Origin of the sequence: Clostridium algidicarnis DSM 15099 (assembly GCF_002934235.1) — a bacterium.
Lineage (GTDB): Bacteria > Bacillota > Clostridia > Clostridiales > Clostridiaceae > Clostridium_L > Clostridium_L algidicarnis.
Map to the genome: position 1 here is coordinate 1 of NZ_PTIS01000017.1, position 57671 is coordinate 57671.

Sequence of the window (57671 nt, forward strand, 5' to 3'; positions counted from 1 at the left end):
CCCTGAGCTTGAAAGAATTTCTACCATGCCAGGAAAATGGCAAAAGTTAATTGAACTCTCACAACAACTTATACTAAAAAATCAGGTTGTATAGACAAATCTATGATTTATCTATTGATATAATCAAATTATTTTCACCTATCAGCATTTTGTTAAAAATAAACAGTCTGAAAAGGTGTATTCTTGTTGCTCTTTTTTAATTTTCCAGAATAAATTTAAAAGTTCTGGTGAAAGAAAAAGTAACACCTCATTATTTTAGAGCACATTTTCACTTTTCAAAGTGTAATTTAAATCTTAAAATTTTTAATCTGTTTTTTCATAGATTAGTTAACACTATCCAATACTCCTTTTATCTCTTCAAGCTTCTCCTCACTAATATTTGATTTAATAAGTAAACCTATTATTTCTTCACGCAATATTAATTTTCTTACCTCTCTTAAATTAATATTGACTCCTTGAACTTCTTTTGTTTCTTCTACATCCTTTTTTAAAGAAGTAGTTTCTTTAACTTCTACTATTTTTTCTTCTACATCTATATCATTTTTTAAAGGATTGTTTTCTTGGACTTCTATATCTACTGTTCTAAAAAATGTCTTTTTTTTCAAAATTTCATCATGCAATAATCTATCCTCTTTTTCAAGATGTTCAATCAAAAGTTGTGTGAAATATTTGATCCCTCGAACCGGAATTGGCAAAGGATTTTCACTCTCCACAGTCATTATAAGCAAATCCTGCTTTTCATCTGTCTTCCAATCGCTTATTATTTTCTTATTCTTTGTAGATGTTCTTTGATAAAGATTATATTCTTTAACTCTATCTTCAATATACTTTTCTATTTCTATCATTCTGATATCCTTGTTTGCCAAGCTCAAAAAAATAATGTACTTATAATTTAACCTTTTTAATTTTAATATCAATTTTAAAACTTCCTTTCTTTTACTTAATATATGACTTTTATAGATGTTCAACTTGCCTTGAGATAGAACTGAGCTTTCCTCGAATTTATAGTAACACCAATTCAAGTGGTTGTAAAGCTTTTTTTACCATTAAATAAATAAAGACTTCTAAAAAAGAACATATTTAATTTAAACACTTAATCTTTATAGTATAATAAAATAATAATTGTTCTAACTAACACAACTTATAATCATAATTATAATATAAATAAAATTAATTAAAAGGAAGTATTGTAATGGATTCCACAATAGCATTTGCTTACCACCCATCAATAGCCTTATTAAAAATTGATAATATGGAGTTTGATTTGATAACTGATACTAAAGAAAATGATAAGATTTTCAAACAACTTTCTAAAGTTAATGATTTTGACTATTATTATATCAATCAGATACTAATAATCCCCGACCCACTACCATCTCCTAGATTAAATTGGTCTAAAAAAGTTATAATAAATAATTTAGAGATAGACTGCAAAGGAAAATTTCCAGCTTTTTTTCATTACAATAATAATGAAAATATTATTTTCGCTAATTCTTTAACATTTCCAGAATATATTTTTTTAAAAAATAATATTGATACTATTTAATGTTATTATAATAAATCCTTTTGGTGGTGGAATTGGTGGGGAACTATATAAAATTAAGCCTATTTTACAAGTTATTAATCATAATAAACACTGTAAAATAGGCTTTCTCATTTCAAATTATATATATGTTTTACTCCCACTCAATAGTTGAAGGTGGCTTTGAGGTTATATCATAGACTATTCTATTAACGTCTTTCACTTCATTAACTATTCTTCTAGAGATTTTATCTAGTACTTCGTAGGGAATTCTACTCCAATCTGAGGTCATACCATCAGAAGAGTTTACTGCTCTTAAAGCTATTGTATGACAATAAGTTCTCTCATCGCCCATAACTCCTACTGACTGTATATTAGGAAGGCATGCAAAGTACTGCCATATGTTCTCTTCAAGTCCAGCATTTGAAATTTCTTCTCTCATTATAGAATCCGCTTCTCTAACTATGCTTAACTTTTCTTCTGTAACTTCTCCTAATACTCTTATAGCAAGTCCTGGACCTGGGAAAGGCTGTCTCCAAACAAGTTTATGTGGTATTCCAAGTTCCTCACCTACAGCTCTAACTTCATCTTTAAACAATTCTCTTAGAGGTTCTATAAGTTTAAAGTTCATATCTTCTGGAAGTCCCCCTACATTGTGATGACTCTTTATTACAGCAGAGGTATCCGTACCGCTTTCTACTACATCTGGGTATATAGTACCTTGAACTAAGAAGTCTATTTCACCTAGTTTATTTGCTTCTTCTTCAAATATTCTAATGAATTCTTCTCCAATTATCTTCCTTTTCTTTTCAGGTTCTGAAACAGATTTAAGTTTTGAAAGAAATCTATCTTTCGCATTTACCCTTATTATATTTAAATCAAATTCTTCTTTAAATACCTTTTCTACCATGTCACCTTCATCTTTTCTAAGTAAACCATGGTCTACAAATATACAGGTTAATTGCTTCCCTACAGCTTTATGAATCAAAAGTGCTGCTACAGAAGAATCTACCCCTCCTGATAATGCACATATAAGTTTTTTATCTCCTACTATGCTTTTTATTTCTTTTATCTTTTCTTCTGCAAATGAAGCCATAGTCCAGCTTTTTTCTAATTTACATATCTTATATAAAAAGTTTTCTATCATTAATCTTCCAGCCGGTGTATGTTCTACTTCTGGATGAAATTGAACTCCATATAATGCCTTTTCTGAATTTTCTATAGCTCCTACAGGACATTTTGGAGTTGTAGCTATTATTTCAAATCCTTTTGGCTCTTTAGTTATAAAATCCGTATGACTCATCCAACATTGTTCTTTTTCACTAACACCTTTAAATAACAAACTGTTATTATCTATATTTATATCAGTTTTCCCATATTCTCTTCCTGTAGATGCCTTAACTTCTCCACCAAGTACGTGAGCCATAAGCTGAGCTCCATAACAAATACCTAGTATAGGCACTCCTATATTAAATATTTCTTCACTAATAGTTGGTGAGTTATCACCATAAACACTATTAGGTCCACCTGTAAAAATCATACCTTTAGGTGACTTTTCTTTTATCTTTTCTATGTTGTAAGTATAAGGAATGATTTCGCAATATATACCACATTCCCTAACCCTTCTAGCTATTAACTGACTATACTGACCACCAAAATCTATTACTAAAACTAAATCTTTATTCATGCAATCCTCCTAAGTTAATATATACTTTTAAGCTCATATAATTTCGATTCTATATACTTTTGATTATATATACCTTTAATGATTTACGCTATAATTTGGAGCTTCTTTTGTAATATTTATATCGTGTGGGTGACTTTCCCTAAATCCTGCTGAGGTTTGAACTACAAAAGTTGAAGTATTATATAAATCAACTAAAGTCTTTGATCCTAAGTATCCCATGCCGGAACGTATTCCACCTATTAGTTGATATATAGTTTCGCATACATATCCTTTGTATGGTACTCTTCCTTCGACGCCTTCTGGTACAAGTTTCTTATTTCCTTCTTGGAAGTATCTATCTCTGCTTCCAGCTGCCATTGCGCCTAAAGATCCCATTCCTCTATAAACCTTGTAAGTTCTTCCTTGATATATCTCAGTTCCACCAGGTGATTCTTCGCATCCTGCAAATAAAGAACCCATCATACATGCCTTTGCCCCTGCTGATAACGCTTTTACTATATCTCCGGAATACTTTATACCACCATCAGCTATTACAGACACGCCATGTTTTTCTGCCTCTTCAACACAATCCATAACTGCTGTAAGTTGTGGAACTCCAACTCCTGCTACTATTCTAGTAGTGCATATAGACCCAGGTCCTATACCTACCTTTATGCAATCTGCTCCTGCTTCTATTAAGTCTTTTGTAGCTTCTGCTGTAGCTACATTTCCTGCTATAATTTCTAAATCATTATATAAACTCTTTATTTTTTTAACCCCTTCTAAAACTCCCTTGGAATGACCATGAGCTGTATCAAGAGTTATAATGTCTACACCAGCTTTAACTAGAGCATCTACTCTTTCTATCATATCATTAGTAACACCTACTGCAGCACCACATAATAATCTACCTTGACTATCTTTAGCTGCATTTGGAAATTTTATTGATTTTTCAATATCCTTAATTGTTATAAGCCCTTTAAGATTAAATTCTTTATCTACTAATGGAAGCTTTTCTATCTTATTTGTTTTAAGTAGATTTTTAGCTTCTTCCATGCTAGTTCCTTCTGGTGCTGTAATTAAATTTTCTTTTGTCATAACATCTTTTATTTTTTTACTAAAGTCATATTCAAATATGATATCTCTATTAGTTATTATACCTACAAGCTTGCCTTCTATAGTAATAGGAACTCCCGATATTCTATATTTAGCCATTAACTTGTCTGCATCCTCTATAGTATGTTCAGGTGACAAATAAAAGGGATCTTTTATTACTCCATTTTCCTGTCTTTTTACTCTATCTACCTCACTTGCCTGTTGCTCAATTGTCATATTTTTGTGTATGATTCCAATTCCGCCTTCACGAGCTATAGCAATTGCCATCTTTGATTCTGTTACAGTATCCATACCTGCGCTTATTAAAGGTATGTTAAGTTTTATCTTTTTAGTAAGATTAGTACTTAGTTCTACATCTCTAGGTAATATTTCAGATTTATTAGGTACTAAAAGCACATCATCAAATGTATACGCTGTTTTTAATATTTTAGCCAAAACAATCATCCTTCCTTTATTTGTATTCTTTTAAGATATTATTGCAAGAATTTTAAATTGAAATAATCAAACTAGTATTCCCATCAAGTGATTCTTAGACACAGGTGGAGTTTGCTTATAAGGAACACCTCTCTCCATCTGTGCCTTAGAAGAACTTATCCAGGGGCGTAGCAACAGTTATCCCTCACCTTGAAGAGTATAGGGGTGTTACGGATGGTAGCCATCGGATAAATAAACAAAAACATACCAATTCTCACTTTACTCTAAGTGAAAATTAATATGTCTTTAAAAGATATATTAATCCCCACTCATAGTCGAATATTTTTGGTATTCGGTAGATACTCCCAACCTTATTTTGGGTATATATGAGTTGAATATATTCCTGCATAATTTTATAAATTTGAATTTAAAATTTCTTTATTTAAATATTTGTTAGTATTATACTTCAAGAAAGATGTTAATGCAATAGGAATTCAGGCTAATTTTGAAAAATATCTAAAAAAGCTACTCAATTTTTATTTTGAATAGCTTAAATATACTTTATTAGGTTTTTCTCTTCTCTATTAACTTTTTATAATTAAATTACTCGCTAGCACCAACATCATCAGTGGGATAAATCACTTCTTTATCAATCATAATTACTATATTCTCATCAGTTTTAGATATAACAAAGTCTCCTTCCTTTGCTTTTGGTTTTGGTATAACTTGAATGTATTTTTTTATTCTGCTATCATTAATTGAAAGTACACCTTTTTCGAAATCGGTATCTTTAATTTCATCATTTGCAATACAAGTATTAACTACATTATATATAGTTCTAGCATTAGCTAAATCTGTTTTTATCTTAGCATCCTTTGTAACATTAGAAAACTTTGGTACGATTAATGTTGCTAAGATACCTATAATTGATATAACTATTAAAAGCTCTATTAATGTAAACCCCTTCTTTTTTTTATTTGTTCTAGAAAATTTTCTCACTTTATTTATCTCCTTTAATTTTTATTAGGTATACTCCTAAAGTTTCATCATTAATGCTTTATATTAAGAAGTGTACAATATCATATACCTAGCTATAATTCTTAACTCAATTCATATAGCTTATTCATAATTTTTAACTATTTTTAAATAAATTAAAATACCTCTTTAATATATACTCCATATATTAAAGAGGTATTTTATTTATACTATATTATTTATACTATATTATTTGATAAAAAAAGATGTTTTGGCAATCCAAAACATCTTTTAATATTAAGTTTTTGTTTATTTTAGTACATTCCGTCCATTCCCATACCTGCTCCTGGCATTGGTTGTGGGTTTGCTTCTGGTATATCACTAATTGCTGCTTCTGTAGTTAAGAATATTGATGCTACTGATGCTGCATTTTGAAGTGCAGATCTTGTAACCTTAGTTGGATCTACTATTCCAGCTTTAATCATGTTTACATATTCACCTTTTAAAGCATCATATCCTATACCAGCTTCACTATTTCTTATTTTTTCAAGTATAACAGAGCCTTCTACTCCAGCATTTATAGCTATTTGTCTCATTGGCTCTTCTAAAGCTCTAGCTACTATGTTAATTCCAACTTGAATATCTGTATCTTCTGTAGTTAATTTATTTACTTCTCCTAAAACATTAACGTAAGATACTCCACCACCTGAAACAATACCTTCTTCTACTGCTGCCTTAGTTGCTGCTAAAGCATCTTCGATTCTAAGCTTTCTTTCTTTTAATTCAGTTTCAGTAGCTGCTCCTACCTTTATAACTGCAACTCCGCCTGAAAGTTTAGCTAATCTTTCTTGGAATTTTTCTTTATCGAATTCTGATGTTGTTTCTTCTAATTGAGCTTTTATTTGGTTTACTCTATCTTTTATACTCTTTGAATCACCTTTACCATTTACAATAGTAGTGTTTTCTTTAGAAATCCTTACACTTTCAGCTCTTCCAAGCATTTCAAGTGTAGCATCTTTTAAATCTTTTCCAAGTTCTTCTGATATAACTTCTCCACCTGTTAATATTGCTATATCTTCAAGCATTTCTTTTCTTCTATCTCCAAAACCCGGTGCCTTAACTCCAACACAAGTAAATGTTCCTCTTAGTTTATTTACAACTAATGTAGCCATTGCCTCTCCTTCAATATCTTCTGATATTATAAGAAGTTTCTTACCTTGTTGAACTATTTGTTCAAGCACTGGTAGTATCTCTTGAATGTTAGTTATCTTTTTGTCTGTTAAAAGTATATATGGATCCTCTAAAACAGCTTCCATCTTTTCTGTGTCTGTTACCATATAAGGGCTTACATAGCCTCTATCGAATTGCATACCTTCAACTACATCAAGTTCAGTTCCCATAGATCTTGATTCTTCTACAGTGATAACACCTTCGTTTCCTACCTTTTCCATAGCATCTGCTATAAGTTTTCCTATTTCCTCATCTGCAGCTGATATTGCAGCAACTCTAGCTATATCTTCTTTTCCTTCTACTGGTCTTGAAGCCTTTTTAATTTCTTCTACTGATTTATCTACAGCAAGCTTAATGCCTTTTCTTACAAGCATTGGGTTTGCTCCTGCTGTAACATTTCTTAATCCTTCTCTTATTATAGCTTGAGCAAGAAGTGTTGCTGTAGTAGTTCCGTCTCCTGCTACATCATTAGTTTTAGTTGCAACTTCTTTAACTAATTGTGCTCCCATGTTTTCATATTGATCTTCAAGTTCTATTTCTCTTGCTATAGTAACTCCGTCATTTGTAATTAAAGGAGCTCCAAATTTTTTATCTAAAACTACGTTTCTTCCCTTAGGTCCTAATGTAACTTTAACAGTGTCAGCTAAAATATCTACACCTCTTTGCATAGATCTTCTTGCATCTTCACCGAATATTATATTTTTAGCCATTTATATTCACCCTCCTGAAATAATATTATGATTCTCCTATGTGTTACTATTCAACAATAGCTAATATATCATCTTGTTTTAAAATAGTGTACTCTTCTGCATCAAGTTTAACTTCTGTACCTGCATACTTAGAGAATAATACCTTATCTCCAACCTTTACTTCCATCTTAATATCTTTTCCCTCTACATATCCACCAGGTCCTACTGCTACTACTGTTGCTTCTTGAGGTCTTTCCTTTGCTGTACCAGTTAAAACTATTCCGCTTTTAGTTTTTTCTTCTGCTTCTAATCTCTTTATTACTACCCTGTCTCCAAGTGGTCTAATATTCATTTAAACCCCTCCTTAATGTATTTATTTTTATTTTATATAAATTAATTGATTACCTTATTGTTAGCACTCTATTTGAATGAGTGCTAATACAATTCTTATAATAAAGAATAATCAACATAAATTCAAATTTACTTAAATATCTAATATCCTTAATATTTGCATTAATATGCGAATTACTCCCTCTTAGTAGCTATTACACAAGATTTCTTCCATTTTGTAATTTAAGTTGTTTTATATTGCTATTTTTATATTATAATAGAATCTATATATTATAATATAATCCGTATATAACTATATATTCTCCTTTTAATTAATATTCAAATAATCAAATTTTATGATAGGAGCGCTTAATATGAACAAACTAAATAAATTAATTTCATTATTATGTGGTATAGCCTTAGCCGTATTTTTATTAACTTCTAGTACAATATTTGCTTTAAATTTTAAAACCTTATATAAAATTGATACAACTAGATTAAATATTCCTTTAGAGGCTAATATAAGTAAGGAAGCTACCATAAAAAATTATACTATACTTATCGATTATCTTAACCCTCTTAATAATGATGATTTGATTTTTGAAGACTTTTTTATGTCCCATGAGGGAAGAGAACACTTCGTCGATGTAAAAAATATATTTAATATCATAACTTATGTTTCTCTTTTCACCTTTATATTATCCCTAATCTTAATAGCTCACCTTTCAAGGCTAAGAAACTTTTCTTTTCTAAAATATTCTTATTTTATGTTAATATTAATTCCTTTAACATTGGCTATACCTTTTATAATAAACTTCGATAAATCTTTTGTAACATTTCATGAAATATTCTTTTCAAATGATTATTGGTTATTTGACCCTATAAAAGATCCTATTATAAATATCTTACCTCAGGAATTCTTTTTTCATGAGTCTATGCTTATATTATCGCTTTTAGTAGTATGTTCAATAATTCTTATATTCTTACATAAAAAGCTAAACAAAAACAAAATTTAAAAATTCGTAGTTTAGAAAGATAAATTTATCTTTCTAAATTTATCTTTTCAAATTCTTTTAATCTATCATTTTCAATTACAGACTTTTTACTAGCTTCGTTACTAAATTTAATAAATAGGCCCTTTGACTTCATTGGTGGTAATAGCGTAGCAGGGCCTCCAGTGCATCCACCCTCACACATCATACCTTCAATAAAGTTACCACCAAGTCTTCCAACCTTCGCCATAGTCATAGCCTTTTTAATTTCAATAGCACCACTTACCCTCACAGGTTTGAAATCTACCTTTATATTGCTATCTTTTATAAAGTTCTCAATAGCTGCTGTAAGTCCTCCACCATTTGCAAATCCTCTTCCAAATATAGACGCCTCATCAATTGCTTGCTCTTCACAATTTTCAGGGTCTACACTAAATGCATCCATAATTGCTGCTATTTCTTCAAATGTTAACACATAATCTACATCACCTTTTAATTCATCTCTTGTAGCCTCACTCTTTTTAGCCACACAAGGCCCTACAAATATTACCTTTGCTAAATTATCTTTTGATTTAATAAATCTAGCTGTAGCTATCATAGGAGATACAGTTGTTGAAACTCTTTCTATTTCATCTGGAAACTTTTTTTCTATAAAATTCATAAATCCTGGGCAACAGGAATTAGTCATATACTTATGGCCTTTTTCCATTCTTTCCACAAACTCTTTGCCTTCATGAACTGTTACAGCATCTGCTCCACAAGCCGCTTCAAATATATCTTTAAACCCCACCTTTTTAAAGGCATCTCTAACTTTCCCCATAGTTACTTTAGGTCCAAACTGTCCTGCAATAGCTGGAGCTACCACTGCATAAATATTAGAATCTTCTTTTGATAATTCCTGAACTACAGGAACTATATAGCTCTTATCTGATATTGCCCCAAAAGGACATGCAGATATACAACTTCCACAATTTATACAATGTTCTTCTTCTATTATAGCTCGTCTATCTTCCTCTCTTACTTCTAAGGCCCCCGTAGGACAAGATACCTTGCAAGGTCGCATAACTTCGGATATAGCATCATAAGGACATGCTTTTTTACACAATCCACATTCCTTACACAATTCTTGATTTATATAAGCTTTACCAGCCACTCTAATCATTGCATTAGCTGGACAGACCTCCATACATTTGTGAGCTATGCACCCTCTACAGGCTTCTGTTACATTATATTTATTTATAGGGCACCTATCACAGGCAGCTTCTATTATATATACTATTTGCTTTTTATCTTTAATATCAATAAATTCGATTTTAGGATGATCACCATCTGGAAGACATCCCATAGCCAATTTAACTCTCTCATTTAATATAGATCTTTCCTTATGAACACAACATCTATAAGTAGGGGTATTTCCACTAATAATTTTATATGGTATACTTTTTAAATTTTCATCATCAAGCTTATCTTCAATAGCTAATACAGCAACATCTTTTAAAACTTCATGCTTTAATCTTTTTAATTGAGTTTCAAAATGGAACATAATATACACCTCTTTAAAATAAATACTTGTACTATCTTAAATATTTTAAAATTAGTACAGTTAGAAACGCTATCAGTAAACAATTTCATTTCTATTATATCAGATTTACATTAAAATAGTATCAACCTTTTTGATGTTTTTACGTTATTATTATCTTTTTAAACCTTGATTAAATCAAATTAAAGGTAGGATATATAAACCTTTTTTATATTTCCTACCTTTAATAAATAAGTATAATCATATTAAAATTATTTGTTCACTAATATAATCAAATTTATGTTCATTGCAAGTTACGTAACATTTTAGCTAAGCAGTAATTTACTTTCTACATTTTAATACTATTTTCTCTTGCATAATAAAATAAATATTGTTGTGCAAATCCTGAAAGTTCATTAAATCTGTCTTTCCCAAATTCTCGTATTTTCTTTAAGGAAACATCTGGTGCTAAATAAAAATGTTGCATAGCTCTTTTAACCCATACATCCACCGGAAAAGCTGAATACTTTTGCATAGAAAATAGCATTATGCAATCTGCAACTTTAGGACCTATTCCCGAAAAGTTTTGAAGGCTTAAATGGCAAGTATCATCATCACAGCTTTTAATATAATGTAAATCATACTTTCTTGCATCTTCTATTTCTGCTTCATCCACTATGCCTTCATTCTTTATCTTTTCACATAAGACTTTAGCCTTATAAATTTTGTCTACAGAATCCTTTATATATTTTGCTCTAAATCCAACACTACAACCACCAATATCCTCTAATGAAACCCCTTGTAAATCTTCTATTCTAGGAAATGCATAATATGTCTTTCCTTTATACTCAATAGGCTTTCCCCACTTACTGCTTATATTGTTTATAGCCCTTTTTATCATAGGTATTCTGTTGTTGGCAGATATTATAAAAGATATAGTAATTTCAAAAGGTTCTTGCCGAAGTATCCTTATTCCATCACCAAAATTCACAGCTCTTTTTAGTAAAGGATCTTTGCTAAGTTCTAGCTTTATGTCCTTATAGTCTCTTTGAAGATCAAAGTACTCTTCCCAAATATTTTTAAATTCCTCTTCTGTAGTATTATATATAAGTACATCTTCATCTCTTTTTTCTAATTCTATAACCCTCTCAAAAGCAACTCCTATATAATTTCCATTTTCTTCTCTATCCCATCTGAAGCATTGACCACAATCAAATATGTGTATAAGATTAAAATTTTTAACTTTTTTTATAATTATCCCCTTATCAAAACTTTCAATATTTTTATAATCCATAGCTTTTCTCCTTTAACTATTTCCTTTATATTTTGAAAATAACAGTTCAAGGTATGACATATCTCTTAATACGCCTTAATTTCTCTAATAAATATTATTATAAGATAACTCTATTCTAAAATCAAATATAGAGTTATTAAATGCCAGTTTTTCAGAATTATAGTCTACTATCTTTAGTGTATAATCAATAATAGACTATCATATTAAAAAAGTTTTGCTTTTAGAGATAATTAATACAAATAAGGAAGACAAAAGAGCCTTTTAATGTACTTTTATACATATTAAAAGGCTCTCATTATATAGCTCTATTATTTGCTTAAAAATTCATCTATGGATGCTGCTGCCTTCTTACCGGCTCCCATAGCAAGTATTACTGTAGCTGCTCCTGTTACAGCATCTCCACCAGCATATACTTTTTCTCTTGTTGTAAGTCCTGTTTCTTCTTCTGTAACAATACATTTTCTCTTATTTATTTCAAGACCTTTTGTAGTTGAAGGAATCAATGGATTTGGTGATGTTCCAAGTGACATTATAACTGTATCTAATTCTATAACAAATTCTGATCCTTCAATTTCAACAGGTTTTCTTCTTCCTGATGCGTCAGCTTCTCCAAGCTCCATTCTTACACATTTCATTCCAGTAACCCATCCCTTATCATCTGTAAGTATTTCTACTGGATTTGTTAATAGGTCAAATACAACCCCTTCTTCTTTAGCATGATGAACTTCTTCTGCTCTTGCTGGAAGTTCGGATTCTGATCTTCTATATACTATATGTGACTCTGCACCTAATCTTAATGCAGTTCTAGCAGCGTCCATAGCAACATTTCCTCCACCTACTACTGCAACTCTGTCTCCAACTCTTATAGGTGTAGAATACCCTTCTTTAAATGCTTTCATTAAGTTGTTTCTAGTTAAGAATTCATTAGCAGAACATACTCCATTAGCATTTTCTCCTGGTATTCCCATAAACTTTGGAAGACCTGCTCCAGATCCTATAAAGACAGCATCAAAGTCTTCTTCTTCGAATAACTGGTCTATAGTTACGGTTCTTCCAACTATTACGTTAGTTTCTATCTTAACACCTAACTTCTTAACATTTTCTATTTCATGTTTAACTACTGTATCTTTTGGAAGTCTAAATTCTGGTATTCCATATACCAAAACCCCACCTGGCTGATGTAGTGCTTCAAAAATAGTTACATCATAACCTTTTTTAGCAAGTTCTCCAGCGCAAGTAAGTCCTGCAGGACCACTTCCTACTACAGCTACCTTTTTACCATTTTTAGAATCAACCTTTGAAAGGTCAATGTTATTTTCTCTTGACCAGTCTGCTACGAATCTTTCAAGTTTACCAATAGCAACAGCTTCTCCTTTTATTCCTAATATACATTTGCCTTCACATTGTACTTCTTGAGGACATACTCTACCACAGACTGCTGGAAGAGCACTAGATCTAGCTATAACTCTTGCTGCTTCTTCAAATTCACCGTTTTTTACACACTGAATAAATTCTGGTATTTCAATTGTTACTGGGCATTGAGTTACGCATTGAGGTTTTTTGCAATTCAAGCATCTGGAAGCTTCTTCCATAGCTTCTTCTTTTGTATATCCTAAACAAACTTCTTCAAAATTAGTAGCTCTTATTTTTGGATCTTGTTCTGATATTGGAGTTCTTTTCATTCTATCCATTATTTATCACCTCCGCAGCCACAACCACCGCCATGATGTGTGTCGCCCTCTTCTTTCTTTAATACTTTTCTTCCTTCTTCTGTTTTATACATAGTTTGTCTTCTCATTGCTTCATCAAAGTTAACTAAGTGTCCATCAAATTCAGGTCCATCTACACAAGCAAATTTAACTTCATTTCCAACAGTTACTCTACAAGCACCACACATGCCTGTACCATCAACCATTATAGGATTTAAACTAACAACTGTTGGTATATCTAATTCTTTAGTAAGCATTACAACGAACTTCATCATTATCATAGGTCCTATTGCAACTACTAAGTCATAATGTTTTCCTTGATTATTTACTAAGTCTTTAAGACATTCAGTAACTAGTCCTTTAAATCCATAAGATCCATCATCTGTGGCTACATATAAATTTCCTGCTACAGATTTAAGCTCATCTTCTAGTATTAAAAGATCTTTAGTTTTTGTTCCAACGATTACATCTGCATCTATGCCTCTTTTCTTTAACCATTTAACTTGTGGATAAACAGGTGCTGTTCCAACTCCACCAGCAATAAACATTATCTTTTTCTTTTTTAGTTCTTCTATATCTTCATGAACCATTTCAGACGGTCTTCCAAGTGGTCCTACAAAATCGGTAAAATATTGTCCTTCTTCATAGTTTGCCATTATCTTTGTTGATTCACCAAGTGTTTGAAATACGATAGAAACCGTTCCCATTTCCCTGTCATAATCACATATTGTAAGCGGTATTCTTTCACCTTTTTCATCCATCTTAACTATAACAAATTGTCCTGGCTGACATGATTTAGCAACTCTAGGTGCCTCTATGTCCATTAAATAAATATTAGATGCTAAGGCTCTTTTCTTAACTATTTTGTACATATTCATTCCCCCATGTTAAATTTTCTACATCATGCTTAATTTCCATATACATTATAACATATAAAAATAAAATTTCAGTATTAATAAATAATAAACTATAAATATATTTTTAATGTTCAAAATAATGAGGTTTTCTTATATTTTTAAATTAAAGAAAACCTCCACTTTTATATTAATTAAACAAGTAACTCCATAAAGGACTAAAAATTAACTTTATCTCCATAATAAATACAAGTAAATAACTTTTCCATTTCTTCTTCGCTTATCTCTCTTGGATTGGATCCTGTACAAGCATCTAAAATTGCATTGGCAGATACTCTTTTTACATTAGCTTTAAAGTCTTCTTCCTTTACTCCATATTCTTTTAAAGTCTTAGGTATTCCCATGGCTTTATTCATTTCTTTTATCATTTCAATTAATGAAGCTATAAGCTCTTCTTCATTATTTCCTTCAAGTGCTAAATTTCTAGCTATTTCAGCATATCTGTCTCCACAGGCCTTTTTATTGAATTGAATTACATAAGGAAGGTATATTGCATTGGCACAACCATGTGGAACGTGGAATACTGCACCTGTTTTATGAGCCATACTATGAGTTATTCCAAGCAGTGCATTACTAAATGCCATACCAGCTAAACATTGCGCTATATGCATCTCTTCTCTTGCTGTTTTATCTCCATTATAAGAGTTAAATAAATGTTTCTTTATCATTGTTATGGATTGCATTGCAAGCGGATCTGAAAAAGCCGATCTTAAAGATGCAACGTAAGCTTCTATAGCATGAGTTAAAGCATCCATTCCTGTGTAAGCTGTCAAAACTTTTGGCATAGTTTCAGCAAGACTTGAATCTACTATAGCTATATCTGGAGTTAAATTAAAATCTGCTAATGGATATTTTATTCCTAATTTATAATCAGTTATAACTGAAAAAGCTGTAACTTCTGTAGCTGTACCACTAGTTGATGGTATTGCCACAAATCTTGCTTTATTTCTTAATTCAGGTACTGTAAATGGATCTTTTACATCATCAAAGGTTGTTTCTGGATGCTCATAAAATATCCACATAGCCTTAGCTGCATCTATAGGTGACCCTCCACCAATAGCTACTATTAAATCTGGTTCAAAGGACCTCATTGTTTCTGCACCCTTCATTACTGTTTCTACAGATGGGTCCGGTTCTACCCCTTCAATTCTCTTTGTTTCTATTCCAGCCTCTTTTAAATAGCTTTCTACCTTATCTAAAAACCCAAACTTTTGCATTGAGCTTCCGCCGGTTACTATAATAGCCTTTTTACCTTTTAATGTTTTCAATACTTCCATAGACCCTTCTCCAAAGTATATGTCTCTTGGTAATGTAAATCTATTCATGCTTCATACCTCCCGAATTTATTCATATATTTATTTTATAATAATAATAACAACTATGGCATTTTCGGTTAAAAGTTTAACAATAATTTCATTATCATAGTTAAACTTTTAACTATTGGTTGCCTTATTACTGTCCATATATTTATTATAACACTTATTCACAATTTATCAACTACAATTAAACATGTATAATGTGCCATTTGATAACAGTTTACCTAAAATAACTTGTTCCATAATAGAGCAATATTTTATCACAGAACAAGTTAAATTATTAACCTTACTTAAGTAAAATAAATACAGCTAATATCATAACCATAGCTGTTAAGATACTTTTTTTCTTATAGTCTTCCCATTTTTCACTTTTAATCATAGCATTAGTTTCTATTAAGTAATCTATTGTTATAAATAAAAACACCATCAATGGATACCTTATACTATTAGTTGGAAGTTTAGCTTTATATCCTACATAGATAAATAAAAAGGCTACAATAAAATCTGATATTGGATCTGACTTTATATACTTTTTAAATTCTTCTCCCTTAAGTTCGTATGCTTTATACCTATCTATATTCATAAAATACAAAAGTTTATTATAATAATCTTTATTTATAAGCTGAAGTGCACCTTTTAAAATATAAAATAATCCTAATATGTAAAGAGAAATTCTAAAATTCCATATAGATATTATAGATAGCACAAGACCTAACATAACAGATGTTATAAACCCTTTAAAACTCATTTCATATTCCCCCAATGTGATATTTTTTATCTTGTAATTTTTAATCTAATCTTATTTTATCATAGTATAGTTTAACTTAGAAACTATATTAAACTTTTTGTGTGTTTTTAACTTTTATATACTAATTAACTAAAATGATATTCAAAAAAGACGGCCTATAGGCCGTCTTTAAATACATCCTTTAAATGTTATTTACTATAGTCGTATAACCCTTTTCCAGTTTTTCTTCCAAGCCAGCCTGCTCTTACATATTTTCTAAGTAAGCTATGTGCTCTATATTTGCTATCCCCTGTCTCTTTATATAAAACATCCATTATTGCAAGACATACATCAAGGCCTATAAGATCTCCTAATGCCAAAGGTCCCATTGGATGATTAGCTCCAAGCATCATTGATTTATCTATATCCTCTGCACTTGCTATATCTTCTGCAAATATTCCAATTGCTTCATTTATCATAGGTATTAATATTCTATTTACTACAAATCCCGGAGCTTCCGCAACCTCTACTGGGTCTTTTCCAATAGATATAGAAACTTCCTTTATAGCATTGAAAGTTTCTTCTGATGTAGCCATTCCTTTTATTATCTCCACAAGTTTCATTATAGTTGCAGGATTAAAGAAATGCATTCCTACAACTTTATCTGGCCTATTTGTAGCTGATGCTACCTCTGTAATGGATAAAGATGATGTATTAGAAGCAAGTATAGTTTCTTTCTTACATATCTTATCTAACTCTTTAAATATTTGTTTTTTAATCTCCATGTTTTCTATAGCAGCTTCAACTACTAAATCACAATCTTCAGCAAGATTCATATCTGTAGTTCCTGAGATTCTTGAAAGTATAGTTTCTTTATCATCTTCTGTTATTTTACCTTTAGTAACAAGCTTTGTAAGATTCTTATTTATGCCAGCAATACCTTTTTCAACAAATTCGTCCTTTATATCTCTTACTATGACTTCATATCCTTTTTGAGCAAAAGCTTGAACTATACCAGCTCCCATAGTTCCTGCACCAAGTACAAATATTTTTTCCATATAAAAACCCTCCTATATTGAATTTGCTTAGCTAAATTATATATTTAGCTAAGCTTATTTTAGATTATTCTTGCATAGTTTTAAACTGTAATATCATCTCTGGAATTACCTTATTAAAGTCTCCAACTATTGCATAATCTGCAAGTTTCATTATTGGAGCACTTTCATCTTTATTTATAGCTATTATTATATCACTTTCTTGCATTCCAGCTAAATGCTGAATTGCTCCTGATATACCACAAGCTATATAAATATTAGGTCTAACAGTTTTTCCTGTTTGTCCAACTTGGTAATCTTTATCTAACCAGTTTTTCTCAATAGCTGCACGAGAAGCTGCAACTGTTCCTCCCATTGTTTCAGCAAGCTCTTTTAGAAGATTAAAGCTTTCCTTATCTCCAACTCCTCTGCCACCAGCTACTAAAACTTTAGCCTCTGTTATATCTTCTATTTCTTTATGAATCTTTTTAACATCTATAATCTTTGTTCTTATATCTTCTTGTTTTAAATTAGCCTCTATTTTAACTATATTTTTTTCTCTACTTTCATCTTTAATGAGCTTTGCAAACACCCCTGGTCTTATAGTTGCCATTTGAGGTCTATGGTCTGCACACTCAATTGTAGCCATAAGATTTCCGCCAAACGCAGGTCTTGTCATTAATAAGTGCTTTGTTTCTTCATCTATATCCAAAGCTGTGCAATCTGCTGTAAGTCCTGTATTTAATCTAGCAGCTACTCTTGGTCCTAGATCTCTCCCTACAAAGGTAGCACCTATAAATAATACTTCTGGTTTGTATTTATCTACAAGTTCACATATAACTTTCGTATACCCATCTGTAGTATAATCATTTAACAATTCACTTTCTACCTGTAAAACTTCATCTGCACCATAAGCTATAAGAGTTTTTGACAATTCACCTACATTATTACCTAAAAGTAAAGAGGTTAATTTCACACCTAGCTTATCAGCCATTTCTCTCCCCTTAGCTATAAGCTCTAATGAAATCTTTTGAAGCTTTCCATCTCTTTGTTCTGCAAAAACCCAAACGCCCTTATAATCAGCTATATTCATTTATAAATCCCTCCTAAATTTCCTAAGTGTAGATTTAAATATAATGTTTTTCCCTTAGTTTTGAAAATACGTGTTCAACTGCTTCTTTTGCAGGTTTATTTACTATCTCCCCTTGTCCCTTTGCTTCTTTAGTTATAGACTTTTTAACCTTTGTAGGTGATCCAGCAAGTCCCAGTTGGGATTTATCAACATCTATATCTTCTGCTGTCCAAATTTTAATTTCTTTGTTTTTAGATTCATAAATATAATTCGCATGCATATATCTTGGTTCATTTAATTCCTTTATAGCAGTAAGTAAAACTGGAGTTTTCACTTCAATTATTTCATAACCATCTTCTAAAGCTCTATTTACTTTTAATACATTTCCTTCTGCTACTACTTCTTGTACATAAGTAATTTGAGGAATATTTAAATGCTCAGCTATTTCTGGTCCAACTTGCGCTGTATCTCCATCTATAGCTTGCCTTCCTGCAAATATTATATCATAATCAATTTTTTTCAAAGCTCCAGCAAGTGCTTTTGATGTAGCTAATGTATCAGCTCCTGCAAAAGCTCTATCTGTTATAAGTATAGCCTCATCTGCTCCCATGGATAATGCTTCTTTTAATGCATTTTTTGCTTGAGGTGGTCCCATGCTTATAACCGTTACCTTTGCACCATACTTATCTTTTAAAACTAAAGATTCTTCTAAAGCATTTTTATCTTCTGGATTTATTATAGATGGAACTCCTTCTCTTATAAGAGTTCCTGTCTTAGCATCAATTCTTACCGCTGTAGTATCTGGTACCTGTTTTAAACAAACAACTATATTCATCTATGTAGCCCCCTCCTATTTCAATGCATTTCCTGCAATAACCATTTTTTGTACTTCTGAAGTTCCTTCATATATTTCTGTTATTTTAGCATCTCTCATCATTCTTTCTACTGGATACTCTCTTGTATAACCATATCCACCAAATAATTGAACTGCCTTAGTTGTAACTTCCATAGCTACTTCTGATGCAAATAATTTTGCTCTTGCAGCTTCTACTGAAAATGGAAGTCCTTGATCTTTTAAAAATGCAGCATTATAAACTAGATATCTTGCGGCCTCTACCTTAGTATCCATTTCAGCAACCATCCATTGTAGTCCTTGGAAAGCACTAATAGGTTTCCCGAATTGTTTTCTTTCCTTCATATACTTAACACTTTCCTCTAATGCACCTTCCGCTATACCTAACGCTTGAGCTGCAACTCCTATTCTTCCTCCATCGAGAGTCTTCATTGCAATTCCAAAACCCTTTCCTTCTTGTCCTACTAGGTTTTCCTTTGGAACTATGCAATTTTGCATTACAAGTTCTGTAGTAGATGAGGCTCTTATGCCCATCTTATTTTCAAGTTTTCCTATAGAGAATCCTTCGAAATCCTTTTCAACTATAAATGCTGATATTCCTCTAGTTCCCTTGCTTCTATCAGTCATGGCAAATATTACAAATACATCTGCAACTCCACCATTAGTTATAAATATCTTTGTTCCATTTAAAACATAATGATCTCCATCTAAAACTGCTATGGTTTGTTGACCTGCTGCATCTGTACCTGCACCAGGTTCAGTAAGTCCAAATGCACCTAACTTATCGCCATTTATTAGGGATGGAAGATATTTTTCTCTTTGCATCTCATTACCATATTGGTATATTAAAGATTCACATAAAGAAACATGAGCAGATAATATTATCCCTGTAGTACCACAAGCTTTAGATATTTCTTCTACTGCTAATATATAAGCTAAAGTATCACCCTCAGCTCCACCGTATTTTTTTGGAAAAGGTATTCCCATAAGTCCATATTTACCCATAAGCTTTGCGTTTTCCATTGGAAACTCTTCAGTTTCATCAATTTCACCCGCTATAGGTTTTACTTTTTCTTCTGCAAATTGTCTTGCCATTTGTCTAACTAATTGTTGTTCCTCTGATAATGCAAAATTCATTTATTTTACCTCCTTAAAAGTACATATTAAATTAAGGTTTTATTTATTTTTAAAGTTTTTATCTCTTCTTTCTACAAAAGCTGCCATTCCTTCTTTTTGATCTTCAGTAGAAAAACATTGTCCAAAGGTTTCTGCTTCATACATAAGTGCTGTATCTATATCACATTGCATACCTCTGTTAATAGCTACTTTAGATAGCTTAACAGCTATAGGCGCATTGGCTGCTATAGTATTTGCCATTAATTTAGCTTCTTCCATTAACTTTTCCACTTCAACTACTTTGTTTACAAGCCCAATTCTTAAAGCTTCATCTGCTTTTACCATTCTACTTGTAAATATTATTTCTTTCGCCATTCCAAGTCCAACATGTCTTGCAAGCCTTTGAGTACCACCAAAACCTGGTGTTATTCCAAGCCCTACTTCAGGTTGTCCAAACTTAGCCTTCTCTGTGGCTATTCTTATATCGCAAGCCATTGCAAGTTCACATCCGCCACCTAGTGCAAAACCATTTATAGCTGCTATCACTGGTTTTTCAAGATTTTCTATTCTTCTAAAAACCCTGTTTCCGAGTATAGAAAAACCTCTTCCTTCCATGGTATTTAAATCCTTCATTTCTGTTATATCAGCCCCCGCAATAAATGCTTTATCCCCTGCTCCAGTTATAATTACTGAATAAATTTCTTGGTCATTTTCTAAAGTATCAACTAAAGTATCTAATTCTTTCAATGTTTCTGAATTCAAAGCATTCAATGCCTTGGGTCTATTAATTGTTACGATGGCAATATTGCCTTCTTTTTCAAGGATAACATTCTTTAATTCCATGATAATCCTCCCTTTTACTTTCTATAATTTACTTATTGAAAATTATAGAAATTAATGTGCTACTCTCAATTTCCTAATAAGTCATTGTTAATTATCTAACAAGTAGACATAAAAAATAATTGAAGCTCGCACTTCAATTATAATTATAACTCGAATAAGAATTTATTTCAATGATAAATCAAATGATTTTGAATTATTTCATTATTCTATTTCTATTTCCATTTCCTTTTCATTTTCTTTTTCATGAATGAGATATGTAAGAGTTAATAAACTTTCACTAAGATGAACATTTTCTACAACTGTGTCCTCTGGTACTACAAGGTCTACTGGTGCAAAGTTCCAAATCCCCTTTACTCCGTTATTAACAAGTATGTCACATACTTTTTGAGCGTTTACCGCTGGTACACATATTATTCCTATATTTATAGTATTTGACTTAATGTATTGTTCTAATTTATCTATATCGTCTATAGCTATATCTCTTATTTTTATTCCTGAAAGCTTAGGATTAGCATCAAATATAGCTTCTAATTTAAAACCTAACTTTTCGAACCTATTATAATTTGCTATAGCCTGACCTATATTACCTGCACCTACTATAACTGTTTTATACTCATTTGATAATCCAACTATTTCACTTATTTGAGCATATAATTCTCTTACATTGTATCCATATCCTTGTTGACCAAAGTCTCCAAAACAATTTAAATCCTGCCTTATTTGTGAAGCAGTAAATCCTATCTTCTCACTTAATTCTTTTGATGATATCCTGTCTACATCGTTTCTAAGTAACTCACTAAGATATCTATGATATTTTGGTAATCTTTTTATTACCGCCATAGAAATACTCCTTTTTTTATCCATGATTACACCTCTTTAACTAAATTTAATAACTTATACTAAGTTACAACGTTTTTAATAATAATTATATAAATATCTTCTAATTCCTTTGCATTATAATTACAGAGATAAATAAAATTATTATTTTTGTGAAAATATATTCTATAATAAATCAAATTCAAACTCAAATATACTTAACTCTAATAAATTTAAATTGATAGATACAACTTCAAATAAGCTTATACCTACAATCTATAAGATAAAACAAAGAAAAATAAAGTAAAATTTATTGTGAATAATTAAATTTAATATAATATACACCAAGTATTCTATCACAAGTTACCTTGTGATTACACAAAAAAATATAATAATTTATAATTTACTTGCTATTATACATGTTTTTACATTGAAAATATATAGTTTTGCTTATACTTTCGTAATTTCATTGCTTATATTATTAAATATACCTGCAAATTCTTAACAAATTGTTATAATACTTATTATTTATTTAATAAATTACTTATAAAACACATTTTGTAGATTAATACTTTATATAATTATTGACCAATGTTTATTAATATATGCAAAATTATATTATAGTTATTAGTTAATGATATAATATAATTAAATTTATACAAATAATAATTTTGAAAGGTTTCATGATATTTATGGATAAAAATACCGAAAAAACTATTTGGATAATATTGTACTTTTCTTTCACATTAATATTTTTATTGTTGCTTTACTCATCTAATGAAAATAGAGTTATAATTGGATTTTTATCTTCCCTTTTAATAATTTCTGTTAGCATAAGATTATCTATCCTTTATCCAAACCCTAGTAAAAAGTATATAGGTAAATTTTTAATCTTTGTTGATTTAACAGTAGTCTATTTAATCTTTGCAGCTGATACATCTGGTATATCAATTTTATATACCATAATAATTATTATGGATTCTATATTTTTTCACAGCTACACTTTTAGCTTTTTAATTATTGTACTTGGGTATCTCTCTTTTATAATAAACAAAATATCCACTCCATCTTTATACACAAATTTAGGCAATATTTCATTATCCTCTGTAATAGCTTTACTAGGATTTGTTTTTTTATCAAGCATACTCTACTTTTTAAAGGAGCAAATAATTCAAAGATCTAAGCTATCTAATTCAATGAATGAAATAGAAGAAAAAAATATAAAGCTTGAAAAGGCCTATTCTAAATTAAAAGAACACTCAGAAGCTCTCGAAGAAATGGCTGCTTTAAAAGAACGAAATAGAATTTCAAGAGAATTACATGATACAGTTGGTCACACTCTTACTACTGTACTCGTTGAAATTGAAGCTGGTAAAAGGCTTTTAATTAAAGATAAACCTGGAGGACTTGATAAAATCACCTTAGCACAAGAGCAAGTTAGAAAGGGCCTTAAGGATATTAGATCATCAGTTACCATGATGAAAGAAGGCAAAGATTTAATTGAGTTTATCCCCTCTTTAAAGTTAATACTAGAGGACACTAAACTTCATACAGACGTTAAAATACAATACGATATATCATTAAGAAAAAACATACCTAAGACCTACGAAAAGATAATCTATAATAGTCTTTTAGAGGGTATCACAAATGGAATTAAACACGGTAATGCTAAAGAGTTTATATTTAAGCTTTATGATAGTGATGAAAATATCTTCTTTTACTTAGAGGATAAAGGATTAGGCTCCGAAGATATTATACTAGGTTTTGGTCTTACAAATATGAAAGAATCAGTGGAATCTGTAAATGGAGAGTTTAATCTAAAATATTTTAGGGAAAAAGGTTTCATAATAGAATTTATATTAAAGGAGGACTTGAATTTATGATAAAGGTTTTAATTGCAGATGATCAAACTCTTATGCGGGATGGTCTTAAGACTATTTTAGATTTAGAAGAGGATATTGAAGTAATCGCTACTGCTGAAAATGGTGAAATAGCCTTTCAAAAGTCTATTGAATTAACCCCTGATGTTATCTTAATGGATATAAGAATGCCTATAATGAATGGAGTAGATAGCGTTAAAAAGATAAAATCTATTTTACCAAAAGTAGCTGTAATTATGCTTACTACCTTTGATGATGATGAATATATAATAGAGGCTCTATCTAATGGTGCATCAGGATATCTCTTAAAGGATATGCCTGCTGAAAAGTTGATTGAAGCTATAAGAGATAGTTTAAAGGGTCAACTATTTATTCCTACAAATATAGCAGCAAAGCTTATATCTAGATTATATGAAAAAGAAGCTTCCAAAAATACTTTAAAAAGAGATTTATCTCTTTCAGAAAGAGAGCTTCAGGTGTCTTCCCTTTTAATCGAAGGCTATAATAACAAGCAAATTTCTTCAAAGCTATTTATTTCAGAGGGTACGGTTAAAAACTATATAAGCAATATTTATAGCAAAATAGGAATTAGTGATAGAACAAAAGCTGCCTTATTTTTAAAGGCAAATCTTTAAAGTTTAGGAGAATAATTAATGAAAAAGAATATCTTTTTTGCTATAACCTTATTATTAACCGGTGTATTAATGTTTCTTAGAAATATTGGAATTATTAAAAATAACATTTCATTTTTTATAGTTGGTTTTGGTCTTATGGCGGCCTATATTCTTATGGGGTATTATACTAAACATAAAAATATATTGATCTTAATACCATCTTTAATTCTTATTTCTTTAGCTTTATTAGAATTTATTTTAAATAATTATAACGTATATAACATAGACTATAGCCTTTTCTTATATCTACTGGGGCTTTGTTGTGTATTAGTTTACATTATACACATAAGAAAACAAAACTTTAAATCTTTTAAAAAAAGGTATTGGATTATATATTTAGCAATATTATTTATAACTCTTTCCACAATTTATAAATTTAAATTTACTAATATATATTTAATGTTAAGGTATTTTTGGCCTTTTATACTTTTATCTATAGGTATTTTTATACTTATTGGAGATTACAAAGAAAAAGTTTCTAAATCAAGTGATTCTTAGACTCAGGTGGTGTTTGCTTATAAGGATACATCTCCCCATCAAAGGCTAGAATAACTTATAAAGGGGCTTATCAGCCGTCATCCCCCACCTTGAAGAGGATAGGGGTGTTAGGTCTGGTAGCCATCGGATAAAATTAATAGGAGGATTTTTTATGCATTATAAAAGTTTAAATATAGCCCATAGAGGCTTTAGTGGTAAATATCCCGAGAACACTATGTTAGCTTTTGAAAAGGCTGTAGAGGCTGATTGTGACGGCATAGAAACTGATGTACAGCTTACTAAGGATAATGTACTTGTATTATGCCATGATGAAACTTTAGATAGAACCACAAGTAATAAAGGTTTTATATCACAATACACCTATAAAGAGCTTAAAGCTTTGGACTTTGGTATTAAATTTGGAGATAAATTTAAAAATATTAAAATTCCTACACTGGAAGAGCTGCTAGACTATTGCAAAGAAAAAGATATATACCTAAATCTTGAGTTGAAAAATAGCATAATCTTATATGAAGGCTTAGAAGAAATGGTTATAAAAAAGATTCATGAATATAATTTATCTAAACATGTAATATTATCTTCTTTTAATCATTACTCCATGGTGAAATGTAAATCTATAGATAATAATATTAAAACAGGATTATTATATGAAGCTGGTCTTTATAAACCTCATATCTATGCACAATATGTAGGAGCCGATGCTCTTCACCCTCATTTTTTAAGTGTAATTCATAAGGATATAGTAGATGATATTAAATCTAAAAACATTCTTATAAATACCTACACCGTAAATGATGAAAATCATATGAAAACTTTAATAAATTTAGGTATAGATGGTATTATAACTAATTATCCTGATAAACTTAGTAACTTACTAAAATCTTAAATAAATTGTTATTCTTTATGTAAAATCGGAGGATATCATTATATGATTACCTCCGATTATTGATAATTGATTTTTTATGATATATAATGTATGTATGCTTAAAATCAAACAAAATATCTAATTTTAATACAAATTTATATCTTTTATTAGATAGACTTTTGTCTAAAATACAGGGAGGTATATAATATGTTAAGTGAAAGATTACAAAAATCATTAAATGATCAAGTTAATTACGAATTTTATTCAGCTTATACTTATTTAGCTATGGCTGCTTATGCTGAAAGTGAAGATTTAGAAGGTTTTGCAAACTTCTTTAAAGTTCAATATGAAGAAGAGCTTTTCCATGCTATGAAATTTTATAATTATATAAATCAAATGGATGGAAGGGTAGTTATCGAGGCTATTGAAAAGCCTCAAATAGAATACGATTCTGTACTTCATCTTTTTGAATCAGGCTATGAGCATGAGAAAACAGTTACTTCTAAAATATATAACCTTGCTAATATAGCTACTGAAGAAAAAGAACATGCAACTCTAAGTTTACTTCAATGGTTTATAGATGAGCAAGTAGAAGAAGAACAAAACTTTAATACTATAATTAAAAAACTTAAGAGAATAGAATCAAATCCAGCTGCCTTATATATGTTGGACGATGAATTAGCTACAAGAGTATTTACTCCACCAACAGCTAATGCATAAACATTTAAATTTATATAATCACTAAAAAGAACAGGAAATAACTTCTTAAGTTATTTCCTGTTCTTTTTTTATTTGAAGTTTACATATTTAATTTTTCACTCTAAGCACTCTCATAGAGTTTAGCACTGCTATTAAAGCAACTCCTACATCTCCAAATACTGCTTCCCACATAGTAGCTATTCCCATAGCTCCTAATATTAATATTACAAGCTTTACACTTAATGCAAATATAATATTTTGCCATACCACTTTATTTGTCTTTTTAGCTATCTTTATGGCTAGTATAATTTTAGATGGCTCGTCTGTCATTATTACAACATCCGCCGCCTCTATAGCAGCATCAGATCCAACTCCACCCATAGCTATACCTATGTCCGCCCTAGCAAGTACAGGAGCATCATTTATTCCATCTCCTACAAAGGCTACTTTTCCTTTTCGTAATTTATCTTCTTGCAATCCTTCTAGTATTTCTACCTTATTTTGTGGAAGTAACTCAGAATAAACTTTGTCTACCCCAATCTTTGTTCCTACTTTATCAGCTACAACTTTATTATCTCCAGTTAACATTAAAATGTTTTTAATTCCTGAAGCTTTAAGCCCTATTATAGCTTCCTTAGAGTCTTCTTTTATTTCATCTGATATATCTACATGTCCAGCATAACCTTCGTCTATACTTAAATAAACCACAGTACCTATACTAGAAATTTCTTCTACTTCTATATTATGCATATCCATAAGTTTCTTATTTCCAGCTAATACATTTTTATTATCCACTAATGCTTTTATTCCATGTCCTGATATCTCTTCATAATTTTTCACCCTTGATTTATCTATATCTTTATCAAAGTATTCTACAATAGATGTTGCTATAGGATGAGTAGAAAATGCTTCAACATAAGCTGCGTATTCTATCAAGCTTTCTTTTGTGAATCCTTCTTTAGAGTAAACATTTGTAACTTTAAATACACCTTTTGTTAAAGTTCCTGTTTTATCAAACACTATAGTTTCAACCTTATTTAAGGCCTCTAAATAATTCCCACCCTTAATCAATATACCATTTTTAGACGCTGATCCAATGCCTCCAAAGAATCCTAAAGGTATTGACACCACTAAAGCACATGGACAAGATACTACAAGGAACACAAGAGCTCTATATATCCAATCCGAAAATGTAGCACCCTCTATTATTAGTGGAGGCACCACTGCTAACATAACCGCAGATATAACTACAACAGGAGTATAATATCTAGCAAATTTAGTGATAAACTTTTCAGTAGGCGCTTTTTTAGCCCCTGCATTTTGTACTAAATCTAATATCTTTGATAGTGTAGACTCCCCGAATTCTTTTTCAACTTTTACGTATAATAGTCCATTTTTATTTATAAACCCTCCAAGGACTTCATCTCCAGTTCTAACTGTTCTTGGAACTGACTCCCCTGTAAGTGCAGATGTATCAACCATACTTTTTCCTTCTATTATAACTCCATCTAAAGGTAGCTTTTCTCCAGGTTTTATCATTATGATATCACCTATTAAAACTTCCTGCGGCGAAACAGTTATAAACTCTTCTCCTCTTTTAACATTAGCGGAGTCTGGTCTTATATCCATAAGATCTGATATAGACTTTCTTGATTTATTTACAGCTATATCTTGAAATAATTCTCCCACTTGATAAAATATCATAACAGCCACAGCTTCTGGGTATTGTCTAATAGCAAATGCCCCTAAAGTAGCTATTGTCATAAGGAAATTTTCATCAAATACTTGACCTTTAGATATGTTTTTTACTGCTCTTAAAACTATCTCTCCACCAACTAAAGCATAACTTATAAGAAATAATCCAAGCTCTATTTTAGGTGAAAAATCAAATATTAATGGTATAATGAAGAATCCTAAACCTAATATTAGTTTTATAATAGATTCCTTTATTTCATTATTTTCCTGTTCGTTTTCACTTTTTGTATTAATATCTAGGTCCTTATTATTAATTGAATTATTGCTTTGTAGCTTCACCTCTACCTCGGGTTCTAGTTTATTTACTATCGATTGAACTTTTGAGAATATATTATTCCTATTTGAATTATTATCTACCTTTATAATTAATCTTTTAGATACAAAGTCTAATCCAGCTTCTTTTATCTCTTCTAATTTATTAACTTCTGTCTCAATCTTTGCTGCACAATTTGCACAGTTAAGGCCTTCTAACATTATAATCATATTTTTATTCTGACCTAAATTCTTTTCTTTTTGCCTTACAATAACATCTGGTTCTAATCTGTTTATTATATCTATACTTTCTTTTAATATTTTATCCATAGCTTCTTCTTTATTACTTTCTATTATTAAAGTCTTTGTTGAAAAGTTCATACTAGCAGAAAATACATCTTCAATTTTAGATACCTTATCTTCTATTTTAGCTGAACAATTTGCACAATCTAAGCCCTCTAAAATTAATTCATGTTTGATCATAAAATCACCCCTATCTACTTTTCTGTGATGTGCACTAACCCTTTATCAAATATGTCTTTAACATGATCATCATCTAATGAATAATAGACTACTTTACCTTCTCTTCTAAAAGTTACAAGCCTAGCATTTTTTAAAACTCTAAGTTGATGTGATATTGCTGATTGACTCATTGCAAGAAGTGCTGCTAAGTCACAAACACACATCTCAGATTTAAATAAGGCACATATTATCTTTATACGAGTACCATCTCCAAAAACCTTAAATAGTTCTGCAAGTTCATATAGTTTTTCATCTGTAGGTAGTGACTTAATAACTTCTCTTACTACATCTTCATGAATCATAACTGTATTGCAACTATCTATCCTCTCTAAATCTTCCATATAACTATCTCCTCTTACAGTTGTACATATGAGCATGTATTCATATGTTGTTTATATTATATTATTTATATTCTGTGAAGTCAAGTTTTTTTAAGTTAAAATATTTATTACTTATGTTATGTTATACAAAAATAAAAAGTTACTCAAAATGCGCATTTTTAATTAACCTTTAGACATTTAATTTATTTATTTTCATTAAATCTTTTTCTATATCCACATTTTCTACATAATTCTTCTACTACTTCTCTATTTGAAAATCCTTGTGCAATAGACACCGCTCTTTTCCCTTCTATAATTTCTGAAAAGTGCATGTCATATATATTACCAAGATTAATTACCCCCTCACCGTCAAGGCAACAAGGAACTACAGTGCCATCTACCAATATTCCTACTTGATTTTTAAGCCCATAACAAAAACCTCTATGAGTCTTATCTTCTTCTGCATTTAAACTTGGCCACTCAAATTCGTAATCTTGATTTAAAAATACCCCCTCTGCTATTTTAATACCTCTTGAAAGATTTATTTCTTCTTGAATTTTATAAGGTAAATTAAATTCTCTTTCTAATATAGATAGTATTTCTCTGTTCCTTTGCTTTTTTATATTTGTAGCATTGTCCTCATCTAGATTCCAAAGCCTTAGAGAAATTAAGGTGTTACCTATTTTTCTAATATCTTTTATAAAGGATATTACATCATCTATGTACATATTTTTATTGTTTTCTATATGGTTTCCATCAAAGCTATGAAGTGAAATATTAATTTGTCTTAAAGATGGTTTCCCTATTAGTTTATCTTGCATCTTTTTAATTAAGGTTCCATTAGTTGTTATATTTGCCTTAAACCCTTTTTCATCACATAAATCTAAAAGTTTATCTATATCCTTATGTAATAAAGGTTCCCCCTTAACATGAAAATATACATACTCACCATAAGGCTTTACCTCATCTAATATATGACTAAATTTATTAATATCGATGAATTCAGCCTTCCTTTTAGTTTGAGGACAAAAGTCACAAGCAAGATTGCAGGCATTAGTTATTTCTATATAAATCTTTTTAAATTTCATAATGTATCACACTCCAATTCTAGTAAAACCTTGTAAAACCTAGCAATTACTTCGCTTATTCTATATTAATGATTTATTAATATATTGGTAATTATAAGTTTTATAAAATGATTTATTCATATGTATTTTATCATATATTTTTAAAAATTCCTTTGAAACTTTTTATTTTAAACTAACCATTACCATTATAATTATATTTAACTTAATAAAGACAGACATGCCTCTTATTAATCTTTATAGTTTTTTAGTCAAATTATCAATTGTAAAGCTTAATAAAAATAGATAGACCTTTAATTAATAAAAGATCTATCTTAATCTATATTTATTTATATATATTTATTAAATTCTATATTTTGTTTAATTCCATTTAGTAATTGTTTCATCTCTTGATCTTTACATTTATCCATTACTAATATCACATCACCTGAATCTACTATAACTAAATCCTTTATTCCAAAGCCTATAATAAGCTTATCTTTACTAAATACTGAGCAATTTTCACTCTCATCTAAAAATACATTTTCAGAAACATTATTTCCCTCATGAACTTTAAGGAATCTACTGAAAGCTTTAAAACTTCCAATATCGTCCCAAACAAATTCACATCTTATAACAAAAGCCTTTCTAGTTTTTTGCATAATACCAAAATCTACAGATATCCCATCCATTAGATCATACTGTTCTTTTATAACATCTTTCTCTTCATTTTCATCTACTGCTTGATATATCTGCATAAGACTTTTATACATCTTAGGAAGATATTTTTCCATTTCTCTTAAAAATACATCTGCCCGCCATACAAATATCCCACTATTCCAAAGATAAGTTCCTTTCATTAAAAAATCTTTAGCAACTTCTATATTAGGTTTTTCAGTAAATCTTTCCACTCTATATGTGGCTATACTTCCAGGTACCCTCTGTCCCATCTCAATATATCCATAACCAGTTTCAGGTGTTATTGGATTTACACCTATGGTAACTAACCCTCTTCGCCTTTCTGCTATTTCTATTGCTTGGTTTAAAGTTTCTTGGTATTCTTTTTCTCCCTCTATATAATGATCTGATGGAAGAACCACCATTACAGCATCCTTATCCTTTTTCAATAATTTAACTGCAGAAAGACCTATACAAGTAGCAGTCTCCTTATTACTTGGTTCTACAAATATATTTTCTTCATTAATTTCAATTAATTCTTCTTTTATCTTATCTTTATAACTTTCATTAGTTACTATATAAATATTTTCTTTATCTATAATTGGTTTAATCCTATCTACAGTATTTCTTAAAAAACTTTTATTATCTACACTCCTTAAAAATTGTTTAGGATTTTCTGATCTTGATAGAGGATAAAGCCTCGTTCCTTTTCCTCCAGCTAATATTAATGCGTAAAGCACTTTTTCACACTCCAAGTATTGTTATGTTTTATAATATGTATGTATGTGCTTATTTGTGAAGACAGCCTAGCATTTATCTTTATTTTCTTAGGTTTAATAATAATAAAATTTAATTACTCTCTAAAAAAATACTTTATTTACTAATAATTAAAGTTGACAAAATAATCTTGTAATGCTATATTTAATTTATAAGATTTAATTGAGCAAAACATTCTTTTAATAAAAAATAATAATAAATGAGGAGATGTTAATTATGTCTATTTATGATTTTAATGTAAAAGATATCGATGGAAATGACGTAAATTTAAATGATTATAAAGGTAAGGCTCTATTAATAGTTAATACTGCAAGCAAATGTGGTTTTACACCTCAGTATAAAGACCTTCAAAAATTATACGATAAGTATAATGAAAAGGGCTTTGAAATATTAGGTTTCCCTTGCAACCAATTTGCTATGCAAGAACCTGGTGATAATAAAGATGTTAAGACTTTTTGTGAGTTAAACTACGGTGTAACTTTCCCTATGTTTGAAAAGATAGACGTAAGAGGAAAAGATGCCCATCCTTTATTTAAGTATTTAACTTCTAATACTTCATTTAAAGGTTTTGATTTAGAAAATCCAAGTGGGAAAATGATTCATAGTTTTATAAGTGAAAAGTTTCCTGAATTCCTTATAGATGATTCAATAAAGTGGAATTTCACTAAATTTTTAATAGATAGAGATGGAAACATAGTAGAAAGATTTGAATCCCCAGTAGAACCAATGGATATGCAAAAGGATATAGAAAAGTTACTATAATCTACTTAAATATTCACTTAAAATAATTTAATTAATAACCTTAATAACTAAAAAAGATAGGTCTAGAGAAAACAATCTCTAAACCTATCTTTTTTTATTTCATTAACTACTCAGTAATTAAAAACTTTTGCAACGGTTTTACATAGTCTATCAAAAATATTTCATCCTCATCTATTCTTCCTACTACATTTGTATTACCAGAGTTTTTCATATCTTTTAATGCTATTTGTAATTCCCCTGTATAATTCTTATAGTTCACATTGTCTATTGTGATATCCCCTCTTTTAATATCTTTTGTATTAAATGGTCTAAATCCATCTCCTGCACTTTTTACTCTAGTCCTAGATGATCTTATCATATATTCAGATACATCTGCTCTGTTAGAATGTAAAGTTTCAAGAATTATATTTTTCTCAGCATCAGATATTCCTTCTTCAATATTTGCTTTAAAAGTTAAAATATAAGGATTTACTTCACTTAAAGCTTTAAGCTCTTCTTCAGATGCAAATGCGTTGGCAATTATTACATCATCAATAGAGTTCGTAGAAAATAAATGTTTTGCTTGAACCTGTATTGGAAGATTTCTATGTTCTTCTAATGTGCATAATCCTTCACTCACAGGCCATGGCCCATATTTTGCTTTGTTTGAAGAAACAAAGGCAGCTGTTCTAATATTATAATTTTTGAATTGAGCATTGCACTTGGTAAAATGTTCATATCCAATTCCAGAATATTTATGTGGATAAAAGTTATGACAGCCTAAAATATTTTCTGGATTAGGATTATAACTAAATACATTGTCTATATATTTAGTTCCAGAACTCATATTAAACTCAATTTTCAATCCATATTTATTAAAACTCATTACAGATTCTTCCATACCTGAAAATCCATTATCTAACCTTATTCCATAGAGTCCCATTTCCTTAAAAATTCCCAAATCTTCAAAGCTTACTCCAAGATATTTTAACACTTCTGGATTGATATCTGCTATAACTTTCATACCATATTTATTAGCATGCGCTATAGTTTGTTTGAATTCATCCATTATCTTTTTTTTATCTCCCTCTACTGAGAGAAGACATGTAAATATTCTTTTATAACCATATTTATTAGCTTTATCAATATATTTTAAGTTATCTTCTAATTTTGTGTGAGCTGGATATATCGAAAACCCTATATTTTTCATAGTAAACCCCTCCATTATTCTTAAATAAATTAAAAGTTTCATATAATATTTCTATCTATTTAATTTAAAATCTTAATTTGATTCATAAACCTTTTCTTGTTCATAATATCCTTTATCTACAATATTTATAAATGGAAGATAAATAAATAGTGATATTACAAGTTCTACAATTTGTAGTATTGCACCTCTTATACCAGATACTAAGAACCCACCTATTATAGGAGGTGTAGTCCATGGAATTAAAACTCCATTAGGTCTTGGCACAATGCCTGTAGTCATAGATACATAAGTTACAATAGCTAATACTAGTGGTACTAATATAAATGGTATAATCATAATAGGATTTAAAACTATAGGCAATCCAAATATTATAGGTTCATTTATATTAAACAAACCTGGAAGTATTGCAAGTTTACCAATTTTCTTACACTGTTGTGATTTACATTTAAATAACATCAAAAGACATAATGCTAATGTTGCTCCACCACCACCGAGCCACAAATATATGGAATTAAATTGTTGTGTAATAATATGAGGAAGATTTGAGCCTGCTTGAAATGCGGAAAGATTTTCAGCTGATAAAGCTAACCAAATCGGACTCATAACAGACTGTACAACATCCCCACCAGATATACCAAATGCCCAAAATAGGCCTATAAAGAAATTAGAAATTAAAGTAGCTCCTAAGCTATCCCCTAATGATGTCAATGGTACTTGTAATATAGTATAAATAAAGTTATGAATTGTTTCAAATGAAGTAAATCCAAACAATAATCTTATGATATTAAAAATAAGCAAAGTAATAGCAGCCGGTATCAATGCTGAAAATGACTTCGCAACTGTAGGCGGAACACCTTCTGGCATTTTTATTACCCAGCCCTTATTAATAACAAACCTTACTATTTCAGTTGCAAATATTGCCGAAAATATTCCTACAAATAATCCTTTGGAGCCTATCCATTCCATTGGAATAACTCCATCTACTTTAACAGCCACCTTTGTCCCTTCCTCTACAAAATTGGTGAAAAATGGTGTTAATATAAGGAATGAAGTAAGTGCAATGGCAGCTGTGCTTAATCCTTCTATCTCATAGTGTTTTGACAAGCTATATGATATTCCAATTATTACGAATATAGTCATTATTGCCATGGTTGCGTGGAATGGTACTATAAAGAATGATGACCACCCTTCTCCAAATATTCCAGTCATAAAATTTTCATATCCTGGTATTGGCAATGATGCAAATAATAAAGACATTGCTCCTATAATAAGTAGCGGCATAGATAACATAAACCCATCACGTATAGAAAGTAAATATTTATTACTAGCTAATTTTTCTGCTACTGGCATTAACTTTTCTTCAATTGAATCCATAAATTTACTCATGATAATCCCCCCATTTTTATTATTCCATAATCTTTAAAGCCTGTTCTAAAACCTTATCTCCATCCATCATGCCATAATCCATAGTGTTTATTACAGCTATTGGAACCCCTTTTTCATCACATAATTTCTTAAGTTTATTTAATAAGTATTTAATTTGTGGTCCTATAAGTACCACATCAACCTCATCTAATTCTTTTTCCATAGCCGCCTCAGGAAAAGCATCAATTGATACTTCTATTCCTTTAGCTTTAGCTGCCTTTTTCATCTTTGTAACTAATAAGCTTGTTGACATTCCTGCTGAGCAAAATAAAGCAATCCTTTTCATTTTTCCGCCTCCTTATTTTTTGTACAAACATTAAACTACCTTTACTTTAAAATATCAAATAAATATATATGAATTGTTATACTTTAACTGTAGTTAAACATTGTTATTCTAATCACTTTTTTGAAAAATATCCTTCTTTCTCTGGAGTTCCTATTGCTTCTCCCTTACCTAGCTTTCCTGCAAAACTTGATATATTTTTCAAGGAATTACTAAGTCCTACTCCACCTTTATTTGGTGTTTCTATTATATAAATATCTTTTCTAAACATTGGTGTGCCTGTACTTTCTTTTGACATAGCTGCAAAAGCTGGTATTTTAAGTTTATTTTCTACGGCTTTTACCAAATACCCACAACATTCACCATATCTTTTATAATTTAATGCTGGGCCGCACAAAACTACGTCTGGTGAAAACTTCTTTATCATTTCTAATATTTCTTCCACAGCCTTTTCTTTATTTTCTAAGAAATAATTATCTCCACAAATTACTGTACCAATTATATCTGCTCCATTCCTTATCATTGTAGATTTTAAAAGCATTCCTGGGCCAAAAGCTCCATTTTGTGATTGGGGTTCTATGTCCATCCTCTCATCGCCACCCAATCCTGCTTGAACTTGATTTAAAAATTGAACTACCTTTATCATTAAATCACCTCACTATCTTATTTAATTTTCTCTTTAAGATTATTAATTTCCTTTTGCATCTCTATCATGTTTTTAACAAGATCTCTTGCTAGTAATGTATTCATGAGATGATCTTGAGCATGAGCCATGAGTATATTTACCTTTATATGATCTCCTTCAGCCTCCTTTTGGATAAGTTTTGTTTGTATCTCATGAGCCTTCATTAATGACTTTTCTGCCTCTTCCATAATATTATTAGCTAAATCATAGTTACCTTCTTTTATATTATTAAAAGCTTCAAATAAACAACTTTTAGCATCTCCTGAAAAACTTATAAGACTAAATATAATTTTTTCATCTACATCTACATTTTCATCTTCATTCATAACCTCATCTATTTTCTTTGTCATATTTATTCCTCCATTTCAATATTTATTAACTATTACTTTAATAACTAAGCAAAAACCGTGCCAATTTATTGATATCCTATGTAATCCTTGATTTATAAGGGTCTCAATAGTTCATTTATAAAACGTGTATATATATTTTATACACTTCTTATTTCTTATTTTCATCCTAATTTTTATCTTGTGCGTTATTTCAATGTTTAAATAAGACTTTTATATGAAGTTTATTTTTTAAAATAAAGCTGTTCTAACCACTACATCCATTTAATAATGCGCAAAAAAATAAGCCCTGTCCCTTACTTTTAGAATTTATCCTTTAGACAACTTATACAAGTTGTACAAGTTATATCTATTATCTAAATTCTTATACACATGGCTTAGTTTTATATACTTATCTTAAATATCTTTATATACTCATTATATTTCTTATAATAAAACAAATTTCGTCTTCATTAAATATAATATTATAATTTTCTTCTATTTTTTTAAGAGCATTTTTCACTATCTTATATTCATTTTTGTACTGTTCCTTAATTACATCTTTAGAATAACAAGAAGAGGTCATCTTACCTTCTATTATATTGCTTGTAGAACAAATCATATGAACCATAAGACCTGTTGAAACATCATAATTAATCTTTTTACCAGTCTTCTCTGTTACCTGTTTTAAAAAATCATTGTATAATATTTCAAACTTATATAAATCCATATTTTTAATATCTTTACTCAGCACTTCAATAAAACTATTATTGGTACTAACTTCTTTTTTTCCTTCTAATATTTTTATAAGACTGTTACAATTACTATCCATGAATATATCATATGTTGATATATAAGGTATCCCATATATATTAGGGTTTATAGTTCCGACTATTGCTAATATATTCTTTTCTTTAGCTATATTGTTCAGCGTATTATAAGTATGTTGTTTATTGTTCAAGGCCATTGGGAATATTTCCACATTATATTCTTGTGTATTTATCTTACTCTCAATAAAATCTTTTAGCTTTATGGCACTTCCTTCTCCTGTAGTACATAATGTTATAATAATATTATCATTTTTCGGAATAAATTTATCGGCTACTTTTATATTATATGATTCACAGTTATCGAGACTTTTTCTTATATTATAGTAAATAGCTTGTACATCCGATTCTATGACAGCTTTTCTTGAGCACTCTATAGCAATTGCTGTAGAAACCATATCAAGCACCTTTATTTCAATACCAGTATCTTTAGATATAAGCTCACCAAACATACTTAATGATCCCATATCTACAAGAAGAATTACTCCCCCTCCTTCATTTGTTTTTATTATCAAATTTTTCAATTCATAATAAGCTACTTTAGGACTCTTATCTAATGCCATATCATAAGCATAGGTGTTATCTGCTCCTACAAGTTTGTTTACAACTTCAGCCATAGATGATGCCGTAGTTCTACCGTGCATTGCTATAACAACAATTGGACTTTGTTTTAATGTTTCAGATTCTATTTCATTTACTGTTAAAAACATTGCTATAAATCCTATTTCATCTTCTGGAACCTTTATACGATAAGCATTTTCTATTAAAACTGCTAGCTCTTTAGATACTTCATATTCATTGTTATAATTTCTTTTTATATTTTCTAAATTATGATTCACTATACTTTTACCACTTTTTATTCTATTTATACTAGAATTTATATGAAGACATAATCCGTAGAACACCTTACTTTGAAATACTTTCCGTAAACTATGACTTGCTATATCTAAAAATGACTCAACTATAACTATTACACCCTCGTCTACTATTTTCGACAATTCATCCTTTTTAACACTTTTGCTAAAAGTTTTTATAAAAGTTTTAAAATAATTTTCAATATCAAATTCCATTAAAAGTTTTATTTCTGTTTCCTTTATGCCTCGCTTATGGAGCTCCTCCATCTTTTTTTCTATTCCTTCATAAAAGTTATCTGGAAGAGAATAGTCGCCTTCTTTCATCAAGCTTTTAGGTCCTTTTGGCGTAAAATATAGGGTTTTTTCGCTTTTTATTATTTTATCTATTTCGTTAGCATGATTTTTATATATAAGAAGACCTTGATTTACGTAACTAGCAAAATCAGTGCAATGAACTTCTATATTTTTTAACTTTTTAGATACTGAATTTAAAAAAGCATTTGCACAGCCTAATTGAATGTCACTTTTAAGTTGTCCTATATTCCCCTGACAATTATGAAGCATAAGTTGTCTCACCGTATTAAGCGATACTGATATATCTTTTCCTATTCTCGCTGCCTCTACAGTAAAAAATTCACATATAAGCTCAAACCTTTCGTCAAGACTCCTATCTTTTAAAGCAGGTATTTTTATATTCATAGGTATCCGCCTTGTGAATGTAGTAAGAAGAACCTCGTCTATATCCTCCGTGGTAGCACACATTATAAGAACTTCGCACTTTTTTTTATTATCATCTCCTAAAGATGAATAAAGTCCTTTATCTATAAGATAAAACAGCATCTCCTGTCCCTCTGGTGGCAATCTATGAACCTCATCTAAAAATAGGACTCCTCCATTGGCTTTTCCTACTATTCCTTCTCTATCTTTATCAGCTCCTGTAAATGCACCCTTCTTACACCCGAAAAGATGAGCTAATAAAAGTTGAGGGTTATTTGCATAATCAGAACAATTAAAAGATACAAATGGTGAATTTGGTTTCAAAAGATTATTTTCCACACCAAATTTATACATAAGTTCTGCAAACATAGTTTTTCCAACACCACTTGGTCCTAATATTAAGGTATGAAGACCCTTTGGTGGATATAGCATTGCAGCCTTTGCTTGTTGAATACATTTTTCTAAACTCTTATCATTTCCTATAAGCATATTAAAATTAGCATTTTCTTTAATTAAAGTGCCTTGAGATTTAATAGTAGAATCCAAAGTATATATAACAGGCTTTCCTTTTATCTTTAGTAATAGACCGTCCCTATGTAATTCATTAAGTATTGAACTTACATTGCTTCTTTGTAAATTAAGCTTTTTTCCTATTTCGCCAGCCGATAGCCCTTTTTTATCAGCATCCACAGAATCTTCTATAAACTTAAATATTTCATCTTTGTTAGTTTTCAATATAATCACTCCTTTTACCAATATATTAGCTATAAAGGTTATATATTGAACTTTTGTATTAATCAAAATATCAATATTTTAATTTTTTCACTTGATAAATGCCTATATAAATATTTATAATGTAATCATAAACATTATCTAAACTTAAGATTAGAAAGGATTTGGTATCATGATAAAAGTTTGTACCTTCAGCAGATATTTTGAAGATATGGCTTCTGCTTTAGAAAAAGAAAATATAGACTTCACTTCAAAAGAATGCCTACTAAGATGCGACCTTTGTAGAACTGTCCCCTTCGTAATGGTTGATCATGAATTTATTATAGGTGAAACTCTTGATGATTTAATTGTTAATATAAAAGAAAAACTTATTTAAATATATAAATTTACTTATAGTATATTTTATATACATATATTTTTACACTATGTATATCTGCCTATTTTTTATTCTATGTATAGTTTCATATTTTTTATCTTATGTGTAATCCTGTATCTTTATCCTGCATATAATTCCATATATTGTATAGTTTGACTAATCATACTATACAACATTTTTAATTATCAAGTGATTCTTAGACTCAGGTGGTGTTTGCTTATAAGGAATACATCTCTATCTGAGTCTTAGAAGAACTTATAAAGGGACGTAGCAGCAGTCATCCCCCACCTTGAAGAGGATAGGGGTGTTACGGATGGTAGCCATCGGATAAAAGTAATCTAAAGTTAACTTTTAATTAGTTAAGCTTTAGATTCTTAAATCCTAAATTATAATATTATTTATATGATTCATATGCTTCTCATGCTTTTTAATACCGGTAACAATTTCATTTTTATTTTTAAAGGTGCTATGTCTTCTACAATTTCAAATACAACTTCTTCTGTAATAACCTTTATATTATTATGATTAATCCAATTGCTAACCAAGATTATTATTTGTTTTTTAAATAATAGGGGTGTCTGACTTAGCACTAATTTATACATATCTTTGCTGTTACCTTCCCACTTGACTGCCCTAAGGATTCCATCCTCCACTATAGCCCTCCAATACTTACATTGATTTTAATCTTACACCATTCTTTCTTTTCACTCTTTTATTTTACTTTAATCTTATTTATATAATTTTGTTCATTATTATACTTTTCTTCTATTTTTATGATGCTTTATATGTTTTAATGCATTTATATTTTAATTTTATAAATATAATTAATGTTTTTATGCTATATATTATTTTGTTATTTCATTATTTTCTTTAATAAGTTAAATTTGTCTTTGTAGGGTGCATACCTAAAATTAATATCTAATTTACCTCTTTTTATAACTGATTTGTAGTGAGAAAAGGTTTCAAAGCTTGATTCTCCATGATATCCACCCATACCACTTTCGCCTACTCCACCAAATGGTATATAATGAGATGCCACTTGTATTACAGTATCATTTATACACGCTCCTCCTGATGTAGTATTTTTCAGTATAATTTCCTGTGACGCCTTACTCTTTGAAAAATAATAAAGAGCAAGAGGCTTTGGTCTACTATTGATTAAATTAATTGCTTCATTTAAGTTTTCGAATTCTATAATAGGAAATATAGGTCCGAATATTTCATCATTCATTATCTCATCTTCCAAGGTAAGGTTATCTATTATTGTAGGCTCAAAATATAACTCTTCTCTTATATTATTACCGCCTAAAATCACATTTCCTTTTCCTAAATAAGATTTTAATCTATCAAACTGCTTCACATTGATGATTCTAGGATAATCAGGACTTTCTTTAGGGTCTTCACCATAAAATTCTTTTATATATTTTTTAATAGCATCTATAAGTTTTGATTTTACTAAGCTATTTACAAGTAAATAATCAGGTGCCACACAAGTTTGTCCAGCATTTAAAAATTTGCCCCAAACTATTCTCTTAGCTGAAAGCTCTATATCTGCATCTTTATCAACTATGCATGGACTTTTCCCGCCAAGCTCTAAAGTAAGAGGAGTAAGGTTCTTTGCAGCAGCTTCCATAACTATCTTGCCAGTGCCTACACTTCCTGTGAAGAATATGTAGTCAAATTTTTGTTCTAATATTTCCTTAATAGATTCTCTTCCACCATCTTCATAAACTATGTCTACCTGTTCTATAGAAAAACATTCTTTAATTATCTTTTTTAATACTATATTTGTATTAGGTGAATATTTAGATGGCTTTATAATAATGCTATTTCCTGCTGCTATAGCTCCTACTAAAGGTGACATTGTAAGTTGGAAAGGATAATTCCAAGGTGACATTATAAGAACTACGCCCTGTGGATTTGGATATATATAACTCTTTGCTGGGAAATGAACTAAAGGTGTTGGTTTCTTTTTTGCCCTGGACCATTTTTCTACATTTTTTATGGCTAAATTTATTTCTTCTAGTACAAGTCCTATTTCTGTAGCATAAGATTCAAACTTTGATTTTCTAAGGTCCTTCCATAATCCATCTAATATCTCATTTTCATTAGAAGTTATTGAATACCTAAGTTTTTTTAGCAAATCAATTCTTCCTTCTATAGGAAGAGTATTGCCGCTTAAAAAATATTTTTTTTGGATTTCTATTAACTTATTTACTTTAATCATAATAATTACTCCTTTAAATCTTTGCAAATTCCCCTATTATATATTAATATTACTTCTAGAGGTGTTTATTTATGGATTGTAAATTTATGCTAGTTAAAAACAAATATAAATTCGTTTATACTCAAAAAATAATTGTGTTAGAAGATAATTTTGCTTATAATATTAAAGAGGACATCTCTTTATTTATCAAAGAATTATCTCTATATGGAGTAATTTTAAAAGACCTTTGTAAAAGCACTCCATCTTTTGATACAAAAAATTTACTTTTAAATATAAGCTTTTCTTTATTAGAAGAGAAAACTTTAACAAGTTTAATTAAAAGAAACAGATCTCTTCCTATTAAAAGTTTATCAGAATTTACTGATGAATCTCCACGATTTATAAAAAAGTGGGAAAATTATTTAATAGCTTATTATTTAATAATTTCTAACCCTCAATACAATAATATAAAAAATTACCTTAATATACAAGCAACAAATGTAGATTCAACAGAAAACATTTCTGACGAATCAAAGTTAAATTCAGATTCTAGTAAAGATAATGCTACAAGCACTGCCTTAACCCTGTATGATAAATCTCAAACTAATAACTTGTGTACAGGAATTTTATTAACATCAAATAAAAATAAGGGTATAATATTAAATTGTTATGGCGAATTTATAAGAATAAAATTACTTGAAGAACCTTCTTCTCGAATAGGATTAATTGTATCAGGTGCTAAAACAAATTCTTGGAGACTATATAAATATCCTTTATCAATAAGTGTTTTTGTGATAATCGTTTTAAGTTTAATATATCTACTTTTGCAAAATCAAATATCTACCACTATAATTTTAGAAGCCAATGCATCCTTAAAAATAAATGTTAATACGATGCATAAAGTAACTAAAGTAATCCCTAAAGATAGCAACGGAAAGGAAATATCTTCAAACTTAAATTTAAATGGAAAGTCCATTGATCAATCACTAGGACTAATTTTAAACAAGGGAAAAGAATTGAACTTCATTGAGGAAAGATCTACAATATATATTTATATAAATGGTAGTAAACTAAATGAAAAGGACCTATCCTCTTGTGAAACTTTTGTAAAAGAAAATGGGATAGATGCAAGAATAAACAATAGTGGCGAAAATCATAATATAAATCCTAAGTAGGTTAAAATAAGTTTTCTTTAGGTTAGTCTTAGCTTTAGATATCATACTATTAATTTTCTGTATACTACCATAATCCTTAGATAATTCACTATTAATTTTCTGTATATTAATATTCCTTTTTGATTTATATATAGTCTTTCACATAAATAAAATAAAGCTTATTATATTAAAATTTGAGGATAGTAACCCTTTAATGGCTACTATCCTCAAAATAAAAATATTTTTATTTAATAATTATTTATTTAATAACGCTTCAACTTCACTTTGGTTGAATCCTATAACTGTCTCACCATCAATTTTTATTACAGGAACACTCATTATTCCCATAGCCATCAATTCTTTTCTGTTAGATGGTTCTTTAACATTCTTTTCCTCGTAGCTTACATTATTTTCTTTAAAATATTCCTTTGCTGCTGAACAAAATGTGCATGTGTCAGAAGTATAAATAACAACATTTTTCATTATAATTCCTCCTTTTTTATCATCAAATACCCTTGTTAGGTATATTACTATTATACAACTATATTTTATACATTTCAATAGTCTTTTTTAATTCATAATAATTATTTGTTATCTTAATTATATGTCTATAATTATAGTTTTATCGTTATTACTTTATAATTATTAGTTTATGTTTATTATTTTATGTTTATTTAAAGATAAATATACATTATAGCTTTCTAAAAAACTTTAATATATGCTATATAAGTGAAATAAATAAGGACGTGATGAATTGAAGACTAGCACTAATACTAATTTAACTAAACATACTGCTAATAAAAAAAAGAATTCACCTAATAACAATAAAAAGATTCATTCTAAGCCTTCTAAAAATGAAGACATTAAAAAAGATTCTTTAACCCCCTCTTACATAGTTCATGATACAAAGGATAGTATACGGATAAACAAATTTATTAGCGATAGTGGGTACTGTTCTAGGAGGGAGGCTGATAGGCTTATAGAAAGTGGGAGGGTAACTGTTGATGGTGTTAAGGCTGTTATAGGTACTAAGGTTTCTACTTACCAAGAGGTTTATGTGGATAAAAAGTTAATCAATGAAAAAGAAAAGCCCATTTATATAGCTTTAAATAAACCTGTAGGTATAACTTGTACAACAGAGCCCTGGGTAAAAGGTAATATAGTGGACTTTGTGGGACATCCTAAACGAATATTTCACATAGGTCGCCTTGATAAAGATTCTGAAGGATTGATCTTTTTAACTAACGATGGTGATATTGTAAATAAGATACTAAGAGCTGAAAATAATCATGAAAAAGAATATATTGTAACAGTTGATAAGCCAATTTCTAGAAACTTTATAGAAAACATGTCTAGTGGGGTTAATATCCTTGATACCATCACCAAAAAATGCAAAGTTACTAGAGAAGGCACTTATGTATTTCGCATAATTTTAACTCAAGGGTTAAACAGACAAATTAGAAGGATGTGCAGTGCTCTTGGATATAATGTAGTTAAATTGCAGCGTATAAGAATTATGAATGTGACTTTGCATAACCTTCCTCTAGGAAAGTGGAGATATCTTACGCCTAGTGAGTTAATAACAATAAATAAACTTATATCCTAAAGTGAACTCAGAAACCAGCACAGATATTGCGTTGTTTAATACTAATAAACCTTCTTATATATTCTCCAAATAAATATTATTAAACTTTTCTACTTTTAAAAAAGCCTTAGATAAAAGTCTTATGACATCTAAGGTTTTTTGTGATTTTATTTATAAATAAATATAATTAGCATTATGCTAAAAAAATATATCTTATTTGTATTGGGCTTTTGATATTCTTTCTTTAAAGCTTTCATCTGTAATAAATGCACTTATGTACACCCTACTTAATTTAAGTGGATCTTCTTTTCCATTTCCCCAGCCTTTATCTATGGTAAATCCTAATGTGTAACCTGAGCCTTTTGTTATATTAACAATATCATCATTAAACTTCCCAAAAGGGTATGCAATACTTATAACTGGTTTTTCTATTAACTTTTCCAAGTCTTGTTTTGATTTTGTTATGGTTTCTATTTTATCTTCCTTTGATATTTCTAATAAGTTTTCGTGATTTATACTATGGCTTCCTATTTCTATACCATTTTTCGACATCTCTTTTATATGATCACTATTTAAATAATTTGGATCCTTATCTATTAACCCTGATATTACAAAGATTGTAGCTGTATATCCAAACTCTTTTAATATAGGGTAAGCATTGTCATAGTTATCCTTATACCCATCATCAAATGTAATTACAACTGAATTTTTAGGAATTGGCATGTTCTGAGTTATATAACTCTGTAGCTCCTGTAATGTAAGGGATACATAGTTATTGTCTTTCAAATACTTCAACTGGCCTCTAAACTTTTCAGGCGCTATCCGAAGCTCGTTATCCTCAGACTTTTCAACAGAATGATAATAAAGTATAGGAACCCCTACCAAATTATCCTTAAGCTCCATACCTTCAAACCTCTCTTCTAATTCTTCTTCTTTCTTTTCCTCTTCTGAGTTCTCTTGATCTTCCTCTTTACTGTCCTTTGTAGCATTAACTTTATTATTTTCTGATATATTATCGTTATTTCTAACTTTTAATATTAGTGATACAGAAAGTACACTAACAACAAATATCAAAGCTAATCCAATTATAATTTTGCTTCGTTTTTTCATATAATCACTCCAACCACTTTTTCATTTTTTTAATTGTGAACTGTCCCCAATTAACCTAGCTAAAGCTTATTAATTATGAACTGTCCCTAATTTATATATATAAATATGAATTTTTATTAATTATCTATATTATTTAAAACTTCATCCACAAACTTCATAACTTCCTCTTCATACTTAAGTTTATCCACTTCAATAGACTCTGCATGTCTTGCACCTTTTGCTATATACAGTTTCTTTATTCCTACTTCTTTTGAATTATACATATTAACACTCATATCCCATGGTACAAATCTGTCCTTATCTCCATGTATAAACATAATTGGTATGGAAGCCTTTTTAACAACCTCAATTGGGTTTACATAATCAAAACTAAATTTTGCTTTTCTTACTGATCTTTTGCTCATGAGTTTTAATATTGGCTTCAATAAAGGACTCTTTTCCTTTATCTTTCTTTCCAACAATTCATTCAAACTAGAAAAGGAACAATCTGAAATAAAAAATTTAGCATATTTATTAATCTTAGCATATTGAAGTACCGTAGCAGCACCCATAGACTCACCATGCAATCCAATTATCTCATCTTCACCTTTTTTATTTATTATCCAATTAACAAATAAATCAAGATCCTCTTTTTCATAATATCCATAAGTAGAGTATTTCCCCTCACTTTTAGAATGTCTTCTTTGATCATATATAAGTACATTCCACCCTTTTTCTAAAAACATTGATATATATTTTATTGAGCATACTAACCCAACAGTTATCCCATGTACAAAAATCATAGTTTTGTTAGATTCATTACTAGATCTTATATAAATACCCCTTAATTTTAACCCATCCTTTGATTCTATAAAAAATTCTTCCTTGTTTAATGATTTATAAAATTCATTATTTATAAGCCCTCTTTTTATTTGTTCGTTAAATATTATATCTTCAGGAATAACCTCTCTTACCACTACTTGCTGAAAATAATATTTAACTATAAAATAAATCACTAAGCATACGATCAATATAATCATTAAAATAGATAGGATAACCTTATACATATTTACTCCCCTTCCATTACATAAAAATTAACTTAGTAAATGTTTAGCCTTAGGGACAGTTCACAATTATCTTTATATCTTTGTATGCTTATTCTAATTTCCCGTTTATTATTAATCGTTTCGTTGCACCTGGTGTACATGTTACTATGGTTAATGTAGCGTCTTCAGTTTCATCTAATACTCCTACATCTTCCGGTTCTACTATCTTTTTTCCTGTAACATTATACTTGAACTCTCCATCTTTATTTCTAACTATTATTTCGTCTCCATTTTCTAATTCATCTGCTCTTTTAAAATACTCACTGTATGTGTAGTTTCTATGGCCTGCTACTGCAAAGTTACCTTTTTGCCCTGGTAAAGCTGTACCTTCGAAATGTCCTACCGCAGATTTTAAGGTTTCCATGTCACTACCTTCAGCAACAGCTGCTGTAACATTGATTTTAGGTATAATCATCATGGCTATTGCATTATCACTTTCTTTATTATGCTCGCCACTAGGTGAACTTTCTTTGCCTTCATTATTTTCATCATACTCTCCCATATCTCTTAGAGTTTCTTCAAACCTAGCTATCATATCTTTTTGTTTTTTATTTGAAGAAATTCTCATAAAAATAGCACTGGATATAATTAAAATGCCAATTACTATGAGTAGTGTCCCTGTTAATTTTTTCTTATTCATATATATCCTCCTTTTTTTAATCCTTAATCTTATTATAAATCATTATCTTATTTAGTCTACAGTTTATAGTTTTAATATTCTTGTGAACTGTCCCCAAATTATTATCTTATTCTTGTATAAAGTAATACCATTAATCAAAGTCTTAAATTTACTGGTTTTTATGCTTTTATTTTATCAAGATTAACACCTTATTTGTCCAAATATTCTTAACATTTGTTAGTTTTTATAGTATACTTAAATAAAGGAATTCTATGAAATAGTGGGGTGACTACATTATGAAAAATAATCTTATATCCGTAGATTTCCATTCAAAAAAAGTATTAGATTCTAACAAAAAGTACAAAAAGAGCATCTTTAAATTAATGTTTTTTAACATTAAAAACTTGTTTCATTTAAATTCTAATAAGAGCTGTCCACCTTGTCAAATTCATGAATTTAGGAAAACCTTATAATTTATAATTTTTCACAAAACTATATCTATAATTTTTATATATTAAAAAGCCATAAGAGATAAATTGCTTTTTTATTTCCCATGGCTTTCTAATGTTTTTTTATTTTTTATGAAATTATATTCTAAATTATGCTCTAAAAACAACTTCTTCGCGACTGAACATGAACCTTGCAAATAGTATAGAAATAACTATATAAGCTATGGTCCATCCCAATGTTGTAAGTATATGATTATAATTATAAATACCCATTATCAGTTCTTTTAAAAGACAAACTGAATTAGCTAATGGTATATGGAAATAAAAATTTTCTATACTCTTAGGATCTAACATATATGTTGCGTATACTGGTATTATAGTTATTATGGTGAGTGGTGTTAAATAAGTCTGAGCCTCCTTAAATGATCTTGCATATATACTTATAGAAAGTTCTAATGCACCAAAAACCATAGTTGTTAATATAGCAACCATACCTATTAATATCATAGCTTTTGGTTCTATACTAAAGCTTGCCGCTGAAGCATTTCCATTAGACATAAGGCCACCACTTTGTTTCATTGCAATCATAACACCTGCTAATGATGCTATAGTTGTTACCAATCCCATAACTGTAATTGCTAAGAACTTCCCCCACAGTAATGACATCCTGCTTGCCTTTGTAGTTAATAAAGGCTCTAATGTTCCTCTTTCCTTTTCCCCAGCTCCTAAATCCGTAGCTGGAGCAATTGGTCCTGATACGCTATACATAACAAGTAATAAAGGTAATAATAACGATAGCATAAATTTACTAAAGCCCTCAGACTCTTTTTCAAAAGTTTTAACTTCCAAATTTACAGGAGTTAAAAGCTCTTGTTTTATACCTCTTAATTGGAGCCTTTTTGCCACAACTTCTTTAGAATAAACATCTATATAACCTTCAACTTTAGATAATGCCATTTGAGATTGTTGACTAGAATTATCATAGGTTACTATAACATTAACCATTTCTTCCTTTGAAATTGAATTTTCAAAGCCTTCTGGTATTTCTAATGCCATAAGTATCTTTCCACTTTTCATATCTTCTTCGATGCTATCAGTTTCTATGAGATTTATTCCCTTCTGATCTTTTATGAACTGTCCCATATCACTATTTGATTTATCTGAAATAGAAATCTTAAGATTATCCTCTACTGATTTTGATGTTTTGCTTATGCTTTTACCCATAACCATAAATAATAAGGGGAATATAATAAGAGGTATTACGATACTTGATATAAGAGTCTTCTTGTCCCTAAATATATCCATTAACTCTTTTTTAAATACTAACAAGGTTATACTTCTATTCATTTTTAGAATCTCCTCCTATTAATTTAGTGAAAATGCTCTCCATATCTTGATCATTATATTTTTCTTTTAGTTTATCAATTTTACCATCTTCAACGATTTTCCCTTTGTTTATTATAACTACTCTATCGCAGAGCTTTTCAACTTCATTCATCATATGGCTGGAAAATACAATTGCTTTGTTTTCTTCTTTGCAATGGAGTATAAAATCATGTATTATTTTTGACGCACTTATATCTAATCCTGCTGTTGGTTCATCAAACAGCATAATTTTAGGATCATGAACAATAGACCTTGCAATAGCAACTTTTTGTTTCATTCCCCTTGAAAACTTACCTACTCTTCTATCTATATATTCTTGCATGTTAAACGCCTTAACTAATTTATTTATTTGTTCTTCAGCTTTCTGATTTGAAACACCATTTAATTGGGCAAAATATTTGATATTTTCTCTTGCTGTAAGCCTGTCGTATAGTCCAACTTCTCCACCGAATAATATCCCTATCTCACCTCTTACCATATGAGCATCATTCACTACATCATAATTGTTTATCCTAACTGTTCCCGATGTAGGTTTTAACATTGTTGCAAGCATTCTTAATGTAGTTGTCTTTCCAGCTCCATTTTCTCCAAGCAAACCAACAATTTCACCTTGACTTACTTTAAAGCTAATATCATCTACTGCTTTTACTGATTTAAATTGTTTACTTAAGCCAATTACTTCTACCACAAAATCACTCCTCTTAAATAAGATAAATTAAAAGACTAAAAAGTTATATTAAGGTTAAGGTAAGATTAAGGGGACGGTTCATAAGTACAATACCTTTAGTTTGTCCTTATTTAAATAACAGAAAATATAAACTAATCATCATTTCACACCTAACGCCTATTAATTCTCTTAATCATTATATCATCTATTAACAAATAACTACCAATAATTTTAATTGTAAAAATAAAAAATATTATCTTTATAATTAATAAATTCTTTATCCTCTCATATTAAGTCTTGATTTTCTTATTAATTTATGTAAAACTAAATATAAATAATTATAGGGACAGTTCATAATTTTAGTTGGGAGGGTTTTTATGCGAATTGGGTTAGGATATGATGTTCACAAGTTAGTTGAAGATAGATCTTTAATATTAGGTGGAGTAACTATACCTAATAAGTATGGATTGCTTGGGCACTCAGATGCAGATGTGCTTGTCCATGCTATAATGGACTCAATTTTGGGTGCAGCAAGCTTAGGGGATATAGGAACCCATTTTCCAGACAATAATTTAATATACAAGGACATATCAAGTTTGTCTCTTCTAAAGAAGGTTTATGATTTGATTTTAAAAAAAGGTTTTTCTATTGGCAATATAGATGCTACTATAATTGCTGAGGCGCCTAAATTATCGCCTTATATTGATGAAATGAGAAATAACATTTCTAGCATATTAGGAATAGACATTAATCAAATTAATATAAAAGCTACTACAGAAGAAGGTTTAGGTTTCACTGGATCAGGTGAAGGAATGGCATCACAAAGTATTTGTTTATTAATTAGTAATACATAAACAAATGAAAGTTTTATTTGAAAAGTATAGTTTATTTTATACTTTTCAGACAAACTTACTTTAATTATGCATTTTACTTTTTTTACTCTTTATATTTAACCTTAGAATACTTGTTCATAAACATTTTCAATTATATTCTTATATCTTATATCTTCCATTACCAATTCAATTCCATTAGAACATAATCTTGATAAATTTGCTTGAGAATTGTTAATTAAAATCTTTCCTAATTCCTTATATGACATATTACATAGATTTCTACATAATAATATAAAAATACTTTTAAATTCACATATTTCTCTGTTATTTTTTAAAAATAAAGCATCTCTTTTTAAATTAAATCTTTTCAACAATATGCTTAATATAACTAAATGTGACTTATCTCTACAAATTAAACTCCTCTCACTTCTATATTCATAGCATCCTTCTTGAAGTGTGAAATCATAATCTTCAAATTCAGTTTCACTTACATTCATTTTTAACATCAATTTATATTTTATTTTAAATCTCTTATAATTCCCAGAAACTATATTTATCATAACCTTTTTATCTAATATATTTTTAGTATCTTTTCTTATTCCAAGATAAATTCCAAGGCTAGAATAAAAATAGTTCTCTATATTATGCTTATATTCAGCAATATCCTTAGGATTATTATGTATATATAGACTTAATACTACAAGGTATCTCTCATTATCCACTATCTTGCTTTTGAACCTATCTTGAAAAAGGTGACCATAACGATTGTACTTTTTATTATAATATTGAGCATAACTTTGATTAATACCATGCATTATTTTAGATATATCCCCACCATTACAATCTATTATAATGTGAACATGATTTGACATAAGACAATACGCATACACCTTAAATCCAAACTGAACCTTATATCTTTTTATATACATCATAAATTTATCTTTATCATTATCGTCTTTAAAAAGATTTATATCACTTATACTTCTTAGCATTACATGATATATACCGTCATGGCTTTTTACTCTAGCAGACCTTGGCAAATTAATCACTCCTAAATACATATATATCTTTAAATTGTAGTTAGATTATTAACCAAATTGTAGATAAATATACAAAAGGAATTTCAGAAAACTTGTGAACTGTCCCCTTAAATTTTTATTATATACTTCTAGCCTTTTGATACATAAATATTATCCTTTATAAAAAATCTCCAATCAAAATCTTTTGCTTCTTCTGAGTAATCGATATTTATTCTCTTAGATGTTTCTATTGTAAAGTCTTTCTTTTCATTATCTAAAATATAAAAGTCTTCTCCGTACATATCAACGCCATTATCTTCCTTCGTTATGTTAAGAGCAATGCAAAGCTTTCCTGGACCATTAGTTAAATTTATTTTTTGTTTTTTAGTAATGTCATTAAAATCTTTACCATATCTTAACTTACTCATAATATCAATTCCATCTATAGGTTCTACCGCTCTAATTAAAATAGCTTCTGGATTATCTATAGTGCTTGCAACTATATTCATACAGTAGTACATGCCATAAATTAAATACACATATGCAAAGCCCCCATCTCCATACATTATTTTAGTTCTATTTGTTGCCTTTCCACTGTAAGAGTGTGCAGCCTTGTCTATAGTGCCTCTGTAAGCTTCAACTTCTACAATTTTGGCAACTAAAATATCGTTACCCACTTTTTTTACTATTAAATTACCTAAAAGTTCCTTCGCAACTATCAATGCATCTCTTCTATAAAATTCTCTACTTAGCTTTTCCAAAACATCAACCTCCTAATTTAAAAATAAAAATAACTTTAATATAAATATGTTATTCAATATCTTTTATTATACTCAATAATATAAGTTTTATTATTAATTATCTTTAAATATTGTGAACTGTCCCTATATACGTATATTATACGTACGTATATATATTATATAAGCTTATACAATAGCTGCTTTATTTGTCTTTTTTGCATATACCTTTTTATTATCGAATCCTCTAAATGATTTATAAAAATACATAGTTGCCATTATATATGTTATAGCTGTTAAAAAATAAGGTAACTCATATCCATGAGAAAAATTATTCATTATGAAACCTCCAACTATAGCACTTAGAGCTCTGCTCAGGTTGTTTGATATATTATTAACACTTGCAAATATTGACCTTTCATTCTCTTCAATTAGCTCCATTGATAGATTTCCTACTACAGGACCTGCCATGTTCATTAATCCATTCCTTATAAATAAAGCTATAGATACCACTATTATATTGGGTGGTAACGCTATAAGCATCAAAAAAGGTATAGACGCTACTTGGCACATAATAATAGTTTTTATTCTACCGTACCTAGCCGCCATATAAGGCGTAGCTAGCCCACCTAAGCCCATTGCCGCCTGTGCTAGGGCCATTATAATCCCTATCTGTTCTGTGGTAGCATTTACCTTATATTTTAGATAAACGTTAAAATATGGGACAACAAGTCCTGCTCCAAATCCTATAAGTAAGTTATAAAGTAAAAATTTCATAGGATATTTCTTTTTAGATATTTTAACCAAATCCTTTAAAAACATAGTTTTATCTTCAACAGAACAGGTTTCACTATCTTTTATAAATGCTATTAAAATTATTGACATAAGTCCAAGTGCTCCTGAAATTACAATAGCATATCTCAGCGCTTCAATGCTTCCAAATAACCTTATAAACCCCCCAGATATTTGTCCAAAAACAAAGTAACCAAACATAGTTGAAAATACATTATCTGCAAAAGAATAACTAAATAATTTTATTCTATTTCTTCCATTGCTATTTTCCATAAAAAAAGGACCTTCCGAAACCAATATAAAACTATTTGCCCCCCCCTGCAATATTGATAGTCCAAGAATCATACCTTTGGTTTGGGACATGCCTTGTAATATTATAGTTATTGGAACAATTATCATAGTTAATAATATACCTTTTTTCTTTCCTATTTTATTAACTATCATTGCACAAGGTATTGAAAAAATGGCTAGTGAAAAGGTCTTTAAACTAAGAATTAATCCTAGAAAACTTTCATCAAAGTTAAGCTCTTTTATGTATATTCCTTGCATCATATTAAATGATCCCATACATATGTAGAAAAAAGATATTCCGCCTAAATAAAGTACTGCATTTTTATTAAATTTATTTCCTGAGTTTTTAAATTGTTTCTGTGCCAATACCATCCCCCCTTAAATTCAAAAATTATAAAGCTTCTGATACTAAAGATTATACACTTATGAAAAAATAATTGGACATTTAACCTATAAGATTCATATTTTATCAAAACAGATTTAAGATTTTCTTAACTGTTACTTATTTTAAATTTAGAAATTAACTAGGGACAGTTCACATAAATTTTTATTTGTGAACTGTCCCTAATTATAATTATACCAATCATTTTTACTATTGCTCTACATCTTTAAACTTAAATTTACTTTCATCCTCTATAAAGTTTATCAAGAATAATTCTTCATCTTTAATTTTACCTACCACGTTAACTCTTGTATCTCTTGGAAGGTTTTTTTTACAAATTTGTAATTCACCTGAATATCTTAAATAATTAAAGTTATCTATAGTCACATAGCCGATTTTTCTAGGTATATTATTAAATTCATTAATTTTATCTTTTAAACCTAATTCTAACCTGGATTCTACAGATCTTATAACATCCGCCGATGCGTCGCTTCTATTAGAGTGAAAGTCTCTAAAAATAATTTTCTTTTCTACATCACAATTACTTAATACCTCTATATCAAATTCTATTAATTTTTCATTTACACTTCCTACACTTATTAATTCATCATCAGATGCTATACTATCACCAAAAAGTACATTATTTATTCCCATTGCGTATAAATGCTTAGCTGCAATCCTTGGTGATGTTAATCTGTGGATTTCTAGAGTAGGGAGTCCTTCATAAATAGGTCCCCTCTTATTAACCAAGGATGGTATAAAAGCACTTAATTCAATTTTATATTTATTTAATAATTCATTTTTTCTTTTAAATGTTTCTACAGAAATTCCAGTGTTAAGTCGTGGATAATAATTGTGGCAAGCTTGCATGTTTAAATAGTTAGGTTTAAAACTTTCAAGCTCTTTTAAAAACCTTTCTGTTACAGTACTTGCGTTTATCTCAATCTTTATACCATACTTATTGTGTGTAAACTCAGCTATATCTTCACACGGAAATCCAAAATCGATTCTTAATACATCTACCCCAAGGTCCCTAATACCCTTTAAATCTTTTTCTTTTAATTTTAAAAATTTAAATCCACTTGGTGATATATCTGCAATAACCGTCATATCTAACTCTTTTGCCCGTTTTATGACATATTTAAATTCTCCTATAACTTTTGAATAATCTGCTTCTGGTATATGTAATGAAGTAAATATCATGTTAAATCCTTGGTTTTTCGACTTCTCCATATACATTATGTTATCTTCTAAAGAATAATCCATTCCTAAAAAAACTGATATTCCTTTGCTCAAAAAAATCACTCCTATGTTTTCAAATCTTATATAATACTTTTATAATTATAATTTGTGAACTGTCCCCTTAATTTCTCTTAACTTAAATTTGTGAACCGTCCCCAATTATTTAAAAGATGTAGATCTTTTGATTCTACATCTTTTAAATATGAGTACAAACCTTAGTTATTTTTTATAATATAATGCAATATACCATTAATCATAAGTACAAATAGACTTAATCATTTTGTGTTTTTTATTTTTACAATTTTTATTTTGTATTTTGTATTTTGTGTGTTATACAAATGCAAATGTTTGAGTACATGACATTATATTTTTCGAAATTTCATACTAAAACTTAATTATTCTATTGGATCTTCAAAACCAAGTGCCATGGTAGCAATAAATCCTGCTATATAAGCGACTAACAATCCAATTAAAAATAAGATAGGCTTATTTGTAATGAGTGCTAAAGGTAAACCAGATAGCCCCATACCTGTTGATGCTACTTTTAAAAAGGCTTGTGTTGCTCCACCAAAAGCTCCACCTATACAAGCTCCTATAAACGGTTTCCCAAGTGGTAAAGTAACTCCATATATCAATGGTTCTCCTACCCCCATAAGTCCAACTGGGAGTGCTGATACTATAGTTTTCTTCAATCTTTGATTTTTAGTCTTTATAAGAACAGCAATTGCTGCTCCAATTTGTCCAGCTCCAGCCATAGAAAGTATTGGTAATAGTAAATTTTCACCTGTGGTTTTGAGTAAATCAGCATGTATAGGTGTAAGTCCTTGATGTAGTCCTGTCATTACAAGTGGTAAGAATGTCCCACCAAGAATAAATCCTGTAAATGCTCCCCCACCTGATATTGCAATTTTAGTAGCATTACCTATAGCATCAGATATAAATCCACCAAGAGGTTGTAATGCCAATATTGCTGCAAAGCAAGAAATCAATATAACTATAAGCGGTGTCAAAAATAAATCTAAAGATTCTGGTATAATTTCTCTTACCTTTTTTTCTAACCAACTTGAAAATGCAACAACTAATAAAACAGCTATTATGCCACCTCTACCTGGTACTAGTGGGTTTCCCCATAATGTAACCTTAGTAAGGTCTGGATGTGATACTATGGCCGCCATTACACCACCAAGCATTGGTGAACCACCAAATTCCTTAGCGGCATTTACACCAACAAATAAATTTAATCCGTAAAAGACAGCATTACCTGCAATTTTCAATATACCGCCTATTGGTCCAGCACCAAATCCTGGATTAAACTTTAATACAATATTTAAAATTCCTGTTACAAGTCCACAAGCTATAAATGCAGGAATAAGTGGAATAAATATACTAGATATCTTTTTAAGGAAAAGTTTAAAAGGTGTAGCATTTTTAGCATTAATCTCTTGTTTCCTTAATTTTGCTTCATCTACTTCGCCTACTTCCATACCAACAATTTGTCCAAATTCATTAGCAACCTTTGTAACTCTTCCTGGTCCTAGTACAATCTGAAGTTGATCTCCTTGTTCTACAATTCCCATAACCCCTTCTATTTTTTTTATAGCGTCAATATTAACTTTAGCACTATCTACAAGTGTAAGTCTAAGACGAGTCATGCAATAAGCAATCTGTAAAATATTTTCTTTTCCCCCAACAACATTGTTTATCTCTTGAGCAATAACTTTTGGTGAAGGTGTATTAGCCATGATAATTCCTCCTTAATATTTTTTTATTTCTAAGCATGTTAGTATTAAATCTTTAAAAATAAATT

At 29.5% G+C, this 57671-nt stretch carries 54 protein-coding genes and 1 riboswitch; of the genes, 13 read left to right on the plus strand and 41 right to left on the minus strand.

The genetic code is table 11. The annotated features are described in order from the left end of the window. Positions 1-323: 323 nt before the first annotated feature. Positions 324-845 carry a hypothetical protein gene (locus BD821_RS10710; RefSeq protein WP_146076383.1) on the minus strand — a complete coding sequence of 174 codons (522 nt, stop codon included), beginning with the start codon at positions 843-845 and terminating at the stop codon, positions 324-326. A gap of 347 nt (positions 846-1192) precedes the next feature. Here BD821_RS10710 and BD821_RS10715 point away from each other — a divergent pair, with 347 nt between their 5' ends. Next, positions 1193-1546, plus strand: a complete 354-nt coding sequence (locus tag BD821_RS10715; RefSeq protein ID WP_104410470.1) for a hypothetical protein — start codon at positions 1193-1195, stop codon at positions 1544-1546. A 130-nt stretch (positions 1547-1676) separates the two neighbouring features. Here BD821_RS10715 and guaA read toward each other — a convergent pair whose 3' ends face one another. From guaA to groES, 5 genes are all read right to left on the minus strand, one after another. Then, positions 1677-3209 carry a glutamine-hydrolyzing GMP synthase gene (gene guaA, locus BD821_RS10720; protein ID WP_104410471.1) on the minus strand — a complete coding sequence of 511 codons (1533 nt, stop codon included), beginning with the start codon at positions 3207-3209 and terminating at the stop codon, positions 1677-1679. Between the two features lie 75 nt (positions 3210-3284). After that, positions 3285-4739: an IMP dehydrogenase gene (gene guaB, locus BD821_RS10725; RefSeq protein ID WP_104410472.1), complete on the minus strand. Its 1455-nt coding sequence runs from the start codon at positions 4737-4739 to the stop codon at positions 3285-3287. Between the two features lie 291 nt (positions 4740-5030). Further along, positions 5031-5128, minus strand: a riboswitch (purine riboswitch). Between the two features lie 193 nt (positions 5129-5321). Beyond that, complete coding sequence (locus BD821_RS13780) at positions 5322-5717, minus strand: type II secretion system protein (RefSeq protein WP_104410473.1); 396 nt, start codon at positions 5715-5717, stop codon at positions 5322-5324. A gap of 290 nt (positions 5718-6007) precedes the next feature. Then, entirely contained in the window at positions 6008-7633 is a 1626-nt protein-coding gene (gene groL / locus BD821_RS10735) for a chaperonin GroEL (protein ID WP_029451045.1), read from the minus strand. Positions 7634-7679: 46 nt separating this feature from the next. After that, positions 7680-7964, minus strand: coding sequence for a co-chaperone GroES (gene groES / locus BD821_RS10740; protein ID WP_029451046.1), 285 nt, complete (start codon positions 7962-7964; stop codon positions 7680-7682). A 352-nt stretch (positions 7965-8316) separates the two neighbouring features. Here groES and BD821_RS10745 point away from each other — a divergent pair, with 352 nt between their 5' ends. Continuing rightward, positions 8317-8958, plus strand: a complete 642-nt coding sequence (locus BD821_RS10745; protein WP_169994128.1) for a TIGR01906 family membrane protein — start codon at positions 8317-8319, stop codon at positions 8956-8958. Between the two features lie 25 nt (positions 8959-8983). Here BD821_RS10745 and BD821_RS10750 read toward each other — a convergent pair whose 3' ends face one another. From BD821_RS10750 to BD821_RS10805, 12 genes are all read right to left on the minus strand, one after another. Then, a complete protein-coding gene (locus BD821_RS10750) occupies positions 8984-10477 on the minus strand; it encodes a 4Fe-4S dicluster domain-containing protein (RefSeq protein WP_029451048.1) in 1494 nt (497 codons plus the stop codon). A 325-nt stretch (positions 10478-10802) separates the two neighbouring features. Continuing rightward, positions 10803-11747, minus strand: coding sequence for a DNA-3-methyladenine glycosylase family protein (locus BD821_RS10755; protein ID WP_104410475.1), 945 nt, complete (start codon positions 11745-11747; stop codon positions 10803-10805). Between the two features lie 308 nt (positions 11748-12055). After that, positions 12056-13438 carry an NADPH-dependent glutamate synthase gene (gene gltA / locus BD821_RS10760; protein ID WP_029451051.1) on the minus strand — a complete coding sequence of 461 codons (1383 nt, stop codon included), beginning with the start codon at positions 13436-13438 and terminating at the stop codon, positions 12056-12058. Further along, positions 13438-14328: a sulfide/dihydroorotate dehydrogenase-like FAD/NAD-binding protein gene (locus tag BD821_RS10765; protein ID WP_029451052.1), complete on the minus strand. Its 891-nt coding sequence runs from the start codon at positions 14326-14328 to the stop codon at positions 13438-13440. Before BD821_RS10765 ends, gltA begins: the two co-directional genes overlap by 1 nt. Before the next feature lie 200 nt (positions 14329-14528). Beyond that, a complete protein-coding gene (locus tag BD821_RS10770) occupies positions 14529-15695 on the minus strand; it encodes an iron-containing alcohol dehydrogenase (RefSeq protein WP_029451053.1) in 1167 nt (388 codons plus the stop codon). A 277-nt stretch (positions 15696-15972) separates the two neighbouring features. Continuing rightward, a complete protein-coding gene (locus BD821_RS10775; RefSeq protein ID WP_104410476.1) occupies positions 15973-16434 on the minus strand; it encodes a hypothetical protein in 462 nt (153 codons plus the stop codon). 188 nt (positions 16435-16622) lie between these two features. After that, positions 16623-17471 (minus strand): 3-hydroxybutyryl-CoA dehydrogenase, encoded by an 849-nt coding sequence (locus tag BD821_RS10780; protein ID WP_104410477.1) that lies wholly within the window; start codon positions 17469-17471, stop codon positions 16623-16625. Between the two features lie 64 nt (positions 17472-17535). Further along, positions 17536-18540: an electron transfer flavoprotein subunit alpha/FixB family protein gene (locus BD821_RS10785; RefSeq protein ID WP_104410478.1), complete on the minus strand. Its 1005-nt coding sequence runs from the start codon at positions 18538-18540 to the stop codon at positions 17536-17538. A gap of 34 nt (positions 18541-18574) precedes the next feature. Further along, on the minus strand, positions 18575-19354 hold the full coding sequence (locus BD821_RS10790; protein ID WP_029451057.1) for an electron transfer flavoprotein subunit beta/FixA family protein: 780 nt from the start codon (positions 19352-19354) through the stop codon (positions 18575-18577). Positions 19355-19369: 15 nt separating this feature from the next. Beyond that, positions 19370-20509, minus strand: a complete 1140-nt coding sequence (locus BD821_RS10795; RefSeq protein WP_029451058.1) for an acyl-CoA dehydrogenase — start codon at positions 20507-20509, stop codon at positions 19370-19372. A 39-nt stretch (positions 20510-20548) separates the two neighbouring features. Next, positions 20549-21331, minus strand: a complete 783-nt coding sequence (locus BD821_RS10800; protein ID WP_104410479.1) for a short-chain-enoyl-CoA hydratase — start codon at positions 21329-21331, stop codon at positions 20549-20551. A gap of 201 nt (positions 21332-21532) precedes the next feature. Next, positions 21533-22195, minus strand: a complete 663-nt coding sequence (locus tag BD821_RS10805) for a redox-sensing transcriptional repressor Rex (protein ID WP_104410480.1) — start codon at positions 22193-22195, stop codon at positions 21533-21535. Positions 22196-22839: 644 nt separating this feature from the next. Here BD821_RS10805 and BD821_RS10810 point away from each other — a divergent pair. From BD821_RS10810 to BD821_RS10830, 5 genes are all read left to right on the plus strand, one after another. Further along, complete coding sequence (locus BD821_RS10810; protein WP_169994131.1) at positions 22840-24030, plus strand: sensor histidine kinase; 1191 nt, start codon at positions 22840-22842, stop codon at positions 24028-24030. Continuing rightward, on the plus strand, positions 24027-24662 hold the full coding sequence (locus BD821_RS10815; RefSeq protein ID WP_029451062.1) for a response regulator transcription factor: 636 nt from the start codon (positions 24027-24029) through the stop codon (positions 24660-24662). The genes BD821_RS10810 and BD821_RS10815 overlap by 4 nt, the downstream gene beginning before the upstream one ends. A gap of 18 nt (positions 24663-24680) precedes the next feature. Continuing rightward, positions 24681-25199 (plus strand): hypothetical protein, encoded by a 519-nt coding sequence (locus tag BD821_RS10820; RefSeq protein ID WP_104410482.1) that lies wholly within the window; start codon positions 24681-24683, stop codon positions 25197-25199. A gap of 151 nt (positions 25200-25350) precedes the next feature. After that, a complete protein-coding gene (locus BD821_RS10825; RefSeq protein WP_029451064.1) occupies positions 25351-26085 on the plus strand; it encodes a glycerophosphodiester phosphodiesterase in 735 nt (244 codons plus the stop codon). 186 nt (positions 26086-26271) lie between these two features. Continuing rightward, positions 26272-26784, plus strand: a complete 513-nt coding sequence (locus BD821_RS10830) for a ferritin (protein ID WP_029451065.1) — start codon at positions 26272-26274, stop codon at positions 26782-26784. Positions 26785-26871: 87 nt separating this feature from the next. Here the strand turns inward: BD821_RS10830 and BD821_RS10835 are convergent, their stop codons facing one another. The 4 genes from BD821_RS10835 to BD821_RS10850 all read right to left on the minus strand — a co-directional run bounded on the left by BD821_RS10835 (position 26872) and on the right by BD821_RS10850 (position 32094). Next, complete coding sequence (locus BD821_RS10835; RefSeq protein ID WP_104410483.1) at positions 26872-29253, minus strand: heavy metal translocating P-type ATPase; 2382 nt, start codon at positions 29251-29253, stop codon at positions 26872-26874. 14 nt (positions 29254-29267) lie between these two features. Further along, complete coding sequence (locus BD821_RS10840) at positions 29268-29633, minus strand: ArsR/SmtB family transcription factor (RefSeq protein ID WP_104410484.1); 366 nt, start codon at positions 29631-29633, stop codon at positions 29268-29270. Positions 29634-29815: 182 nt separating this feature from the next. Next, positions 29816-30703, minus strand: coding sequence for a radical SAM/SPASM domain-containing protein (locus BD821_RS10845; RefSeq protein ID WP_104410485.1), 888 nt, complete (start codon positions 30701-30703; stop codon positions 29816-29818). A gap of 323 nt (positions 30704-31026) precedes the next feature. Next, complete coding sequence (locus BD821_RS10850) at positions 31027-32094, minus strand: mannose-1-phosphate guanylyltransferase (RefSeq protein ID WP_104410486.1); 1068 nt, start codon at positions 32092-32094, stop codon at positions 31027-31029. A 253-nt stretch (positions 32095-32347) separates the two neighbouring features. On the opposite strand from BD821_RS10850, the gene BD821_RS10855 reads away from it, so the two are divergent. Beyond that, entirely contained in the window at positions 32348-32893 is a 546-nt protein-coding gene (locus BD821_RS10855) for a glutathione peroxidase (protein ID WP_104410487.1), read from the plus strand. Between the two features lie 106 nt (positions 32894-32999). Here the strand turns inward: BD821_RS10855 and BD821_RS10860 are convergent, their stop codons facing one another. The 6 genes from BD821_RS10860 to BD821_RS10885 all read right to left on the minus strand — a co-directional run bounded on the left by BD821_RS10860 (position 33000) and on the right by BD821_RS10885 (position 39934). Continuing rightward, entirely contained in the window at positions 33000-34082 is a 1083-nt protein-coding gene (locus BD821_RS10860; RefSeq protein ID WP_104410488.1) for a DUF871 domain-containing protein, read from the minus strand. Between the two features lie 72 nt (positions 34083-34154). Continuing rightward, positions 34155-35468 carry a PTS cellobiose transporter subunit IIC gene (celB, locus tag BD821_RS10865; protein WP_104410489.1) on the minus strand — a complete coding sequence of 438 codons (1314 nt, stop codon included), beginning with the start codon at positions 35466-35468 and terminating at the stop codon, positions 34155-34157. Between the two features lie 19 nt (positions 35469-35487). Then, positions 35488-35793 (minus strand): PTS sugar transporter subunit IIB, encoded by a 306-nt coding sequence (locus BD821_RS10870; RefSeq protein WP_104410490.1) that lies wholly within the window; start codon positions 35791-35793, stop codon positions 35488-35490. Between the two features lie 112 nt (positions 35794-35905). Further along, a complete protein-coding gene (locus BD821_RS10875; RefSeq protein ID WP_104410491.1) occupies positions 35906-36436 on the minus strand; it encodes a glycine/betaine/sarcosine/D-proline family reductase selenoprotein B in 531 nt (176 codons plus the stop codon). 17 nt (positions 36437-36453) lie between these two features. Next, entirely contained in the window at positions 36454-36825 is a 372-nt protein-coding gene (locus BD821_RS10880) for a PTS lactose/cellobiose transporter subunit IIA (protein ID WP_207655281.1), read from the minus strand. 403 nt (positions 36826-37228) lie between these two features. After that, positions 37229-39934 (minus strand): sigma-54-dependent transcriptional regulator, encoded by a 2706-nt coding sequence (locus tag BD821_RS10885; RefSeq protein WP_104410492.1) that lies wholly within the window; start codon positions 39932-39934, stop codon positions 37229-37231. Between the two features lie 169 nt (positions 39935-40103). Between BD821_RS10885 and BD821_RS10890 the strand changes: the two genes are divergently transcribed. Then, positions 40104-40307, plus strand: a complete 204-nt coding sequence (locus tag BD821_RS10890) for a DUF1450 domain-containing protein (protein ID WP_104410493.1) — start codon at positions 40104-40106, stop codon at positions 40305-40307. A 407-nt stretch (positions 40308-40714) separates the two neighbouring features. Here BD821_RS10890 and BD821_RS10895 read toward each other — a convergent pair whose 3' ends face one another. Further along, entirely contained in the window at positions 40715-40960 is a 246-nt protein-coding gene (locus tag BD821_RS10895) for a hypothetical protein (protein ID WP_104410494.1), read from the minus strand. 200 nt (positions 40961-41160) lie between these two features. After that, entirely contained in the window at positions 41161-42534 is a 1374-nt protein-coding gene (locus BD821_RS10900; protein ID WP_104410495.1) for an aldehyde dehydrogenase, read from the minus strand. A gap of 71 nt (positions 42535-42605) precedes the next feature. Here BD821_RS10900 and BD821_RS10905 point away from each other — a divergent pair, with 71 nt between their 5' ends. Beyond that, the gene (locus tag BD821_RS10905; protein WP_104410496.1) at positions 42606-43688 is read left to right on the plus strand and encodes an anti-sigma-I factor RsgI family protein; all 1083 of its coding nucleotides are present in this window, start codon (positions 42606-42608) and stop codon (positions 43686-43688) included. Between the two features lie 234 nt (positions 43689-43922). Here BD821_RS10905 and BD821_RS10910 read toward each other — a convergent pair whose 3' ends face one another. Further along, complete coding sequence (locus tag BD821_RS10910; protein ID WP_029451083.1) at positions 43923-44150, minus strand: glutaredoxin family protein; 228 nt, start codon at positions 44148-44150, stop codon at positions 43923-43925. 271 nt (positions 44151-44421) lie between these two features. On the opposite strand from BD821_RS10910, the gene rluF reads away from it, so the two are divergent. After that, the gene (gene rluF, locus BD821_RS10915; RefSeq protein ID WP_207719913.1) at positions 44422-45273 is read left to right on the plus strand and encodes a 23S rRNA pseudouridine(2604) synthase RluF; all 852 of its coding nucleotides are present in this window, start codon (positions 44422-44424) and stop codon (positions 45271-45273) included. Positions 45274-45465: 192 nt separating this feature from the next. Here rluF and BD821_RS10920 read toward each other — a convergent pair whose 3' ends face one another. From BD821_RS10920 to BD821_RS10930, 3 genes are all read right to left on the minus strand, one after another. Beyond that, on the minus strand, positions 45466-46362 hold the full coding sequence (locus BD821_RS10920; RefSeq protein ID WP_104410497.1) for a polysaccharide deacetylase family protein: 897 nt from the start codon (positions 46360-46362) through the stop codon (positions 45466-45468). Positions 46363-46478: 116 nt separating this feature from the next. Then, positions 46479-47408, minus strand: coding sequence for an alpha/beta hydrolase (locus BD821_RS10925; RefSeq protein ID WP_104410498.1), 930 nt, complete (start codon positions 47406-47408; stop codon positions 46479-46481). Positions 47409-47496: 88 nt separating this feature from the next. Then, a complete protein-coding gene (locus BD821_RS10930; RefSeq protein ID WP_029451090.1) occupies positions 47497-48087 on the minus strand; it encodes a class D sortase in 591 nt (196 codons plus the stop codon). Between the two features lie 275 nt (positions 48088-48362). On the opposite strand from BD821_RS10930, the gene BD821_RS13485 reads away from it, so the two are divergent. Next, a complete protein-coding gene (locus BD821_RS13485) occupies positions 48363-48539 on the plus strand; it encodes a hypothetical protein (RefSeq protein WP_157469587.1) in 177 nt (58 codons plus the stop codon). A 126-nt stretch (positions 48540-48665) separates the two neighbouring features. Here the strand turns inward: BD821_RS13485 and BD821_RS10935 are convergent, their stop codons facing one another. Together BD821_RS10935 and BD821_RS10940 are read right to left on the minus strand one after the other, a co-directional pair. After that, on the minus strand, positions 48666-49862 hold the full coding sequence (locus BD821_RS10935; protein WP_104410499.1) for an ABC transporter permease: 1197 nt from the start codon (positions 49860-49862) through the stop codon (positions 48666-48668). Next, positions 49855-50589, minus strand: coding sequence for an ABC transporter ATP-binding protein (locus tag BD821_RS10940; RefSeq protein WP_029451094.1), 735 nt, complete (start codon positions 50587-50589; stop codon positions 49855-49857). The genes BD821_RS10935 and BD821_RS10940 overlap by 8 nt, the downstream gene beginning before the upstream one ends. A 356-nt stretch (positions 50590-50945) precedes the next feature. Between BD821_RS10940 and ispF the strand changes: the two genes are divergently transcribed. Beyond that, positions 50946-51422 carry a 2-C-methyl-D-erythritol 2,4-cyclodiphosphate synthase gene (ispF, locus tag BD821_RS10945; protein ID WP_104410500.1) on the plus strand — a complete coding sequence of 159 codons (477 nt, stop codon included), beginning with the start codon at positions 50946-50948 and terminating at the stop codon, positions 51420-51422. A gap of 101 nt (positions 51423-51523) precedes the next feature. Here the strand turns inward: ispF and BD821_RS10950 are convergent, their stop codons facing one another. The 5 genes from BD821_RS10950 to BD821_RS10970 form a co-directional block, all read right to left on the minus strand. Continuing rightward, the gene (locus BD821_RS10950) at positions 51524-52441 is read right to left on the minus strand and encodes a transposase (RefSeq protein WP_104410501.1); all 918 of its coding nucleotides are present in this window, start codon (positions 52439-52441) and stop codon (positions 51524-51526) included. 128 nt (positions 52442-52569) lie between these two features. Next, positions 52570-53181, minus strand: coding sequence for a DNA-3-methyladenine glycosylase (locus tag BD821_RS10955; protein ID WP_104410502.1), 612 nt, complete (start codon positions 53179-53181; stop codon positions 52570-52572). Between the two features lie 165 nt (positions 53182-53346). Further along, positions 53347-54606 (minus strand): MFS transporter, encoded by a 1260-nt coding sequence (locus BD821_RS10960; protein WP_169994134.1) that lies wholly within the window; start codon positions 54604-54606, stop codon positions 53347-53349. 226 nt (positions 54607-54832) lie between these two features. Beyond that, positions 54833-55918, minus strand: coding sequence for a DUF871 domain-containing protein (locus tag BD821_RS10965; RefSeq protein ID WP_104410504.1), 1086 nt, complete (start codon positions 55916-55918; stop codon positions 54833-54835). A 341-nt stretch (positions 55919-56259) separates the two neighbouring features. Further along, positions 56260-57606 (minus strand): PTS transporter subunit EIIC, encoded by a 1347-nt coding sequence (locus BD821_RS10970; protein WP_104410505.1) that lies wholly within the window; start codon positions 57604-57606, stop codon positions 56260-56262. Between the last annotated feature and the right edge of the window lie 65 nt (positions 57607-57671).

Coding starts and splice junctions, on each gene's coding strand:
- BD821_RS10780 (WP_104410477.1), bottom strand. CDS start 17,471: ATGGAAAAAATATTTGTACTTGGTGCAGGAACTATGGGAGCTGGTATA.
- BD821_RS10790 (WP_029451057.1), bottom strand. CDS start 19,354: ATGAATATAGTTGTTTGTTTAAAACAGGTACCAGATACTACAGCGGTA.
- groES (WP_029451046.1), bottom strand. CDS start 7,964: ATGAATATTAGACCACTTGGAGACAGGGTAGTAATAAAGAGATTAGAA.
- BD821_RS10830 (WP_029451065.1), top strand. CDS start 26,272: ATGTTAAGTGAAAGATTACAAAAATCATTAAATGATCAAGTTAATTAC.
- BD821_RS10905 (WP_104410496.1), top strand. CDS start 42,606: ATGGATTGTAAATTTATGCTAGTTAAAAACAAATATAAATTCGTTTAT.
- guaA (WP_104410471.1), bottom strand. CDS start 3,209: ATGAATAAAGATTTAGTTTTAGTAATAGATTTTGGTGGTCAGTATAGT.
- BD821_RS10785 (WP_104410478.1), bottom strand. CDS start 18,540: ATGAATATAGCTGATTATAAGGGCGTTTGGGTTTTTGCAGAACAAAGA.
- BD821_RS10745 (WP_169994128.1), top strand. CDS start 8,317: ATGAACAAACTAAATAAATTAATTTCATTATTATGTGGTATAGCCTTA.
- BD821_RS10715 (WP_104410470.1), top strand. CDS start 1,193: ATGGATTCCACAATAGCATTTGCTTACCACCCATCAATAGCCTTATTA.
- BD821_RS10855 (WP_104410487.1), top strand. CDS start 32,348: ATGTCTATTTATGATTTTAATGTAAAAGATATCGATGGAAATGACGTA.
- celB (WP_104410489.1), bottom strand. CDS start 35,468: ATGAGTAAATTTATGGATTCAATTGAAGAAAAGTTAATGCCAGTAGCA.
- BD821_RS10860 (WP_104410488.1), bottom strand. CDS start 34,082: ATGAAAAATATAGGGTTTTCGATATATCCAGCTCACACAAAATTAGAA.
- BD821_RS10770 (WP_029451053.1), bottom strand. CDS start 15,695: ATGAATAGATTTACATTACCAAGAGACATATACTTTGGAGAAGGGTCT.
- BD821_RS10765 (WP_029451052.1), bottom strand. CDS start 14,328: ATGTACAAAATAGTTAAGAAAAGAGCCTTAGCATCTAATATTTATTTA.
- BD821_RS10825 (WP_029451064.1), top strand. CDS start 25,351: ATGCATTATAAAAGTTTAAATATAGCCCATAGAGGCTTTAGTGGTAAA.
- BD821_RS10820 (WP_104410482.1), top strand. CDS start 24,681: ATGAAAAAGAATATCTTTTTTGCTATAACCTTATTATTAACCGGTGTA.
- BD821_RS10775 (WP_104410476.1), bottom strand. CDS start 16,434: ATGAGTTTTAAAGGGTTTATAACATCTGTTATGTTAGGTCTTGTGCTA.
- groL (WP_029451045.1), bottom strand. CDS start 7,633: ATGGCTAAAAATATAATATTCGGTGAAGATGCAAGAAGATCTATGCAA.
- BD821_RS10925 (WP_104410498.1), bottom strand. CDS start 47,408: ATGTATAAGGTTATCCTATCTATTTTAATGATTATATTGATCGTATGC.
- BD821_RS10805 (WP_104410480.1), bottom strand. CDS start 22,195: ATGGATAAAAAAAGGAGTATTTCTATGGCGGTAATAAAAAGATTACCA.
- BD821_RS13485 (WP_157469587.1), top strand. CDS start 48,363: ATGAAAAATAATCTTATATCCGTAGATTTCCATTCAAAAAAAGTATTA.
- BD821_RS10970 (WP_104410505.1), bottom strand. CDS start 57,606: ATGGCTAATACACCTTCACCAAAAGTTATTGCTCAAGAGATAAACAAT.
- BD821_RS10935 (WP_104410499.1), bottom strand. CDS start 49,862: ATGAATAGAAGTATAACCTTGTTAGTATTTAAAAAAGAGTTAATGGAT.
- BD821_RS10810 (WP_169994131.1), top strand. CDS start 22,840: ATGGATAAAAATACCGAAAAAACTATTTGGATAATATTGTACTTTTCT.
- BD821_RS10870 (WP_104410490.1), bottom strand. CDS start 35,793: ATGAAAAGGATTGCTTTATTTTGCTCAGCAGGAATGTCAACAAGCTTA.
- BD821_RS10755 (WP_104410475.1), bottom strand. CDS start 11,747: ATGGATTATAAAAATATTGAAAGTTTTGATAAGGGGATAATTATAAAA.
- BD821_RS10795 (WP_029451058.1), bottom strand. CDS start 20,509: ATGAATTTTGCATTATCAGAGGAACAACAATTAGTTAGACAAATGGCA.
- BD821_RS10840 (WP_104410484.1), bottom strand. CDS start 29,633: ATGGAAGATTTAGAGAGGATAGATAGTTGCAATACAGTTATGATTCAT.
- BD821_RS10880 (WP_207655281.1), bottom strand. CDS start 36,825: ATGACAAAGAAAATAGATGAGGTTATGAATGAAGATGAAAATGTAGAT.
- BD821_RS10875 (WP_104410491.1), bottom strand. CDS start 36,436: ATGATAAAGGTAGTTCAATTTTTAAATCAAGTTCAAGCAGGATTGGGT.
- BD821_RS10750 (WP_029451048.1), bottom strand. CDS start 10,477: ATGTTCCATTTTGAAACTCAATTAAAAAGATTAAAGCATGAAGTTTTA.
- BD821_RS10710 (WP_146076383.1), bottom strand. CDS start 845: ATGATAGAAATAGAAAAGTATATTGAAGATAGAGTTAAAGAATATAAT.
- gltA (WP_029451051.1), bottom strand. CDS start 13,438: ATGGATAGAATGAAAAGAACTCCAATATCAGAACAAGATCCAAAAATA.
- BD821_RS10890 (WP_104410493.1), top strand. CDS start 40,104: ATGATAAAAGTTTGTACCTTCAGCAGATATTTTGAAGATATGGCTTCT.
- BD821_RS10815 (WP_029451062.1), top strand. CDS start 24,027: ATGATAAAGGTTTTAATTGCAGATGATCAAACTCTTATGCGGGATGGT.
- BD821_RS10835 (WP_104410483.1), bottom strand. CDS start 29,253: ATGATCAAACATGAATTAATTTTAGAGGGCTTAGATTGTGCAAATTGT.
- BD821_RS10900 (WP_104410495.1), bottom strand. CDS start 42,534: ATGATTAAAGTAAATAAGTTAATAGAAATCCAAAAAAAATATTTTTTA.
- ispF (WP_104410500.1), top strand. CDS start 50,946: ATGCGAATTGGGTTAGGATATGATGTTCACAAGTTAGTTGAAGATAGA.
- BD821_RS10920 (WP_104410497.1), bottom strand. CDS start 46,362: ATGAAAAAACGAAGCAAAATTATAATTGGATTAGCTTTGATATTTGTT.
- BD821_RS10930 (WP_029451090.1), bottom strand. CDS start 48,087: ATGAATAAGAAAAAATTAACAGGGACACTACTCATAGTAATTGGCATT.
- BD821_RS10910 (WP_029451083.1), bottom strand. CDS start 44,150: ATGAAAAATGTTGTTATTTATACTTCTGACACATGCACATTTTGTTCA.
- BD821_RS10800 (WP_104410479.1), bottom strand. CDS start 21,331: ATGGAATTAAAGAATGTTATCCTTGAAAAAGAAGGCAATATTGCCATC.